This is a genomic window from Nitrospirota bacterium (assembly GCA_016214845.1).
GTDB lineage: Bacteria > Nitrospirota > Thermodesulfovibrionia > UBA6902 > UBA6902 > SURF-23.
This window is the reverse complement of sequence record JACRMS010000005.1, coordinates 1-57,671: the sequence shown is the minus strand read 5'-3', so window position 1 is coordinate 57,671 and position 57,671 is coordinate 1. Positions and strand designations below refer to the sequence as shown.

Genomic DNA, 57,671 nt, shown 5'->3' with positions numbered 1-57,671 from the left:
TATAGACCAGGCGCTTTTAAGCAAGACACACGAATATAACATTGAGCATACAAAATTCGATTTTGTCCATTCAGTTTTCAACAATATTACTTTTCTGTTTTTCATATTTGTCTTGCTTGATTTTTATAATTCATGGATCGTCTCGCTCAACCTCCCGTTCATCCTGACTGGATTAATTTTCTTTCTGTTTCTGACTTATGCTGAAACGCTCATCTCGATGCCCTTTGACCTCTACGGCACATTCAAGATCGAGAACAGGTACGGCTTCAACACCATGACGTTTAAATTGTGGATGACCGATACAATAAAATCCCTCCTGATCTCCACGGTCCTGATGGGGCTGGTCATATCAGCGGGGCTTTTAATTATTCAAAAGAGCCCGGATCTCTGGTGGTTTTGGGTCTGGTGTTTCTTTCTTGCCTTCGGCATCTTCATGATGTACATTTCACCCTATGTGATCGAGCCGCTGTTTCACAAGTTCACGCCGATTGAGAACGAAGAGCTTGAAAGCGGTATCCGCATCCTGATGCAGAAGGTTGGAATAAAGGTCAGCAGGGTCTTTAAGATGGACGCATCAAAGAGGACGAAACACACAAACGCGTACTTCACAGGCATCGGAAAGGTAAAGAGGATCGTGCTCTACGATACGCTAATTGAAAAAATGGACAGGGATGAGATCCTCTCGGTCCTCGCGCACGAGGCAGGACACTGGAAGAAGAAGCACCTCCTGAAAGGCATAATAGCTTCCGAGACCATCGCTTTTGTCACAATTTACATATCCTATAAAATCCTTCAGAGCGATTTTCTCCTGAGGCTTTTCCATATTCAGCATGATTCATTTTTTGCGAAAGTCGTTATCCTGGGATTCATCGGCTCGATAGTGTCTTTCCCGTTCAGCCCGGTGTTCAATTACTTCTCAAGGCGGCATGAGAATGAGGCGGATGCTTTTTCTTACGAAATGACCGGGAATAACCAGAGCATGATCACTGCGCTTGTTAAGCTTTCAAAAGACAACCTGTCCAATCTTCACCCGCATCCGTTGTATGCCCTGTTCCACTATTCCCACCCTCCGGTACTGGAGAGGATAAGACGGATAAAGGAACTGGGCAAATCATAATTCATTTACAAAAGCGCAGACATTGTTCCTGAAAATGTTTGACTCGATGGATTTATTAAAATCATGCATATGGCTTTGAATTAAAATGTATACAGTTGCTTTGTTAAAATTACACTAAGGTATCGAAAAACATTTTCACTCACAACATCTGCGCTTTTGTAAATTCGTTAAAGGAAGCGGATATAAAAACCGTCTAATAATTTAAAATAATTTCATGATGGCAAAATGGTTTTAAAAGTGGAAAAGATTATTCTTGCGGCAATGCTTTCATTGTTTTTTATCCTGCCTGCCAATGCCGGAGATACAGTCCGTCAAGGCAAATCCCGTGTTTACACAAACGAAGACCTTGAGAAGTATAATGATGCCCCTTCAGCTTCAACTCCTGCTGAAAAGCCTGAAACTTATGACTACAGGCAGGGGCCGGATGGTCCCAAAGATGCTGAAAGTGCTCAAAAGAAATTTGTGGTCCCATACTCAGGCGGCGCAAGGAGGATAATTATTCCCGTGACATTCAACCGCCGCGTGACTGCAAATATGCTTCTTGATACCGGCGCTCCGGGAATGCATATATCTTACAGGCTGGCTGAAAGGATTGGACTTGTGGATGACAGGGAGAGCATCCTGTGGGTCATGATCGGCGGCATAGGCGGCACGGTCCCGGCGATATTTACGATCGTTGACAGCATACGGGTCGGAGAGGCGGAAGATAATTTTATTCCAACTTATGTCTCCCCGCAGATATCCAGCGAATTTGACGGCCTCATAGGGATGGATTTCATGGCCAACTATTCCATGAAAGTCGATACCAATAAGAGGGTCGTGATATTTGAAGAAATTCCTGAGAATTTAAATAATCCTGCCGGCCACGACGAGACGTGGTGGAGGACCACATTCAGCAACTTCAAATCAATAAGGCAGTCATGGCAGAGGCACAGGGAGAAACTTTTAAAACAGGGAAGCAATACCGATCGTGAAAAGCGGCTGAGGGAGTCTGTGGAGCGTCAATGCATGAAGGCGGATGAGCTCTATGACAGGCTTTCGGTCTATGCCAGCACGCACGCAGTCCCACGTGAATGGCGTTAGCACCTGAGATGGAAACTACAAACTGTAAACTGTTACAATGCTTCGTCGCTTGTAGCGGCAAACTACCCCCGGAGGATGATGAATGATAGATACAGAAGTTATTAAGGCTGCGGTACTTGGTGTAGTTGAAGGCGTTACCGAGTTTCTACCCATCTCCTCAACAGGCCATCTCATTCTTGCCGGGGACATGCTCGGTTTTACCGGGGAGACGGCGAAAACCTTCGAAGTGTTTATTCAGCTTGGCGCGATCCTGTCTGTTGTTTGGCTGTACCGCGCGAAGGTAGCATCTTCCATAAAAGGAATAGGCACGCAAAAGACAAACCGCTTTCTGCTGAACCTGCTGATAGCATTTCTTCCTGCCGCGTTTTTCGGGCTCCTCACGCACTCATTTATAAAGCGCTATTTGTTTAAACCCTTCACGGTTGCTGTAGCGCTGATCATCGGCGGCATTGTAATTCTTGTCATCGAACGGGTTGTGAAAAAAGCAGTTGTGACCGACGTGGATGAGGTCTCGTATAAACAGGCATTGGGTATCGGCATGGCGCAGACCCTGTCGCTTTTTCCGGGGGTTTCCAGGGCGGGCGCTACAATAATGGGCGCCATGTGCTTCGGCCTGGAGCGGAAGGTAGCCACTGAGTTCTCCTTCTTCCTCGCCATCCCCACAATGTTTGCCGCGACTTTATTTGACCTGTTGAAAAGCTTTCACAGTTTAGCGGCGGCAGACTTGCCCCTGTTTGCCGTCGGCTTCATCATATCTTTTTTCTCGGCGCTGATCGTTATAAAGGCGTTCCTTGGATTTGTTACAAAGCACACCTTTGACTCCTTCGCAGTATACCGCATTGTCTTCGGCGCTGTAGTGCTTTTTTATTATCTGTAAAGAGAATGTCGCGCTGGTATTTATCCCCGACGAAGGCGCATTAGAAAAATGCGCAGTCAATTAGGACGCACTTAAGTTTATTTTTACACTTTCAGTCAGAGTTGCGCATATTGTATAATTGAACAGGTATGGGCGAGGCAATATGAAATTTACCTATGATTTTGCTGAAATCAAAGGCAAGATTCCAATGATAGAGTTTTTGGAGAGCTTATCTGTCAGGGAGCGTGCTAAAATATTTGCATATATAGATAAGCTGGTCGAACTAAAAAACAGTGGGATGCAGCCGAAAGAAAAGCTGTCCAAGTATCTAACTGACGGAATATTCGAGCTGAGAGTAAGTTTCGAGAGCAGGATTTCAAGAAGTTTTTATTTTTATGAAGCTGAGAAGAAAATCATTTTTACACACGGCTTTGTGAAAAAAGAACAAAGAACCCCGAAAAAAGAATTTGAGAGGGCAATTACAATTAGAAAAGCCTTGAGAGGTGCTAAATGAATATTGCAAGAAAATATTTCAAGAAACAGATTGCTGATAAAGAATTCAGGCAGTCATATCTGGAAGAACGGGTTAAACTGGATATTGAGTATCAATTGGAGGAGCTGAAAAATGCAATTAGGACCAGCAAAAATATTAAGGAACTCATCAAAAAAGTTAACTCCATTGAACAATACGTCATGTCTGCCTGAAGACTTCTTCATAAGCTCAAATTTGTCTTTTATTTTTTATTGTCTCCAATAGCCGATAAAATGTTAAAATCACAATCAACATGGAAGAGAAAGGCAGCAGGATAAAAGATGAGATTATCGGCGTTCTCGCCATTGCCGCAGGTCTCGTTGTCGTCATCAGCCTCATAAGCCACAACCAGTGGGACCAATCGTTTTTTACCCATAACACAAGTGAATTAAAAAACCTCCTCGGCAGATTCGGCGCGAATCTCTCGGAGATGCTGCTTCAGGTGATCGGCCTTTCCTCCTATATCATCCCGGCAATTTTGATACTGTTTGGCGTACGGAAAGTCTTCGGCTGGGCAGTGAATCAGAGGTCTGTTCTGATAATCGTTACATTTATTGCTTTGATGATCTCCGCTTCTTCACTGCTCACTCTTTTCCTCGGCAGCCATTCAGGCGGCGCAGTGGGGATACTGGCTACGGAATTTACCAACAGAATAATTTCGTCACTCGGCTCTTTACTTCTCTTTGCAACGCTGACGCTTGTCTGCCTGATGTACATCATCCAGTTCTCAGTTGCGGACCTGGCAAGGAAAGCGAAAAGCAAGGTGATCTTCGGGGCGCAGACAATCTCAGCCATGAAGGCCAAAAGGGAAGAAGAAAAAGAACATCCTCAGATAAAAGAGGAGGCAGCCGTACCGGTGATGCCGACTCAGCCAGAAATAGCTGAAGAGCCCGCGGTAATGGAGATGCCTGAGATACCTGAAATTCAGGAAGAGCTTCCGCTTATCGCGCCTGATGAAGGAGCGAGACCGTCGAAGAAATCAATTTCAAAACAGGCTGAAAAGATCAGCGGCGATTACACGCTCCCCGGCGTTGATCTCTTAAAAGACCCTCCGCCTTCCAAATCCCGCCCGACAAAAGAGGAGCTCCTTCAGCAATCCGAACTGCTTGAGAAAAAACTCCAGGACTATTCGATTGAAGGGAAGGTCACTTATGTATCGCCCGGCCCTGTTGTGACGATGTTTGAATTTGAGCCTGCGCCGGGCATTAAGATCAACAAAATAATGTCTCTTGCGGACGACCTCGCGATGGCGATGAAGGCACACAGTATCCGCATTTCTCCAATCCACGGCAGGTCAACGCTTGGGATCGAAGTGCCGAACCAGGAGAGGGATGATGTTTTCCTGAAAGACCTTATCGTCTCTGACTCGTCTAAGAAAAGCCCCTCAAAATTGACTATCGCTCTGGGAAAAGATATCTTCGGGACTCCGGTCTCAGCAGATCTGAGCAAGATGCCGCATCTCCTGATCGCGGGGGCCACGGGTTCCGGCAAAAGCGTCGGGATGAACAGCATCGTGCTCAGCCTTTTGTTCAGGGCAAGTCCCAAAGAGCTTAAGATGCTCATGATTGACCCGAAGATGCTTGAGCTTTCCGCGTACTCTGAGATCCCGCACCTCCTCATGCCCGTCATCACTTTGCCGAAAGAGGCCACAAATGCGCTTAAGCTTCTGGTATTTGAAATGGAGCGGCGCTACCGGCTTCTTGCGGAGAGCGGCGCAAGGAACATTGAGGCATACAACAGCAAGGTTGCCTCACGTACTTATCATAAGGCTGCGGAAGATTCAATAAGCAGGGAGCCGCTTCCGTATATCGTAATATTCATAGACGAACTTGCCGACCTCATGTTCGCATCAGGGCACGAGGTCGAGGATTCCATTGCGCGGCTTGCCCAGATGGCGCGCGCCGCAGGCATACATCTCATCCTTGCAACACAGAGGCCGTCCGTTGATGTCATCACCGGAATAATCAAGGCGAACTTCCCGTCAAGGATCTCATTTCAGGTTTCATCAAAATTAGACTCGCGCATCATCCTCGACACGTACGGGGCAGACCAACTGTTAGGCAAGGGCGACATGCTCTTTGTCAGCCCCGGAAAGAAGATAAAGAGGATCCACGGCGCTTATGTGAGTGAAGATGAGATAAGGGACGTCGTGGATTTTATCAGGGCGCAGGGCGGGCCCGATTACACATTGTTTGAGGACATCTCCATTGGCTCGCAGGAAGAGTCGGCAAGGCTTGATGATGATAAAGATGATCTCTATCTTCAGGCAAGAGACATAGTGCTCTCCACCGGACAGGCATCGATATCATACATCCAGCGCAGGATGAAGATAGGGTACAACAGGGCCGCCCGGATCATGGAAATGTTAGAAGAGGAAGGCGTAGTAGGGCCTCCCGGCGAGGCAGGAAAACCAAGAGAGATTTTATGGAGGAAGAAGTGAAGAATCAGAAGACAGAAGTCAGAAGTCAGAAGTCAGACAAAAACCTCGTCACCCGTCACTTGTTATTCGTCACAGTCTTTTTGCTTGTCACTTGTTACTCGTCACTCGTCACTGTGGTTCACGCGGCGACTGCCGATGAGATTGTCCAGGGAATGCAGAAGAGGTTTGCGGAGATCCGTGATGTCAAAGGGAGCTTTTCCCAGACAAGTTATCTCAAAGATCTTGAGAGGACCGAGACATACAGCGGCACTTTTTTTATAAAAAAACCATCTCAACTGATGTGGGAATATAAAACGCCCCGCGATGAAAAGGTCATCATAAGCGGGACGGAGACGTGGATTTACAAAAAAGCCCAGAAGCAGGCGATCAAAACAAAATTCAGCAAAGAGGCTTACAGCCAGGTACCGATAGCTTTATTGAACAGCATTGAAAACCTCAGCGCCGACTTTGACGCCAGGCCCATGGAAAAAGACATGCTTGACCTGGTCCCGAAACACCGGATCGGATTCATAAAGGAGATACATCTTAAACCCGACTCAAAAAATTTTCCGATAAAAACGCTGAAGGTGTTTGATACGTACGGGAATATCATTACCATCGAGCTTAAAGAAGTCCGAACCAATACGAAGCTTGACGACGCGCTTTTTATGTTTACCCCGCCTCAGGGAGTTGAGGTGTATGATATGAGCCAGTGAAGAATAGCGCGGAAGCGCTGAAGAGTGGAAGTTCATAAGCAAAAGAGGAAATGAAAAAAAGTAAAACAAAACACCATATCATATTCATACTGTGCCTTATAATTGCAGGCATATTTTTCCTCTATGAAGAATTCGCGAAAGAAAAAATTCCCAGGGGCCTCCCTCACATAAAACCCGGGAAGAAATCCGAACTGGTCTTGCCGAAACCATCAAAGCCGAGGGTGGCAATCGTGATAGACGACCTTGGGCCGAATAAAAACGCGGCCGCTGCGGTCCTTAATATAAAGGCCCCCCTGACATTATCCATCTTGCCGCAGCAGCCTTATTCCGCGTGGACTGCTGAAGAAGGGCACAGACTCAAACACGATATCATAGTCCACATTCCCATGGAGGCGGCGCCGCCGCATGATCTCGGCAAAGGCGGTCTATACACATGGATGACTGATGCTGAAATTGCCGAAACCCTTGATAATGATATCCGCTCAGTTCCGTATGCGCTGGGGGCCAGTAATCACATGGGCTCCGCATTTACGCAGGATGAACGCGCCATGAAGGCGCTGCTTTCGGAATTAAAAAAGAAGAGGCTTTTTTTTCTTGACAGCCTGACCTCTTCAAAATCTGCGGGATTTCATCTCGCGCAAATGCAGGGGGTGAAGGCATTGATCCGGGACGCGTTTCTTGATGACAAGGACGACCCGGCCGAGATCGAGACGCAGTGGAAGAGACTGGTAAAGATCGCCGGCAAAAAAGGCCACGCGGTCCTTCTTGCCCATCCGAGAAAAAATACAATAGATTTTTTGCAGAGGATGCTGAAGAAGAATGATGAAGTCACGATAGTGCCGATATCGGAATTGGTTGCCGAATCGAAGTGATTTGATTATAATTAAATCCGCAGAGAGACACGGAGAAAAAATAATACTAAATTATCCACAGATTACTCAGATGTACGCAGATTTTCAAAGTAAATTTCTTTAATCTGTGCAATCTGCGAAATCTGTGGATAAAAAACTATGTTTTTTTAAAGGGAGGAATTATGGACATCAATTATATGTTAAAAGTTCAGGATGCAAAGGCAGTGGACATACAAAAAGCGCTTCAGGCAGCCGGGATAAAAGTCACGAGCATCACGGAGATTTTTAAAGAGAAAGGCGAAGAAGCAGCGCAAACACCACAGGCAAATGCCTGATATGGAATCACCGGAGCCGTTAAATCAAAAATGGTATGCCGTTCATACAAGATCACGGCATGAATTTCAGGTGTATGACAGACTGAAACTTAAGGGAGTGGAGGCCTTTCTTCCAACCGTGGAAAAGGTAAGGAAGTGGAAAGACCGGAAGAAATTGATCGCGTTTCCGTTGTTCCCCGGGTATCTCTTTGTTCACATATCCAAAAGCTCGCAGGGTTTATTGAGTGTCCTGAGGGTTAAAGGTGTTTCCAGGATGCTCTGCACAATACCGGGAGAACCGGACCCCATCCCGGATGACCAGATTTCAGCCCTGCAAAAACTGATCGAAAACAAGGAGGCCCTCGACCCATATCCGTATCTTATTGAAGGACAAAAAGTCAGAATCATGAAGGGACCCCTAAGCGGGGTGGAAGGTATCCTCGTTGAAAAGATCGACAAGCACATCCTCGTCCTCTCAGTAGATGTGTTACGCCAGGGCGTGGCCCTGACGATTAACGCATCTGATGTAGAGAAAATATAAATGGAATATAAAACACAGAGACACAGAGGCACGGAGGTTTTGTACAATGAAGAACTGACTGACGGGATTATTGCATCTGCTATTGAAGTCCATCGCAATTTAGGACCGGGATTATTGGAATCGGCATATGAAGAATGTTTTTGCCACGAATTGCATTTAAAGGGCATTTCCTTTGAGAGACAAAAGCCGTTGCCGGTTGAATATAAAGGGATAAAACTTGACTGCGGTTATCGCATGGATATGATTGTGGAAAACAAGGTAGTTGTAGAGTTGAAGTGCGTGGACAAGATTTCAACTGTACACGAGGCGCAACTACTGACATACTTGAGACTCTCAAAAATTAAAGTTGGTTTAATTATAAATTTTTACACCGATGTATTGAAAAATGGTATCAAAAGACTCGTCTTATAAACTCCGTGTCTCCGTGCCTCTGTGTTTATTCCAGATTTAGCGTGTTCTTTTTGCATCAACACATATCACTAACACCACAATCATCAATAATGAATTACGAATTAAGAATTACGAATTCAATGTTGCAACCTCTTGTTTTTTAATTCCTAATTCCTAATTCCTAATTCTTAATTCATGAATTTGAAAGGCTGGCTTGGGATTTGCTATTTAATAACGTTGAAGTAAGTATTGTTCTTTGTCATTTAAGAAAGCAGTAAAACTACTTGACAATTTTTTACCAGTGATATAAATTTTCTCAATTTGAAAGACAAGGTGATTTTAATTAAAAGACAGCAAAAAGTTTTATTACCTAAAAGGGGGTGGTAGGAAGAGACAACAAGCATCTGTCATCCCGGAAGGCCGGGATGGGATTTCAACATAGAAATTAAACCGGGTTGGCAACAACTCAAAAAACCTTAAAAGGAGGAATGAATGAAAAAGTATTTAGTATTAGCATTAAGTGTGATGGTCGTGCTTGCATTCGCAGCCACATCATTCGCACTGCATCAGGTAACAGCAACAGAATATACCCCTTCAGTAGTAAAGGCAGCTAAGGCACAGCTTACCCTCGGCGGAGAACTGAGGATCAGGGGTGAAGTAAAAAAGAACACTTCAGATTTTGACAATGACAGACCAGACACCTCTCAGAATTATGACCAGAGGGTCAGACTGAACCTTAAGGCGCAGGTATCCCCTGACACCTTTGGATATGTAGAGCTTGAATCAGGCGATAATTCACACGACACATACACATGGGCAGATTCCAGCAACGCAACTAATAACAAGAGAGGCTCCATGTCAATCCGTCAGGCATATGTTGCAACACAGGGCAAAGGCCTTGGAATGCCTGCAGGTGTAAAAGTAGGTCACATGCTCCTCGCACTCGGCAACGCTATCTTTTTTGACCACACAAAATTCGGTGATGATGCGCTTCTTCTCTGGACCAGCGTAGGCGCAGGCGAAATATCATTGATCGACATCAAGGTTGCTGAAAACACTAACGGAGTCAAAACACAGGCAGATGACACAGACGCGTATGTAGTAGCGCTTGAAATGCCGATCAATGCAATCAACGTAAGCGGCGATATCACCTATCTTCGCGGCCGTGACCAGTCAACATTTGATAAAGGCACAAAATTATTCAACATCGGTGTAAGGGCTGATGCAGACCTGAAGGTCGTAAAGGTAAAAGGCGACATCGAAGTCCAGACCGGCAAGGATACTGAGAGCGCCGATGATGGATTCGGTAACACATCAATGAAACACCAAGGCTTTGCAGCGCTGGTAGGCGTTGAAGCCCCGCTTGGCCCAGTATCTGTAAGAGGCAATTTTGCATACGGAAGCGGTAACAAGGTAAAAGACAATGGTGACGATGAGGGCAAAGACGAAGGTTTCAATACCTTGCTTAGCGACCAGCAGTACTTCACTTATATCTATGACTACAAAGTAGCTGGCGCAGGAAGTGAAAACGGGACTTGCGCAAATGGCACCAAATCATGTGGTTTAAACAATACCATGTATATCAATGCAGGCGTTACCGCAAAGCCGATGGAAGCTTTGAAACTTTCCGGTGACTTCTACTTCCTCAGGGCAGTGCAGGAAGTGGCTTTAAACGGAAATACCGACAAATCAAAGCAGCTCGGATATGAAATTGACGCAAAGGCAGAGTATCAGCTTGATACAAACCTCGTTTATTTCGTAGAAGCAGGATATCTGATGGCCGGTAAGGCATATGATTCCGCAACCGAAAAATCTGACAACCCGTACTCAGTCAGACACGGCGTAACCCTTAAGTTCTAACTTGTTTTAACAAGCATTTTAAAAAGGCGTCCCGGTGTTCGGGACGCCTTTTTTGTTTTGAAGTTTTTAATTGTTTCTGCTAACATTTAATCATGAAATCTTTTGGGGGGACATATGAAAAAATACGAAAACCTGGCAAAGGCATTTTATGATATCGGGAAGTACGCATTTACGGCATTGGTAGTAGGACAGTTTGTCTCTGAAAGGATTAACTTGTTTTTCATGTCGGGAGGCTGTCTATTTACGATAGTGGTATTTTGGATTGCTCAAAAACTTGAGCAAATAAAGGAGGATGACAATGGATAACATGACCTTAAGTGCTATCATCCTATTTGGCGGAGGTATTGTAGCTGTTTTGATCGCCTACTACATAATTAAACGAAATGAAAAAAAACATAAACATTCTCATTAAATAAAAATACTCCTATTGCCTTTCAATAAATCCATCACTTATAATTTTTATGTCCTTTTGTCGCCCTGAACTGGTTTCAGGGTCTAAACAGAAGATGCTGAAATAAATTCAGCATGACAGTTAAAAAAATATTTTCAGAATTTCATATACAAGGAGAGAAACACAACTTATGTCCGGACACTCGAAATGGTCGCAGATCAAACATAAAAAGGCAGCTACCGACTCAAAGAAGGGGAAGGCCTTCTCAAAGCTTTCAAAGGAATTAAGCGTTGCCGCAAGGCTTGGCGGTGGGAATCCTGATATGAACGCGCGCCTCAGGCTTGTGATTGAAAAAGCGAGGGAAGTAAATATGCCTGCCGACAATATCAAGCGGGCCATACAGAAGGGCACCGGTGAACTCCCCGGCGTACACTACGAGGAAATATTGTATGAGGGCTATGGCCCGGCAGGCGTCGCGTTAATGATGGAGGTCATGACAGACAACAGGACAAGGACTGTCGCCGAGATCAGGCACATCCTCTCCAAGCACGGCGGAAACATGGGTGAGACAGGCAGTGTCGGGTGGATTTTCGACAAGAAGGGCTACATTCTTGTGAGCAAGAAAATAGGTGATGAAGACACATTGATGTCCAACGCGCTGGACGCAGGAGCAGAAGATTTCAAGAATGACACTGAAGAGGAGAACTATGAAATCATAACCGCCCCTGAAGATTTAAATAAGGTCAAAGAATATCTTGAAGCAAAAAAGATCACACTAAGTTTGTCGGAGATCACGCTCGTTCCCAAAAATTACATAAAACTCGAGGTCCGTGACGCCGAAAAGATGCTGAAATTAATGGAAGCTCTTGAAGAACACGATGATATCCAGAATGTCTACGCGAACTTTGATATCCCCGACGAGATAATGGCCAAGATCCAATAAAGGCACAAAGTTGCTAAGGCACAGAGGCACAAAGTGACAGGTTTCTAATGGGCAACGGCTCAGAGAATATATACGAACAGAGCAGAGAAATAGAACGCATGCCTGGCAGTTTAATCAGGAGGTTGACCGCAAACAAATGAGCGTGATGACTTTAAATCTTTGTGCCTTTGTGCCTATGTCCCTCTGTGCCTGGTTGTTATAATGCGCATCATCGGCGTTGACCCCGGAACAGTCTGCTGCGGGTATGGAATTGTAGAAAGCGGTCAGAAGTCAGGAAGACTCATTCATGTCGTCTCGGGCGAGATCCGGATGAAGCAAAAAGACCCCCTGTCTGAACGCCTTAAAATTCTATATGATTCTCTAAAGGGGATCATTGTCGAATACAAACCTTCTCAACTATGCATTGAAAAGATCTTTTATCATAAAAGCATCCGCTCCTCTCTGGCGCTCGGGTCCACGCGCGGGGTCGTCCTGCTTCTTGCCGCTGAGAATGGCATCCCTGTCTTTGAATACAACTCGACCGCATTGAAAATGGCGCTGACCGGCTACGGGAGGGCTGAAAAAATGCAGGTGCAGCAAATGGTGAAGATAATCCTCAACCTCAACTCCGCTGCCCGCAGCGAAGACAGCACAGACGCGCTTGCGCTGTGCATATGCCATATACATTCGGGGAATAAATTACTATAATATTAAAAAATTACCACAGAGACACAGAGGCACTGAGAAAAAATCTCCTCTCCGTGCCTCAGTGTCTCCGTGGTTTATGATCACGTATTCAATAATGATTAAATATGATTGCATCTCTTAAAGGCATAATCCTCAGCAAAAGGACCGACGGGATTGTTGTTGACGTCAACGGCGTCGGCTATCAAGTCTGCATCCCGTTGAGCAGTCTTGCTGATGTTCCGGGACAGGGGGAACCGGTCTTTCTTCACACATATATGCATGTCAGGGAAGACGTACTCCAACTGTTTGGCTTTCTTTCGGAAGAGGAAAAGAAGATATTTACAATCCTCCTTGGGATCAACGGTGTCGGTCCCAAACTCGGCCTTGCCATTCTTTCCGGGATGCCGGTGCAGAGATTAATTAACGCGATCAACAATGAAGATGTCTCTCTGCTCTCCACTATTCCTGGCCTCGGGAAAAAGACGTCCGCAAGGCTTATTCTCGAACTCAAAGGGAAGCTGCCGTCCTTTGATATCGGAGGAGGAGATGGTTCTTCCTACAGGGGAAGCGCCTCTGAAGATGCCATATCAGCCCTTGTGAACTTAGGTTATAAAAAACCATTAGCTGAACAGGCAGTGGACACATCCGTAAAGAACGGCTCTGCCGCCATTGAAGATATAATCAGGGAAGCATTAAAAAATTTGAATAAGTAGGGAGAGGAACTAAAAAGTATTATCCACAGATTAACGCAGATGTCTCAGATACTTGAAATCAGAAGTTATGAAGTTAAGAGGTTGAGAAGTTAAGCCTAACTTCTTATCTTCCCATTATCTTCCCATCTTCTTTTCCAATAATCTGTGTTAATCTGTGAAATCTGTGGATATAACGGTTTAAATATGAAAGACATACCGCAGAGAAGTATTTCATCTGAGGCCAATATCGAGGACGTAAACTTCGAGCTGAGCATCCGGCCGAGGGCATTTGATGAGTTTGTCGGGCAGGACAAGCTTAAGGAAAATCTGAAGATATTTATACAGGCTGCAAGGCAGAGGGGCGAGGCGCTTGATCACGTCCTTTTCTGCGGGCCTCCGGGGCTTGGCAAGACAACGCTAGCCCACATAATCGCCTCGGAGCTTGGAGCTGATATAAAGGTGACTTCCGGCCCCGTGCTTGAGAGGCCGGGCGACCTTGCCGCCATTCTCACTAATCTCGGAGAAAAAGACATCCTTTTCATTGACGAAATTCACAGGCTGCCGAGAATGGCAGAGGAGATCCTCTATCCCGCGATGGAGGATTATCAGCTTGATATTATTATCGGACAGGGCCCAAGCGCGAGGTCGCTGAAATTGAATCTGCCCCGCTTCACGCTCATCGGCGCTACGACAAGGACGGGACTGCTGACGTCTCCGTTAAGGGACAGATTCGGGATAATCAACCGGCTGGATTTTTACACACCCAAAAATCTTGAGAATATCCTGCTTCGCTCGGCGAGAATCCTAAACACCGAGATAAGAGAAGCCGCGGCAGCAGAGATTGCGGGCAGGTCAAGGGGCACGCCGAGGATCGCAAACAGGCTGCTCAGGCGCACAAGGGACTTTGCCCAGGTCAAAGGCACTGGTATAATTGAATTAGACATTACAAAAGACGCGCTCCTTGCGATGGAAGTCGACAACCTGGGGTTTGACGAAATGGACAGAAAACTGCTCCTCGCCATAATCGAAAAATATAGCGGCGGCCCCGTCGGGATAGAGACACTCGCCGCATCGATCAGGGAAGAGAAAGATACCATCGAAGACGTGTATGAGCCGTTCCTTCTTCAGCAGGGTTTTATCGAGAGGACGCCCAGAGGCAGGGTCGCGACAAAAAGGGCCTATGAACATTTCGGCATGAAAAAAGGCGATGATTTGTTTTGAAGTTAGGCACTAAGGCACAAAGTAGCAAAGGCACAAAGACAGAAAAAACTTTGTGCCTCTGTGCCTCTGTCACTTTGTGACTTTTTCATATATGAAAATCCTTTTTCACATTTGCTGCAGTAATTGCGCTGTTTATCCGGTCAAGTTGACGCGGGCGGAAGGACATGACTTCACTGGGTTCTGGTACAATCCCAATATTCATCCGTCTGAAGAATATCAGTTGCGCCTTGATTCTTTAAAAAAGCTGTCAGATGATTGGCGCATAACTATGCTTTATCTTGATGAATACAGGCCCGAAGATTTTTTTGACATGTTTAATATCGAAAGTTCGCCATCCATCTATACGGACGGACTGTTCGACCTAAGCGATTTAAATTATGTTCCTCTCTTCCCTGAACGATGTAAGTCATGTTATTCACTCAGGCTTGAGAGGACCGCCGCTACCGCCAGTAAAGAAGGCTTTGACGCTTTTTCAACAACCCTGCTTATCAGCCCGTACCAGGATTTTGATCAGATCTCAATTACGGGCAAACTGCTTGCCGAAAAATATAATATTTCATTTTATCTGAAAGATTTCAGGCCGTATTTCAGGGAGTCAAAGTGCCTTGCAAAAGAACTCTCCCTTTACAGGCAGAGATATTGCGGATGTATTTTCAGCAAGCTGGAGAGGGAGCAGGCCATTAAGGAAAGGGAGCTGAAAAAGCTTCATGGCTGACATAGGAAAATTTCTATTAACAACTGGTATCATAATAGCGGTTATTGGCGGACTGCTGATCTTATTTAAAGACGGTCTCTCTTTTTTGGGTAAGCTTCCGGGAGACTTTGTTATACAGAGGAAGAATTTCACTTTCTATTTCCCTCTCGCTACAAGTATATTACTGAGCGTCATCCTGAGTTTAATATTTTATTTTTTAGGCAGAAAGTAAATTAAATGAAAATGTACTTAACATTCCTATTTGTTTTCTTTGTTCTCTACTCCGCTGCATTTGCCGACAGTACCATAAAGGTCCTGATACTTGAATCTTCAAGAAAACCATTGCCTTCCGAACAGGCCGAGAAGGTTGAAGATCTGACAGGCAAGGTGTTTTTCAACGGACAATCTTATACAGGCTCCATTGAGATAATAAAGGATGAGCACGGGCTTTATGTTATCAATAACCTCCCCTTTGAAAAATACGTTGAAGGGGTTGTTGTCTCGGAGGTCGGAAAGGACTGGGAGGTTGAAGCGCTGAAGGCCCAGGCCGTTATCTCAAGGACATATGCAACATTCATTAAAAACCAGAACGCGGAAAAAAGCTTTCACCTGACCTCAAGCGAACTCCATCAGGCGTACAGGGGCAATAATATTGATCAGTCGGTCACCCGCGCTGTGACGGCAACAAAGGGCGAGATACTGATTTTTGAAGAGCGCCCGATAAATGCGCTTTACCACGCATCCTGCGAGGGCAATACGGAACTGCCCGAAGAAGTCTGGAGGGCAAGCTATCCATATCTTAAATCAGTAGAGTGTAATGACAAAAATACACCGTATGAAAGCTGGCAGCGGAGATTTACCTTTGATGATATCAGCAAGGCGCTTGGCATAAAAGGAGTGAAGGACATAGCTATTACTTCTTACACTGCTACGGAAAGGGTCAAGACGCTTAAAATAATCACTGATGAAGACGCGGTGGAGATCAAGGCCACGGAATTCCGCAGGCTGCTCGGATACAAAGAGCTGCCCAGCACGGATTTTAAGATCATTAAAGGTGAAACAGAAATTGTCTTTGACGGCAAAGGATACGGCCACGGGGTCGGGCTGAGCCAGTGGGGGGCGTTTGAAATGGCGAGGCAGGGCAAGAACTACAGGGAGATACTGTCGCATTATTACCCCGGGACAACGATAAAGAATAATGAGGAATTGCGATCCGAGTTGAAGAATAAATAGTTGCAAAGGTCCAAAGGCACAGAGCACAAGGTTTTTTCTGCTTTGTGCCTCTGCTCCTCTGTGCCTTAGCTCCTTTCTACACCATGAAGCTTACAGATTTTGACTACCAGATATCACACGATCAGATAGCGCAGCACCCCCTGCCTGAACGCGATTCTTCAAGGCTGATGGTGGTCCACAAGAACTCCGGGAATATCGAGCACAGGATATTCAGGGACATCGCTGATTGCCTGCTTCCGGGAGACCTCCTGGTCCTTAATAACGCAAGAGTAATCCCTGCGCGCATTTTCGGAACAAAACCTTCAGGCGGGGAGGTTGAGATCATGCTTCTGAAAGAGCTTGATAAAAATATCTGGGAAGCTCTGGTGAAAGGACAGCGTGAAGGGAAGGTGATACTTGAAAACGGGGCCATTGCAACGGTGTCTCGTGGTAACGGGGCAAGTGCAAAGGTAACTTTTGCAGGGGCTGGTTTAAAACCCGTCCCTACGGACATTAAAAATGTTTTATCCCAGATCGGCGTCATGCCTTTGCCTCCATATATCAAGAGGGAAGCGGTCCGGGCGGATGCGGAAAAATATCAGACCGTTTATGCGGAGAAGGAAGGCGCTGTCGCGGCCCCCACGGCTGGTTTGCACTTTACAGACAGGCTCCTGAATATCATCAGGGAGAAGGGAGTTGACATAAAAACAGTCACCCTTTATGTTGGCTACGGAACTTTTAAACCTATTACCGCTAACGATATTAGCGAGCATAAGATGGATGAAGAATTCTATGAGATCCCGGAGGCAACCGCGGAGGCCATCAACCGCGCAAAGGCCGAAGGCAGGAGGGTCATCGCGGTAGGCACTACTGTTACAAGGGCATTGGAGTCGGGGGTAGGGAAGCAAAGGGCAAAGGGCGAAGGGCAAAAGAAAGATAACACACCCCTAACCCCTCTTATTAGAGGGGAATTTCTAATGGGAAGGACATCCATCTTTATTTACCCGGGGTACAACTTCAAGATAATTGACGCGCTTGTTACAAACTTTCACCAGCCCCGGTCAACTCCCATGATGCTCACATCCGCATTCGCGGGACTTGAGCTTTTGAAACAGGCTTATGCTGCGGCACAAACGGAAGGATACAGGTTTTTCTCATACGGTGACGCGATGATGATAATGTGATTCCCCTCTCTACCGCGGGTGAGGGGGAGGGGAATAGCATTTCTATTGCTATTCATTTTAATGGTATACTTGCTTATAATATAGAAGCCTTACAGAGGGTAAGGCCCGGTTAGAGATTTTAAGGAGAAAGCTTACGGTTAAAGTCGAATTAGATCTGGGGGAGGAAAAAGACCTTTCATCCATATACGGAAGGCTTGACAGTACCCTGAAATTGATGGAAGAGGCCCTCGGCATCAAGGCCTCAATAAGAGGCAGCAAGGTTTTCCTCCACGGCAGTGAAAAGTCTGTAAACAAGGCGGAAAGGTTTATCAAGGAATTTTATTTGATGAACTCCAAAGGCTTTACAATAAGCCCTGAGGATGTTAAGTTTGCTCTGAAGGCCCTTGAGGACACCCCCCCGAAGGACTTTTCTGACCAGGCAGGGTCCGTACCGCTACAAGAAGCCGAACCCTCGTCATTGAAAGAGTTTTTTCTGAGCAATATCCCCGTATCCTCCAAGAAAAAATTCATCGTGCCGCGCTCGGACGCCCAGAAAAAATATATTGACGCGATAAAACAGTATGACATGGTCATCGGCATAGGCCCTGCCGGCACAGGCAAGACATATCTGGCAATGGCAATGGCTATAAACGCGCTTCTCAATAAACAGGTAAGCAGGATCATCCTGGCGAGGCCCGCTGTAGAGGCAGGCGAGAAGCTCGGCTTTCTGCCCGGTGATCTGTACGAAAAGGTCAATCCCTACCTCAGGCCGCTTTATGACGCCCTCTTTGACATGATGGAGACGGAGAAGGCATACCAGCTGATAGAAAAGGGGATCATCGAGATAGCGCCTCTTGCGTTCATGAGAGGCAGGACCCTGAACGATTCTTTCATAATACTTGATGAGGCGCAGAATACGACCTCCGAGCAGATGAAGATGTACCTGACAAGGCTGGGCTTTAATTCAAAGACCGTTATTACCGGTGACATCACTCAGATCGACCTGCCGCCGGGAAAGACGTCCGGGCTTGTGGAGGTCGGAAGGATACTTAAAGACATAAACGGCGTATGCTTTATTCATTTCTCCGACAAAGACGTTGTCAGGCACAGGCTTGTCCAGGAAATTGTAAAAGCTTATGAAAGGTTTGAAAAAAGCCGTAGTGATAAACAATGAAAAACGGTAAGCTCCCGGACCAGAAGAAACAGTTTTTCAGTTTCGATAAGAACTTCCTGTTAAAGATGTCCCTGCTTATCGTGTTTGCCGCTGTTTTAAATATTTCGTTAGTCTGGGGGCAGACCATCCCGATAGCTGCAATAGCAGGCTCTTTCCTTATCACTGCGCTGCTGCTGCTGATCCTTTACAAAGACTTCATCAGGTACAAGCCACAGATAAAGCATGATTACAAACTCCTTATACTTATCGGGACGCTTTTATCAGGCAACCTCATAATTGCGCGCGCCATCTTCTACATACTTGAGGGTTTTACAAAGGTCGTAAGCGTCGTTGATCCCGCGCTTACGATTTACGCGGTCCCCCTTGCAACAGGCGCGATGCTCACAGCCCTGTTAATTGATATCCATACCGCTATTGTCTTTACGGTCATAACAAGCCTCCTTGCGGGGTTATGGCTTAATAACCCGCTGTTTTCCATATTCATATTCGCATCAGGGCTTACCGGCGCCTTCGGAGTGATCAGGTGTAAAAAGCGCTCAGCGATCTGGCGGGCCGGCTTTTATGTCAGCGTAGTCAGCTTTTCCACCGCCCTGGTTATAGCACTTTTTAGGGAGCAGTTCTTTACCCTTGAGACCTTCGTGATCACAAGTTCCGCCTTTTTCAACGGCATCATAGTTGCCACGCTGGTGTCTGCCCTTCTGCCTGTCTTTGAATATTTATTTAAACTGTCAACGGACATCAGCCTTCTTGAGCTGCTTGACCTGAACCAGCCGCTTATGCATGAACTCCTGGTGGAAGCCCCCGGCACATATCATCACAGCATAATAGTCGGGAACCTGGCTGAGACCGCGGCTGAAGCGGTAGGGGTCAACCCCCTGCTTGCGAGGGTAAGCGCGTATTACCACGACATCGGGAAGGTCAAGATGCCGGACTATTTTGTGGAAAACCAGGTAAGCTCCGTCAGCAAGCACGAAAAGCTTACGCCCCGCATGAGCAGTATCATCCTGCTGTCTCATGTGAAAGAGGGCGCTGAGCTTGCAAAAAAGCATAAACTCCCCCAGGCGGTAATCGACATCATACAGCAGCACCACGGCACTTCCATCCAGACGTTCTTTTATCAAAAGGCAAAGGAGCAGCACGACATCGATACCCCTGTCACAGAAGAGGACTTCAGGTACCCCGGCCCCAAACCGCAGACGCGCGTCGCGGCGCTCGTGCTCATGGCTGACGCGGTCGAAGCCGCATCGAGGGTGCTGACTGATACCACGCCCTCAAGGGTCGCGATGCTTGTTGACAGGATCATCAACCACTGTTTCATAGACGGGCAATTGGACAACTGCGAATTGACTTTTAAAGACATCCGCGAGATCAAGACCCACTTTGTCTATCTTCTGAGCAGCATGTATCATAAACGCATTAATTACCCCGGCTTTGAATTTGAATCAGAGAATGAAAATACTTTTACAAAACCGGCAAAGGCGCCGTCCCCTAAATAAAGCAAGGATTATAAAAACAGCCCGCGCGATACTCTCATTGTCAGGACAACCGGCGGCTGAATTAAGCATCCTTTTTGTGGGAGACAAAAAGATGGCGCAGTTAAGCGCCCAATACAGGGGCAAACACAAGAGCACGGACGTGCTCTCATTTCCACAGACAAGTCAAAAGTCAGAAGTTAGAAGTAAGAAGTTCCCACTTCCTACTTCCCACTTCCCACTTGGAGATATTGTCATAAGCATTCCCCGCGCGGAACTGCAGGCGAAGCAATACGGGTGGAGCTTTTATGATGAGATGTACCGCCTTCTGATCCACGGCATACTTCATTTATCCGGATATGACCACGAACAGTCAAAGTACAGGGCAGCGATGATGAGAAAAAAAGAACAGGAGATATTTGATGCCGTTAAGAAAATGGGCTGACAGCGCCAATCACGCCATTGAAGGCATCCTTCACGCAGCAAAGACCCAGCGGCACATGCGTTATCATTTGTACGCTGCCATACTAATTCTTATTATCAGTTTTACCATCGGCATCAGCTGGTCAGAGTTTGTTATTTTAATTACCTTATCCATTATTGTGCTTGCCATAGAGATGCTCAATACTGCTGTTGAATCAATCACCGACGTATTATTCAAGGAATACAATGAACAGGCAAAATGGATAAAAGACGTGGCCGCCGGAGCGGTGCTGATAACCGCGCTTGGAGCTGCGGTCATAGGGTACATTATTCTTTTTGAGCCGGTGAAAAATTTCTTTTACAGCGGGCTCAATATTGCAAAGCACGCTGAATCCGATATTGCTGTTGTTTCGCTGATCGTGGTGCTCATACTGGTAGTGCTGGCAAAATCATTTTTTGGCAGGGGGCAGCCTTTAAGAGGGGGAATGCCCAGCGGTCATGCCGCGGTCGCCTTTTCAATGTGGGTAGCCGTAATCTTTATCACCGAGAGTTTCATGCCTTCCGTACTTGCGCTGCTTATGGCTGTCCTTATCGCGCAAAGCAGGGTCAGCACCGGCATTCATAAGCCCCTGGAGGTTGTTCTCGGCGCGCTCCTGGGAATGGCGGTGACATTCCTGCTTTTTAAAATATTTTCATAAAATCCTGTCTCTTGAATCATGAATCCATATCCTATAATATAGACTTGCTGTATGTAAGGGCGAATGGCCATTCGCCCTTACATAGGAAAAACATATGCGATCCAATTTTGATAGATTCAACCCGACAGTTGATAAAAGAGTTCTAATTGTCCTTGCAGGGATTATCTGGAGCATTGTCGGGATAATGCTCTGCAGGCTCGCCGTTCGCTGGTTGTCAGAGACAACAATGCAAAACGCCGTCTGGCTCGGTTCGGCGGGATTTATTCTCTCTCTCATTATCCATCACTTTATGTTCCTGAAACTGCTTTACAAGAATATCGACCGCATCCTCTCAAAAGAAGACAAGGTGTGTGTCTTTGCATTTCAATCATGGAAAAGCTATCTGATCATCCTGTTTATGATCTTTATGGGACTGATACTCAGGCATTCGCCCATTCCAAAACCATATCTCTCTATCATCTATATCGGTTTTGGCGGCGCAATGGTCCTTTCGAGCCTGGTATATTACTGGAACTTTTTTAGGTACTTGAAACAGGCGTCCAGGAACCGTCATACCTAACCCCGGGACTACCTGCGTACACACGTCACAAAAAAATTAGTGACATCTCAGGCCCAAAAATTCTAAAATAAAACACCTCAAGTTTTTCTAAGGGGGAAAAGGGAATGGATATTGAGCCGGTAAAAAGATCACGGATTGCTGAAGATATCCTGTCTGCCGAAGACACGGACGAATTAAGGCCCGCGGTTGAAACTCAAGCGCTTGTAAGAAGAGATACCGCAAGTTTTTTAGGATGGCACATGATTCAGGACAGGATCACCATCTCCCCTGAGGCCCGCAGGAGATATAAAAGACTGCTTGCCGGTGACGACGGGAGAAGAAACGAAAGCGGGAAGTAAAACACCCTTATTCTTTCTCAAAAAAAGCGCCGTCTACAAATTGCATCATATTGTCATATTCCTTCTTTGTCTTCTCATACATGGTGGCGTTTTCAATCGCAATGCCGCACTGCTCAGCAAGTGAAGCCGCAAAGTCTATCTCCTGCTGAGAGAACTCTCTCGGTTCGCCTGTGAGAAGCCTCAATATTCCAAGCACCTTTCCCCTTGCGACAACCGGCAGGGTCAGCATGCTCTTTATACCTTCTTCTTCAGCCTCTTTTTTGTACCGTATGCGGTGGTCTGTGGCAACATCGAAGATCGCCACGGGATTTTCTTTCAGGGCCTCAGTGACGTTTTTTTCAGCGTCCACAGGCCCCTTGTTTAAATATTTTTCACTGAGGCCGAACGATGCGACAAGTTTAAGGCTCTTACCCGTAGAGTCGAGAAGCCTGACCGTAGCGGCCTTCAAATTCATCACTTCGGGGATCTTCCTGACTATCATGTTCAGCACTTCATTTGCCTTGAGGGACGAGCTTACGGCCTTTGTCACCTCCTGAAACACCTTCAGATATTCTTTTTCTTTCGATAACTCACTTTCAAAATGCTTGGCGTTGACGATGGCTATCGCTGTCTGTTCGGCGATTGTCTCCATGAATTTCAGGTCCGTCTCGTTATATTGGACCGGCCTGCTGGTATAAAGCCTGAGCACCCCTATCACTTCATTCTGAAAACGCATCGGGATGGACAAAATGGTCTTGATGCCTTCTTCAATGGCCTCCCTGTAATATTTTGAATCCTTATGCTCTGCTATTTCGAATACAGAAACGGCCTTGCCTGCCAGCGCATCGGCAATGCTCGCATCATAGGCCACCGGGCCTTTGTTGGCGTACTTTGCGCTCAGACCATAATATGCCGCGAGCTCCAGTTGCTCGTTCTCCTTGTTTATGAGACGCAGCGAACTTCCTTTCTGCCCCATTACCTGCGGGATCTTTTTCACGATCAGATTCATCACTTCATCCACGTTCAGGGTTGAGCTTACGGCCTTTGTAATTTCTTCATAGACCCTGAGATATTCCTTCTCTCTTGAGACGGCCTTTTCAAAACGGCTCGCGTTCACTATGGCCGTGGCCCCCTGCTCAGCAATGGCGGTTATGAATTTCAGGTCATCTTCGGTATACTTTACCGGCTCGGCCGTGTACATCCTGAGCACCCCTATGACCTCCTTCTCAAAACGCAGCGGTATGGAAAGGATGCTCCTTATGCCTTCTGCCAGGGCCTCTTCATAATATTTTGAGTCCTTGTGCTCTGCCATGTCGTACACCGACACGGACTGGCCGGCAAGCGCGTCGTCAATGCTCGCGTCATAAGCAACCGGTCCTTTGTTGACGTATTTATCGCTTAATCCGTAGTGCGCGGCTATCTCTAACTGCTTGGTCTCCTTGTTGAGCAGGCGGAGCAGGCTTGCCTTCACGTTCATGACCTTAACGGCATTGGTCACGATGAGCTGCAATACCTCATCGAGTGAAATGCTGGAGCTTATCGCCTTGCATATCTTCTGATAGCTTTCGAGATACACCTTCTTCTCAAAGATCTTCTCCGCGCATGAAGGGCACATCCCGTGCGTAAAAACGCCGAAGCCTTCCTTTGTAAGATATGTCTCCAACTGCTCCCAGTAATTCTCGTCGCTCCTGATCTTTTTGCACCAGCCGCATATCGGTATGAGCCTTTCCTTCTTCTCGGTCCTCAGGCGAAGCTCCACAGCTTCGATGCAATGGGTGATGTCCTTGATTACGGATATCACGCTTGTTATCTTTCCCCTGTGATAAAGCGGCGATGCGCTTTCTTCAAGCGGGATCCTTCCGTTGTCTTTAGTTTGAATGAAGAAATTCTTGCTCACGACCCTCTTCTCCTGAAAACAGAGGGCCACCGGGTATTCAAAATTCTGTAGCAGCTTGCCCTTTTCATCTTCATACCTGATGCCGGCTTCGTTAACAGTCTTTCCTATTACTTCATCGGCGGAAAGCCCCGTCAGTATTTCGGCGGTCCTGTTCCAGTACTGTATCTTCTGATCGAGGTCCACAAGATACACGCCGTCCGTCATGTTATCAAGAATTTTGCGATAGGTTTTCCACATCCAGTTGAACATAGTGGTGTTTACTCCGGTTATAAAAATGATGATTATAAATTTTACTATATTGCGAGGGGAAAAATCAGATAAGGGTAAGTGTATATTAAGACATTACTTCTTCTTTTCGTCAAAAAGTGCAGAGAGATTCATAGGCGGAAGAAGAAGCGGAGGAATTCCCGCCTTCATTGTAGTGGTGCCAACAATCTCCCGAATGAACGGCATTAAATGTGCCGGGGCATGAACTTTGGAAAATTTTTTAAGGTCGTCAATATTATTTCCTATAAAGATACCTTCTACTGAAGCTTTCATCACAAAAGGCGGAATCTTAGTTTTAATAAATAAAACTACACTTAACGTTGTAATGAGCTTCTTCTTATTGAGATCAAATGAATTTTTTGATTTAACCCCTATATCCACAGGGACACCGTCTTTAGGAAGCTTAAATTTCTTGTTCAGTTTGAAATCAAGCTCCGTCAGGGAGACACTGATAAAATTTATGCCCGTATCAGTCCCCAATTAATTCCCCCTTTTTAACTTTAAATATTTTTGCAAGCTTTTCAAGAGTTGAAATGGGCACGTTATATCCAGGTCTTTCAATCCTGCATATATTAGGCTGAGCAGTCTTTAGTTTCCTGGCAAGTGCAGCCTGGTCCATTCCATTTATAAGCCTGTAATATTTTATCCTGCTGATTTTTCCTGCCGCTGCAGACTTTTTCCATTCTTCTGCCCGTTCGTCCCATGCCGCTTGCCATGCTGCCTTGCCTTCAGGAGTCGAGGTAAATTCTTTGATTATTTTTTTTATAGGAATAGCTTTTTCGCTTAAAGCTGTTTTTAATTCTAATGAGTGTATCTCTGCCTTTAAAAACTCTACAAGTTTCTTAAGTTTCCTGTTTTCATTTTTCAACTCTTCAATTTCTTTATCCTTTATTGAATCGCATATTTCACATATGTCATCCTTAGAAAGAGTTGAGCGGACTTGTGAAGGCATGCGCCACTGAAATTGGGGTCCAGGGGTATATTTGATTTTTTCAAAAGCAGATTTCACTGGCAATCCCTCCATTGAGTGTAAAGCAATTTTATCCGCATATAGTGCGGAGCATCCTTCCTGTAAGTATCTTTATTTCTCGGAACAATGCAATATATACAAATCATTCCGGATATTTTGAGAGCATAAAAAATCCTGTATTCCAAAATATCCAAACACTTAAGCCTTTTGACATAAACCTTCTTTTTTGTGAGATTCAAAACAGTTTCTGAGTTGCAGTCACCGGTTATCGGCGCTGAATCAACCCCTAATTCACTTATCCTCTGAATAATCTTGCCTGCTTTCTTATCGTCCAGAGTTGCAATTTCCTTAATATCCCTCTCAGCGCTTGGGTGCACTTTTATGTTATTTGGAAGTTTCGGTACTTTCATGATATATCACTTATGATATATAGTCAAGACGCTAAATGTTGTTGTTTGATGGTTTTAATGAGCCCAAGATAATGATACACTATTTATAATTGCAAAATAAATTGCAATGATATCATTTTATGCTAAGAACGAGGCAGCTTTAAATTTCTCTTCAGTTCACTAATAACCGCATCAAACTTTCCAGCAAACAACTGGCTTACCTTTTCTTTCTTGCCGATAATCTTTTCATAAATCGGATTCGCAAAGATCTTTTTCAGGTCAATTTCCTGTTTGCTGCTGAGATTCGTTGCGAAAATATCTTTCATCTTAGCGAGAACCTTAAGCTGATCATCGTTAAAATCAGTGGTAGATTTTATAAATGCTTCGTAACCCTGTTCTATTCTTTCTTTAGGTGTGGGGATTTTTTTAAAGCCTAACGCATGCAGCAGGAACTCCCAGGTTGTGCCGTTGGGATAATCATATATCTTTTGCAACTGACCCTCTTCCAGATATATTTCCGGCGCCTTAAGCCATTCGTCTATTATTTTCAAATCCTCATCAGTAGGTTCGTAGTCGGTATTCTGCCTGACTTTTTCCTGAATGTCCCGAACTTCATTATTTATTGGATTGGCAGCTTCCCTCTCAAATATTTCTCTTGCTTTGTCAATTGGAACATTATCCACTACTCTGACGTCGTCGCCATGAATGTACACCCGCTGTATCATAGTTGCAGGGTCGGGGTTGTCAATGATGTAATACGGTCCTTTAGGGCTTGTTTCACCGCCACCGCCTGTGCCGTCTATTGTATCAACTACTTTGACATTAGGCTTTGTCGTTCCCTTACGGTTATCCTCCATTCTCTGGCATAAACCGACAAAGTCCAATATCTTAAAGCTGTTCTTTCCTGTTTTAGGATCTAACCGTGTCCCTCTGCCGACCATTTGAATGTATTTACCTACTGATTTTGTCAGTGCTGCAAATGCAAGATAGCGCACACACTTTATATCAACGCCGGTTGTCATTATGTCTACTGACACAGCGATATAAGGGGCCAGATAAGGTTTCTTGAATCTGTTTTTCAGGTAGCCATTGAGTTCGTTATTATCTGAAATAATCGGCTCTGCATACCGGGGATTACTGCTTCCATCGTCTTTAAATACTTTGTTAAGCGCATTGGTGAGCATATGACAATGCGCCTGGCTTACTCCAAATACAAGGACTTTTTCACCGTATTCGGTGTTCTTGCGGATCTCTTCCGCAATTCTATCGCAGCGTTCATCAGATATATATTTACGCTCCAATTGTTCGAGCATCAATCGCATCTCTTTAGGCAAATCGATACGGGCTCTTGTATCCGGGTCTAATACATATTCAATAGGGATGCCTTCTTCTTCAGCCTCCTGAGTCAGGTATGTCAGGATTTCAAGCACATTATATTCCGCCAGAAAACCTTCTTCTATTCCTCTTTCCAACCCAAATGAATAAGTCGCTTCACCTGATTCACATCCGAACAGTCTATACGTGTCCCTGATTTCCAGATCTTCCTGCGGAATTTCTTTACCTTCTTTAGCTACAGCGATTCGCGGTGTAGCCGTCAAGCCGATTCTCGGACAGAGGAAGTGATTAAAGATGAGCTTTCTGTTTATTGAAATGGAGCGATGGCATTCATCAACAATTATCAGGTCGTAGTAATTGCTCGGTATACCCTGAAATATGATTTCCAGTGTATCAATAACGACAACGTGGATTGAGGCGTGTTTCTGCTGTTTGAAATTGGTTGTTTTGATCCTCGCTGCTGAATGCTCTTTACTGATAAGGGCAAAGCCGTCATCCATTGCCTGATCAGCCAGTAAGACCCTATCAACCACAAACAATACTTTTTTAGCCAGCCCGTGAGACAACAATGCCTTTACAAACGCAACGACAGTACGGGTTTTCCCAAGACCGGTTGCCATGTGGACCAGCATTTTTGTTTCGCCAGCCCTGTATTTGTCTATTAATGTATTGATGCAGTCCAACTGATAATAACGCTCCTTGCCCACATCAGGGTCATAGCCTCCGGCGATAGTCGTGTCAATGCTTACTTTTTTAACAGCGCTTATGTTCTTCAGTTGTTCATTCTTCACCTTCATCTGTTCGAGGGTGAGGAATTCATTTGTCCGCCTGAACTCCCCTGCATCCAGTCCGCGCCATGAGGTGTCATAGAAAAGCTTTCTCTCTTTGGAGCAGGCGTATAAAAAACGTGGTTTCAATATCTGTCCGTAAAGCAGACGAAGTTTATCTAATGCCTTTTTCTCGTCTTTTTGCTCAAGCTTGTTTTCAAAGATAGCAAGGATTTGACCATTTAAATCCTGAAGTACTAAATCGGGCTTGATAGACTTTCGCATCTTGCCGTCCGGATATGAGTATTCTTTCTGCTGCTCGGCAGTGAGCTGATATTCAGGCTGGTACAGAAGCGTATCCCCAAGCTTCCAGCCGATACCTTCAAGCTCTTTTATGGCCGGGATATCTACACTCTGTGCTTCGCTGTCGTTAATTGATTGCAAATTTAATTCTCCCAAGCAGCATTGATAATTTGGCTAATTTTATTTTCAGCATCAGTTTTCATCTGTGCGATTTTATCTAAAGCATGAAGTTGTTCATGTATAGCTGAAATAATTGCTTTCTGAGTATTAATATCAGGTAGCGGTATATCTAAGTTTTTAAAATGATCAAAAGACAAGTTTGTTCTTCTTTCGATGGTCCCCTGTGTGTCCTTATTATAATATTTAATTGCAGTATCTGACCTTAAAATCATCTCGAGATAAGCAGGAAGAATTTTCTTTTCATCTATGGAAAAAACTTTATATATGCCACTTACTAAAGCCTCGTCATAGTCTTTTAAATAACCAATAGCTCCCTCGTTAGCATGTATTCCAGAATAAGCAAATTGGTTTTTTCTAATAACCTTATAACTTCTCAAATCATTACTATAAACTTTGTTTAATTTCCTGTTAGAAAAATAGTCGTCAGACAGCATCATGCCATAGTTCTTGGACACTAACATTACGGGCAACTTTCTGTCTTTATTATTTCTTTCGGATATTTCTTTTATGTAACTCACAAGTTTTACACGCGGATACCTGGCCCCGCTTTTTAAGATTTCATCTATCTTTGCCAAAGCCGGATGCTTCTGCAATTCACCGGCTTCAATATTGGACAAGTATTCTCTGACAATATCAGCTTCAATGGCATTTAGAGGGTCAAAGTTTGCTACGCAGTTAATCGCGTCCTTCAAAGCGCATCCCAGAAGCATCTCAAATCTCTTATCCAATGAGTGTCCGTTTGACGGCGGCTTGTGATGCTCGACAACTTTATCCCATTCATTCAATTGGCTTTCACTCAATGAACTTCGGTAATGTGTGGGATTAAAAGAATATGTATGCGCCTTGTCAATCCGCTGGGCTATCTCGTTCAGAATTTTATTTTCCCATGTAGTGTCAAACTTCCATATTTCTGAATCATAAGCTTTCTTGTTGAACTTGTCAGTTTTCGCTTTTTTTGCATTCTCCAGTTTAGTGTTCAATTTATCAATCAGCTTTTCCCTTGCCTCCTCTCTTTTTATGTCGAAGGCTTCTCTTGTCTCCTTCCTTATTCTTTCCTTGATGCGCGGATCAACAACCATGAGCCATTCAACCGATAGAGAAAAAGACCGTCTTGTCTCCGGTGGTGTCTTACCAAGCTTTACATATTGATGATATAAGTCCAATGCCTCTGTGAGCTGGCATCCCTCAACAGGTGTGCGGTTGGCTCCTTTGGTGAATCCGTCATTTTCCACATTGTAAAACCAGACTTTCTCAGTCGGCTTGCCCTTTTCAAAAATCAGAATAGAAGTCTTCGGCCCCTGTCCTGTCTTGCTGATAAAAACACCTTGAGGCAAACCAATGACAGCCTGCAAATTTGCATCTTCTAAAAGCATCTTGCGCAAAGACTTTGCGCTTCCCTGCTCCCATGTCAGAAATCCTTCTGAAACTACTACCGCACATTTGCCGCCTTCCCTGAGACTGTCAAACATCATTTTGACAAACAGGATAGTCGTCTCGCTCTCTTTCGAATAATCTTCCCACACATTCGGATAAGCCTTCTGGTCACGTTCTGCGCCGAATGGAGGATTGGCCAAGACCAGAGATTTAGAACCGGCTAATTCAGCATTAAACTTTGCCAATGAATCGCCCTGCTCAAGGTTTGCAGGATTTAACCCGCGCACATAGAAATTGACCGCCGCCATTTTTCTTATCATCCCAAGATATTCAATCCCCGAAATACCCGAACGATAAAACTGCGCAGTCTCTTCTATCGAAGGCATATCAATACTGTTTTCTGAAAAATATTTTCTGAACCAACCCTGCAACTCAGGATGCGACTTGGCTCCGGGGAAACGCGCAGGTTCGTCTTTACTCCTGTACGGCGCTTCTATCCTTTCCATAACGTACTCAAATGAATCGAACAGAAAACCTCCAGTGCCGCAGGCAGGGTCAAAGATCGTGTCCTTGATAGCAGGCTCAAGCATGCCCACCATAAATTGCCTCACATGATCGGGGGTGCGGAACAGACCGATATCCTTTGTACCGCCTGTTTCAGAGAGCGCCGATTCAATGGCGTCGCCTAATAAATCAGTATTGAGCAAACGGTCTTCATCAATGTCTGAAATAAGGGCGATAATATCTTCAAGATTTCCGCTCTGCACGTTGTTAGTAAAATTGGAATTGGCAAATACCTCATGTATCAAGGTCAACTGATCCTGAACTTTGATGCTTAAATTCTCTTTAAGGACCTTCCGGGCTTCCTGCAGGATATTTGAATAAAAGGGGAAAAACTCTTTATTCAGCGCTGATAAAATATTTTCACTGCCTATAGTTTGCAGATGATAAAAGAGTTTATTCTCATTCCCATGATCTGAATTGAAAAGCTTCCGCAGCTCTTTAAACTCATCATCTCTTTTGAGTTTCACCTCAAATATGCGAAGCAGAAGCAATTCAATGATGTATTCAACACGCTGCACTGGCGTGCCCGCAGGTCTAAGCTTGTTGTGCAGAGCTTTCAAGATATTGTTGGTCTTATTGTCTGCGTAATGAACTGTTGATCTACCCATGATTTAAGACACATTTTATACTAAAGTATTCCATTTTTTCAGGACAAAATTAGAATGCTTGATTTAGGATAGTGTGGTTTAAGGTATCTTCTTACTTCGCCGCGAATACGACGTTCTTTGTCGAAAACTTGCCGCGGTACATGGCCTTGTCCGCGATCCTGAGGAGCTCTTCTTTGCTCTTTGCGTCATCGGGGAAAGACGCGACCCCGAAGCTTGCCGTTATCCTGACCGGGACGCCTTCTCCCTTCAGATAAGCGTTCTTCTCTATTACCTTTCTAAGTCTCTCCGCCACGAGAAAACCCGCGTCGCGCGGGGTCTGGGGCAGGATTATCACAAACTCGTCTCCGCCGTACCTGATGACCACATCAACTTTCCTCAAGTTGATCTGTATTATTCCGGCTGTCTCAATAAGCACCTTGCTTCCTGTAAGATGCCCGAACCTGTCGTTTACCTTTTTCAGGCTGTCAATGTCCATAAATATAATTGAAAATAGAGAGCCGTAGCGTCTGGACCTTTCTATCTCAACTTCAATGGACTTGTAAAGGTAGCGGATGTTATACAGGCCGGTGAGATCGTCGGTTATGGATATCTCCTCTATCTTTTGATACAGATATTCCCTCTCTAACACTGAGGCCGCATGATACGAAATATTCATGAGCATCTTCACGTCATCCGGGGTAAAGGGGGCGCCGCGTCTTTTGTTTATCAGCCTCAAAACACCGACCGGCTTGTCCTTGATTTTCAAAGGGACGCATATGAGGGACCTGATTTTTACATCGCGGAATTTGTCCGCCTGCTTGTCAAAACGTTTGTCTTTTGATACATCCTGAACGATTACCGGTTTGCCTTTCACAAGAACAGCCCCGGTAAGGCCCGCTCCTGTTTCAAATTTTATTTTCTGGATATTCCTGGAGGAGCGTAAGGGAATTTTCTTGAAAGCTGCATCGACCATAAGCGACCATGTTTCAGCCCCTGTTGCGGCCTTTGCCTTCACCATAACCGAGGTCAGGCTCTTGTTCAGATCAGGCGCAGATGTGAGGATATTTGTTATTTCGTCGCAGAGGTCTATAGAGGGGTTTTTACGCATTGACACCGCAGCATTTTTTATATTTCTTGCCGCTTCCGCAGATGCACGGGTCGTTCCTGCCTATCTTTCTGTCCTTGATAACAGTTTGAGGCTTGGCGTCTTCCCCGCCCCTGCCATACATCACCTTTGCGGGCTTTGCGTTAAATTTATTTTCCACGGATTCTTCTCTCTGTATCTGTATCTTCGTCAGCCTCGCAATTACTTCAGAACTTACCCTGCTGCTTAGGTCGGAAAAGATCTCAAAGGCCTCTTTCTTGTATTCCACCAGCGGGTCTCTCTGGCCGTATCCGCGAAGCCCCACGCCTTCTTTCAAATGGTCCATGCTCAGGAGGTGGTCCTTCCACTGGGTATCGAGGACCTGCAGCAGTATCATCTTTTCGAGGTACCTGAAGGTCCCGGAGCCGATCTCCTGTTCCTTCTTCTCATACGCCTGCTTTATCAATTCAAGCAGTTCTTCGCGAAGCGCTTCAATGGGCTTTGCCTCTATTTCGGGATAGACGGAGAACTGACCGTAAAGAGCGTCGCGGAGCCCTTTTATATTCCATTCCTCTGAATGTTTGTTCTCGGGACAATAAACGGGGAGGACATCGTCAAGCACGTTTTCAAGCATCTCCATTATCTTGTCTTTGTGATCGTCGCTTGAGAGTATCTCGCGCCTGAATGAATAGATCTCCGTCCTCTGCTTGTTGTTGACATCATCATATTCAAGCAGGTGTTTTCTGATATCGAAATTGTGCGCTTCAACCCTCTTCTGCGAGGTCTCTATCGCCTTTGTGATCCATTTGTGTTCTATGGGCTGGTCTTCCTCCATGCCCAATTTGCCCATAAGGCCGGATATCCTGTCCGAGCCGAATATCCTCATCAGATCGTCTTCAAGGGAGAGATAGAAACGCGACGAACCAGGGTCTCCCTGCCGCCCTGAACGCCCTCTCAACTGGTTGTCTATTCTTCTTGATTCGTGCCTCTCGGTCCCGAGTATGTGCAGGCCCCCGGCGGAGATGACCTTTTCCCTGTCCTGTTTGCAGAGTTCTTTGGCCTTCTCAAGTGTTTTCACGTAATCTTCGTCAGTGTAGTCTTTTTTGTCCGCCAGCATGTCTTTGGCAAGGCCTTCAGGATTGCCGCCTAAGACTATGTCCGTGCCGCGGCCCGCCATGTTGGTTGCTATGGTTACGGCGCCGCTTCTTCCCGCCTGCGCGATTATCTCTGCCTCTCTTTCGTGGTACTTCGCGTTGAGGACTGAATGCGGTACTTTTTTCTTCTTCAGCATTGAGCTGAGGAGCTCTGATTTTTCTATTGATATAGTGCCTACAAGGGCAGGCTGACCGCGTTTATAACAGTCTTCTATTTCATTGATAACGGCATTGAATTTGCCCTTCACGTTTTTAAAAACAATGTCGGCGTTGTCCTTCCTTATCATCGGCTGGTTGGTCGGGACTACCAACACCTCAAGGTTGTAGATCTTTGCAAACTCCGGCGCCTCGGTATCGGCAGTGCCCGTCATACCCGCGAGTTTGTTGTACATCCTGAAATAATTCTGGAAGGTAATAGTGGCGAGCGTCTGGTTTTCACTTGCTATCTTGACGCCCTCTTTGGCCTCGATTGCCTGATGCAGTCCGTCCGACCAGCGCCTGCCCGGCATGAGGCGTCCCGTGAACTCGTCAACGATTATCACTTCATTGTCTTTGACGATGTAATCAACATCAAGCTGAAAAAGCACGTGCGCCCTCAGCCCCTGGTTGACGTGATGCACCAGCTCGATATTCGCGGGGTCGTAAAGATTCCCCGCATCAAGCAGTCTTTCGATCTTTACGTTTCCTTCCTCGGTGAGCGTGACGCTTTTCGCCTTTTCATCGACCGTATAATCGGATTCCTTTTTGAGTTTCGGGATGATCTTATCTATGACGTAATATTTATCAGTTGATTCTTCCGAAGGGCCGGATATAATGAGAGGCGTCCTCGCCTCATCAATTAAGATACTGTCCACTTCGTCAACTATTGCGTAATTCAATTCCCTCTGCACGTAGTCGTCTATGTGATACCTCATGTTGTCCCTGAGGTAATCAAAGCCGAACTCATTATTTGTGCCGTATGTGATATCAGCCAGGTAGGCTTCTTTACGGTTGACGGGCCTTAAATGCTGAAGCCTGCTGTCTTCAGAATGGAATGATGTGTCGAACATAAAAGAACTGTCATGCTGGATGATGCCTAATGAGAGTCCGAGGAAATTATAAATAGGCCCCATCCACTGTGCGTCTCTTTTTGCGAGGTAGTCATTGACGGTGATAACGTGGACGCCGTGCCCGTCGATTGCGTTGAGATAAACCGCGAGTGTTGCCACGAGGGTCTTGCCTTCACCTGTCTTCATCTCGGATATCTTTCCCTCGTGAAGCGCGATGCCCCCGATAAGCTGGACATCAAAATGACGCATCTTTAAGATCCTGCGGGACGATTCCCTGACAACGGCAAACGCCTCAGAGAGGATGTCATCCAGGCCTTCCCCGCCTTCAAGCCTCTTGCGGAATTCGCCGGTCTTTGCCCTAAGTTGATCGTCACTGAGAGGTTGTATTTTAGACTCAAAGGCGTTGACCTTCTCAACAACCGTCCACAGCCTCTTGATCTCACGGTCGTTCTTTGTGCCGATTATTTTGGTTAACAGTCCGAACATACGTTACTATTATATAACAAACTCTGCGATTTACCACACAGTACCCAAATGAAATTTAAAATGCACGCTTTTACTGCAAACAGCCTTTACTCTGGGCTCCAAGTGGTTTAGAATTAATCAATTAATTTCAGAAGGAGGACGCCATGAACGAGGTATTAAAGGCCATAAAGGGAAGAAGGTGCGTCAGGGCATATGAAGCTAAAAAGGTGCCGAAGGAAATCCTTAACTCGATAATTGACGCAGGCAATAATGCGCCGTCGGGAATGAACAGCCAGCCGTGGCGCTTTGTGGTGGTGGTGGACGATGCGCTACACAAAAAATTGATGAATGCCGCTATCCCCAACGCAAAAACTTTGCTCGGACCGCTTAAAACCGCAAACCCTGAACGCTATCAGTCGATAATGAAACGGTATGAAGAGCTTGAAGACCCGATTTATTATTCAGCTCCGGCAATTATTTTCGTCATCGGAAAAGGCCCGTATGCTGATTATTCATGCCCCCTCGCATGTGAGAACATGATGCTCGCCGCATATTCACTGGGGCTCGGAAGCTGCTGGGTACAGTTCGGCTCCCTGCTCACCGGCAATGCGGAGATAAAAGATGCCCTCGAATTAAAAGAAGATGAGAAGATATTCGGGCCTATCATTGTCGGTTATCCAAAGGGCGTCACAGACCCGCCGCAGAAAAAAGGACCCGTAATAAAATGGCTGTGAGGTAAAACGCGTTATAGCGTATAGTGTTATAGCGTTGCGCGTTAAACAAACAGAACCCTTCTTTACTCATAACGCGTAACGCATTGCGCTCAACGCTTATCTCTGCTTGCTTTTCTTGTACTCGTACATCTTTGATTCCGCGTCTGAGAGCACTTCATTGATAAACACGGAGTTTTCCGGGTCATTGAACGCCGTGCCGAAACTGAGCGACAGCCTGGGCGGCCCGTTTTTTCCAGCGTTATACTTTTTAAGATTTTCTTTTAACCGCTTCATGATCATTCCTTCCGTATCTCTTGATGATACGAGGGTTGATACCACAAACTCATCTCCCCCGGTCCGTGAAAGGACGTCGGCCTCCCGGAAGGTTTTGCTGAGGATATCGGCTGTATCAATTAATATCTGGTCGCCTGTGTCAAACCCGTATTCATCATTAATTGACTGCATATCATCAACGCCGATATATATGACCAGCATTTCCTTCCTCTCCCTGTTAGCTGCCTTCATCTGCTGCTCTGTCATGCTCAAAAACGTATGAAGGTTATACAGCCCTGTTAGTTCATCCTTCGCGCTTATGTATTGCAGTAATTCATCGGCGTGATTGCGTTCGGTTATGTCGTAGGCAACCCCCTGAGTTCCGATCACGGAGCCTTTGTCGTCATGGAGCGGGACCAGGTTGATAACTAAATTTATCTCACTCCCCTTCTTTGAGTAAAAAGAGATCTCATGCCCTATCACCGACTCGCCGATCAGGCAGTTTCTGAACTCGTTGATGTAATACCCCGCGGCCTCAGGGACCTGGAAATCCGAAAAATTCCTGCCAAGCATTTCCTCTGCCTTGTAGCCGTAACTCTTTTCCCAGGCCGGGTTGAGAAACGTAAACCTTCCACCGGCGTCAGTACGCCATATTAGTATATTGGCCGCATTAATGATATCGCGGTAAAGGGCGATGGTTTCTATTGAGTCTTCCCGTGGATTTTCATGGGTGTGCTTGCCGTTGTTTGTTTTTTTCATGGTTCATTCTCCTGACTGCCGGGTTTTCTCCGGCAATTCGTTTAAACTGTGCAATAAGCCGTTGAATATAATTCTATACCTTATGTAATACGGATTTAAATATTTATTCTTTAGCCAGTTTAAAAAGCAAAGTGCAAAGAGCATAGTGCATAGAGTTAAAGGCATGTTACGGGTAATCCATTGTTCTTTTCGCCCATTACGCTTTACGCATCACGCATTACGATTCAATAATATACACTTGTGCGGGAGTTTATGATTTTGTAATCCGAATCACAGCTTATAAAGCAATTTGATCCATAATATAATTAGTAAAAGATAGCGTGAGAAGGTTCAGGTGAAGGTATGATAACAAACAGGATGGTAATAAGATTTAAAGACAAATCATTACTGAAAGGCAGCAGCTTTGATTTTTCCCCGGATAAAACATTTTTTCATTTAAGCCTGTTGAGCGGCGAGAAGGTGAGGGTTGATATAGAAAAACTTAAGGCGGCCTTCTTTGTCAAAACATTTGATGGCAACAAAAACTACACCTATAAATATAAGGACATGATCCCATGGGGCGGCAATAAGCTTAAGGTAGAATTTGCCGACGGAGAGGTCATGGTCGGTTATGCAAAGTTCTATCCATTCGGCCGTCCGGCTTTTCTCCTAACACCGGCTGATCTGAAAGGTAATAATCAACGGGTCCTGGTTGTCATCTCAGCGACCAAAAATATAGTTTTCCTGTAGCTTACCGGTCAGGGCAAAAGATTGCGGTCTTTTTCCAGCTCTTTCATTATCGACACCCCTGAACTCGTGCCTATCCTTGTTGCGCCGGCTTTAACAAATGCGATCACGTCCTTTAGGGTCTTGATCCCGCCTGCGGCTTTGATGCCGACCTTCCCTTTTGTCACGGCCTTTATCAACTCAACGTCTTTGATCGCCGCGCCGGATGTGCCGAATCCCGTGGAGGTTTTAACAAACCCGGCCCCTGCATTCATCACAATCAGGGCTGCCCGCTTTTTTTCGTCTTCATTGAGGTAACAGGTTTCGATTATAATTTTATGAACACTGTCAGGAGTAGCTGTAATTAAATCTTCTATCTCGCTTTCAACACCTTCCCACCTGCCGGACTTTGCAAATCCCGGATTCATGACAGCGTCAAGTTCATCCGCTCCCTGGAACACCGCCTCCATTGCTTCATATATCTTCACTTTTGTAAGCGTCATGCCGAGAGGGAACCCGATGACGGACGATAATTTGATCTTTGTCCCGGCAAGCTGGTCCTTCGCGGTTTTTATAAATGCGGGATGCACGCAGACTGAAAAGAACCCGTGCCTCTTTGCCTCATCGCACAGCCTGACAATATCACGCTCTGTAGCATCAGGACGGAGAAGAGTGTGGTCGATGAGTTTGGCGATGTTGGTTTTAATGGTAGATTTCATAATAACTTAACCACAGAGTGCACGGAGATTAAAAGAAGGTGAGAAGATGAGAAGTTAAGAAGTTGGGAAGATGTCCTTCACCTTTTCTCATCTTCTCATTTTCTTATCTTCTTAATTTCTCCCTTTTCAGGTACGCCGCAACTTTTTTCTTATATGCCAGTTGAAGCGCCTTTGTAATCCTGCCGGGTTTTACGCCGATCTTTATATTATCGACCTCTGCGGCAGGCATGACCTCCATAGTGGTGTTAGATATAATGACTTCATCGGCCCGGTGGATTTCTTCCTTCCTGAATAGTCCCTCGTTGACTTTAATATTCAGCTCTTTCGCGCAGTCGATGATTGTCCTTCTGGTTATGCCGTCTAAAATCCCGGCGCCAATCGCGGGTGTGCAGAGGACATTATCTTTAACGAAAAAGATATTTGTTATCGTCCCTTCCGCGAGGTGTCCCCTGTAGTTCAGCATTACCGCCTCGTATGCGCCCCTGTCTTTGGCCTCTATCTTTGCGAGAATATTGTTCAGGAAATTGAGGGATTTTATCTGAGGGTCAAGCGCCCCCCTGAAATTCCGCCTCGTATTGACTATCGCGATCTTTACCCCCTTCTGATAGCACAGTTTGGGGTATTCTTTAAATTCATTTGTAAATATCACAAAGGTCGGATGCGGACACAGGTCGGGGTCTAAGCCGACAGGCCCCGCGCCCCTTGAGACAGTAATTCTTATTACAGCGTCTTTGAGGTTGTTCGCCTTCATTGTCCCGTAAACTGCCTTCCTGATCGCTTCAGGAGTTTTGGGAATTGCAAGCCTGATAAGGGCGGCGGAGCGGAAGAGCCGGTCAACATGTTCTTCGAACTTGAAGACAACGCCCTTATACGCCCTTAGAGTTTCATAAATGCCGTCACCGTAGAGAAACCCGTGATCAAAAACGGAGATGACGGCCTTATTCCTTGGGACAATTTTATTATTAAGATAAAGCATGGGACAAGTTTATCACGGCAGTAATGTGTTTTTCATTTTATAAAATTCAATTTTGCCACGAATTCCACGAATTGTCACGAATAAAAAAAGGACGCAGATTATACGCGAATAAATCTATTTTTTTCTTCATTCGTGTGATTCGTGTTCATTCGTGGCTAAAAAAACTCTTCTTTTCACTCAATACCGAAAAGCGGTTCCTCAATGGACTCGCCCCGGCACATGGGACACCTGCCGGGCTTTTTAAGTTTCTCTCTCTTTGAGAATATAAAACCGCACTTCCTGCATTCAGCGGGGATGACGGTAAGTTTATGATCGCCTTTGGCGAGCGACTTTTGTATGTGTTCAAGGTGTTCATATACTTCCTTTTCACCAACCCTGACCGCCCCCGACAGCTCCTTTGCGGAATGCGTTCTTTCCGAAAGGAGAGATATGATCTTCTGCCGCACGGTCTCCTGTCTGTCGAGGGGGACCGAAGGCTCTTTAGGTTTGTTCTTCATTCAACAAACTCCAGATATACTCTTCTCCAATGGCCGCTGAAATGGAAGGCTGTGGAAGAATTTCTATACGACACCTTGAAAGGATAGTCAGTAGATAGCAGTAAGTAGTTGGGGACCCCTATCTACTGGCTACTAACTACCAGCTACTGTTTTGCTGTCGATTATAGAAATTCTGTAGCAGGCTTTCATTTCAGCCAAAAGGCCTTAAATAGATTTTTAGATATTTACTTGCCTAATGGTAATAAGCAAGTATTAAATCTGCCAGTATAGCAATGATCGAAAGCAGGAAGATAAGCAGGTAGTTGATGTCTTCAGGTGACTTTTTTATCGACGACAGGAGATACATAACCACCTCTCTTTCCTCTTCCGCAAGGCACGCGTTAGCTTTTATCTTTTCAATTAACTGATAATCCCTGACTGCTTTCTTTCTTTTCCTTGTGATGGCGTACCGGTACATGAAGAAGCCTATATATCCGATAACTCCAACATACCAGACCGGCCTTACCCAGGCAGGCTCAAGACGCTGAAATACTATGATTACCCTGAATGCGACGGCGGAGATAATGCCTAAAAAAAAGAAGCCGTAGCTAACAAACGGAGAGACTGTATGCGGTAGTTTCCTGGCTGTCAATTTTTATCCTCTATCCCGTATTTCTTCATCTTGTACCCGATCTGTCTCGGTGTTATGCCAAGAAGCTTTGCGGCCTTTGCCTGGACCCAGTGCGCTTTTTCAAGGGCGTCAAGGATATTTGTCTTTTCAATTTCAATTATATTCGTTGTCAGTGAAAGTGATTTGCCCAAATTCTTCGGCCTGCTTATGCTGAGCGAATCAGGCAGGTCAGGCGGTGTGATGGTATTTGAAGTCGACATTATCACCAGTCTCTCAATGGTGTTTTCCAGTTCCCTCACATTACCCGGCCAATCATAATTCATAAGCACCTGAAGCGCGTTTTTGTCCAGGCCGACGGAACGGCCATGCTCTTTATTGAACTTCCTGAGGAAATACTCTATCAGCGCGGTAATGTCCTCTCCTCTTTCCCTGAGCGGGGGAAGGAAGACCGGGATGACGTTCAGGCGGTAGTAAAGGTCTTCCCTGAATTTGCCCTGCGACACGAGACTTTCAAGGTTCCTGCTTGTAGCGGTGATTATCCTGACGTCCACCTTGACCGTCTTTTCGCTTCCCACGGGTTCAAATTCCCTCTCCTGCAAGACCCGCAGTATCTTCGGCTGAAGCGTAAGCGGCAGGTCGCCGACTTCGTCAAGGAAGATCGTCCCTTTGTGTGCCAGCTCGAACTTGCCCTTTCGTGAGGCGATCGCGCCGGTAAACGCGCCTTTTTCGTGGCCGAAAAGCTCCGACTCCAGGAGCCCCTCCGGGATCGAAGCGCAGTTGAATTTAATAAAAGGCCCCTTGCTTCTATGGCTCATGTAATGAAGGGCCTTGGCTATCAACTCTTTTCCCGTGCCGCTCTCTCCACGTAAAATGACCGTCGCCTTTGTCGGGGCCACACGGTGGACAGCGGCAAAGACCTCCTGCATCCTGTCTGATTTGCCGATGACATTCTCTATGCTGTATCGTTCCTTTAACTCGCTTTTTAAATGCTCTTTTTCCTTCTCCACCTTTTCAAAGCTTTCCCACAGTTTTATAAACTGGGCGATCAAAGAGGCGACTATTGCCAGCACCCTCAGGTCGTCATCCACGCTGCCGTGTTTTTTTGAGTAGATCCTGTCCACGCTCAACACGCCCAGGGCTTCTTTTTTGAATTCTATCGGGACGCTTAGAAACGAGATCCCGTCTTTTTCAGGGCGCGACCCTGTCTTGTTCAGAAAGAGCGGCTCCTTGCCGATATTGGGGATCACCATGGGCGTCCTTTTTTCAAGCACCCTTCCTACTATTCCCTCTCCGATGTGGTATTTGCCTCTCTCAATATTTTCCTTTGTAAGCCCGTGCGCCGCTACGATATGCAGTTCCCCTGAGGTGCGGTCAAGGAGAAATACGCAGCCCCTCTGCATCTCAAGCAGGCTGCCGAGGGTCGCCATCGTAGATGAAAGGTTCTTCTCCAGGTCAAAAGACGCGGTCAACACCTTGCTGACTTCGAGGATGGCGGCAAGCTCCCTGTTTTTACGGACTATGGATTCTGTTTTCTGCTCTCTGTCTGTTCCAGGTATCATCAGTCAAATATTACATAAGGCCCGGCTTAATATCAACAACATTTGTATAATCCCGGCTCGCTACTCCGCACATTTCTTTGTCCGGTTTTTGAAAATTTGACAGGGCGGAGAGCTATAGCGGATAATACCCTGACCGGATAATTAAAAAATGAAAATACTCATCGTTGACGACAGCGACGAAGCAAGGGTAGTCCTCAGGAATATTCTCTGCTCTGCGGAGTGCGCTGTGGAAGAGGCCTCAAACGGCATTGAGGCCCTGAAGTCAGCGAGGCAGTCACCGCCTGACATGTTTATATCCGCTATCAACATGTCTGAAATGGACGGGTTCAGCCTCTGCCAGGAGGTCAGGAAAGACGAACATCTCAGCAAGGTCCCTTTTGTCTTTTATGCTGGTCCAAACACATCCCCTGAAGATGAGAAACTGGCAATGGCCCTCGGCGCATCCCGTTTTATAATCAAACCGCTTGGATCTGATGAATTACTGAAAAGCATAAAAGATGTTATACAGGAATTCAAAGTGCCGGATACGCGTTTCAAAGAAGTCAGTGATGAAAACCTCGCGATAAAGCTTGACCAGGAATTAAAAGAACTTGTGATAAGACACAGGGCACTGCTCGAAGAGAAGGCCGGACTACAGGAGTCCGTGGAAAAGTTAAGACAGGGTGAAGAACTGTATCGCCTGCTGTTTCATAACACCCCCATAGGGGTGTTCCATTACGACAGAGAACTGTTCATCACCGATTGCAATGACCGCTTTATCGATATCCTCCAGTCAAGCCGCGAAAAACTCATAGGGTTTGATATGAAGAAGCTGAAGGACCAGAGCGTGCTTCCGGCAATCTGGAAGGCGATAGATGGAATTGAAGGACACTATGAAGGCTTTTACCGCGCCACAAACGGCCCTGCCGAAATCTGGGTGTCCATGCGGACTGCCCCTCTCTTTGATTCCCTGGGAAATGTCAAAGGCGGCGTTGGGATAGTCGAGGACATCACCGGGCGCAAAGAGATGGAGGAATCCCTTCAAAAGAGCGAAGGGAGGTACCGCATGCTCTTTGAACATGCCAATGACGCCATATATTTGATCGATCCTGAGACGGCGCAGATCATAGACTGCAACAATAAAGCCGCGGAGATGGACGGGTATACGGATGAAGAGCTGAAAAAAATGAAGATCACCGCGCTTCACCCTGAGGATGAACTTGACTTAGTCATGGAGAGATTGAAAGAAATCTCGCAGTCAGGCCCTGTTTCAAACATTTCAGGACTGCACCATATCAGAAAAGACGGCGTCCCTGTGCTTATTGAAGTCAATGCGACGATGCTTGAGCTCGGCGGGAAGCTGTTTAACCTCAGCATTGTCAGAGACATCTCCGAGCGGAAGATGCTCGAAGACCAGCTTATTCATGCCCAGAAGATGGAGGCGGTAGGCCAGCTTGCCGGGGGGATCGCGCATGACTTCAACAACATGCTCACCGCGATCATAGGCTACGGTAATCTTTTAAAAATGAAATTGCAGGACAATAATCAGCATTCGCACATTATTGACCAGATACTCGGCATAACGGAACGGGGGGCCAGCCTTGTCAGCAACCTCCTTGCCTTCAGCAGAAAGCAGGCCGTCTCTCTCAGGCCTGTCAATCTCAATAAAATCATAGAAGACGCGGTAAGATTTCTGCCGAAGCTGACAGGCGAAGGCATTGATATAAAGATGGACCTTGCAGGCAGGGATTTGATAATCATGGCCGACAGCGTTCAGATAGAACAGGCCCTTATGAATCTCGCCTCAAATGCGCGCGACGCAATGCCCGGAGGCGGGGTCTTGTCTATAAGGACTGTATGCGTTGAACACGACAGCGAGTTTATCAGGACCCGCAAGAATGCAAGGCCTGGCGCATACGCGCTTCTTTCAGTAAGCGACAGCGGCACAGGTATGGATGAGACGACAAAAGGAAAGATGTTCGAGCCTTTCTTTACAACCAAGGAAGTTGGAAAGGGCACGGGGCTCGGTCTTTCCATGGTTTACGGCATTGTAAAACAGCACGGCGGTTACATTGACGTTCACAGCGAATTGAGGAACGGCTCAACATTTAAAATATATCTGCCGATAATAAAAGACAGGCCCGGCGAAAAGGAGCGCGCTGAGGGGTCTTTCCCGTCCGGCGGCAAAGAGACGATACTGCTTGCCGAAGACGAACATGAAGTCAGAAAGACCCTGAAGATCATCCTTGGGGAATTCGGATATAAGGTCATTGAGGCGGCGGACGGGGCCGATGCCGTTAAAAAATTCATGGACAATCGTGATAAGGTCCAATTGCTCCTGTTCGACGTGATGATGCCGAAAAAGAACGGCATAGAGGCCTTTGAAGAAATAAAAAATATGGCGCCTGATATGAAGGTCATTTTTACAAGCGGCTATTCCGCAAAAGTAGCGGTCGAGGGAAGGGGATTGTTGCATTTTGTCCCGAAACCGGTCCAGCCGAATGATCTTATGAGAAAGATAAGAGAGGTGCTTGACGCATGAATTCCGACGAAAAAAAATACATCCTCGTTGTTGATGATGACAAGTATGTGCTCGGGTCTATTTCCAAACTGCTCCTGGCGCATGGCTACAACATCAAGCCCTGCATGAGCGGCGAAGATGCCATGAGGTGCTTCATTGAAAACAATGTCCGCCTAATACTGACTGATATTAAGATGCCGGGCATGTCGGGGATAGATCTTCTCGGCAGGGTGCATGACATTAATCCAAAGATGCCTGTAATCCTGATGACCGGCTATGCCGAGCTGGAGACGGCCATCGGCGCTATAAAGAGAGGGGCGTTTGATTTTATAACGAAGCCTTACTCCCCGGAGTATATTATCCACACAATAGAGAAGGCCATGAGGTATACCGGGCTTCTTGAGCTGGAAGAGGATTATAAACAAAGGCTTGAGGACACCGTAAGGAAGCAGACACAGCAGATTTACAATTTAAGCCGGGAGGTAATAAAGCGTCTGACAACAGTTGCGGAATTCAGGGACACAGGCACAGGCGCTCATGTATCAAGAATAGGGCTTTATGCAAACAAAATAGCCGAGTCGCTGAACATGCCCCTGGAGTTCATCGACGCTATAACCTATGCAAGCTCGCTCCATGACCTGGGAAAAATAGGCATCCCGGACAATATACTTTTAAAGCCCGGCCCTTTTACCCCTGAGGAGTTTGAAATTATGAAGGCGCATACAACTATGGGACACAATATCCTTAACGGTTCTTCACATCCTGCAATACAGATGGGGGCCTCCATCGCGCTCAATCACCATGAAAGATGGGACGGCACGGGCTATCCCAGGAAACTGAAAGGGGAAACGATACCGCTTGAAGGCCGGATAGTCATGATCTGCGACCAGTACGACGCGTTGATGAGCAAAAGGCCGTACAAGCCTCCCTTCCTTCATGAAGAAACAATGGAGATAATAATCAGCGGGGACGGAAGGACAAGGCCCGAACACTTCGACCCCGATGTCTTAAATGCCTTTAAAGAACTGTCCCCGACATTCAAAGAGATATTTGAAACACATCCTGATTGATAAAAATTAAATCGAACACTTTAGTTGTCATTCCCGCAGTCAGTAAGCGGGGAATCCAGACACTTCGGGCATGACGACTAATTTGACCCTAATTCCTCAACTGCAAATCTTCTGTTATTCATCCCCATCTCTTGAACAAATTATGGCCGACGCCTGCGGTGTCGAGGACCTTTCCCACTACAAAATCCACCATGTCGTCAATGTCCTTCGGCTTGTGATAAAAGGCCGGGATGGGCGGGGCGATTGTTACTCCGAGGCGGGCGAGCTTAAGCATGTTCTCAAGATGAATTGCGCTGAAAGGCATCTCCCTCGGCGCAAGTATCAGCCTTCTTCCTTCCTTCAACATGACGTCCGCGGTCCTTTCGATCAAGTTGTTGGCGTAGCCGTTTGCGATCCCTGAAAGCGTCTTCATGGAACACGGCACGACAAACATCCCGTCCGTCGGAAAAGACCCGCTCGACACGGGGGCCGCAAGATTGTGTTCGCTGTGGTATCTGACATTTTTGGAGGCGAAGTGTTTCTGTATCTTCTTAACAGTTTCAGATTCCGTCCTGCCTGACAGGTCAATGCCTGTCTCCATCCTGATGATTGAAAAGGATTGCTGGGAGATGCAGAGATGGACAAGGATTTTGGATCTGAGCAGTTCCTCCACAAGCCTGACGCCGTAGACAGACCCGCTCGCCCCCGAAATTGCGACAACAAAGGATTTCATTTGTACATTTTAACACATGACAGGGAAACAGATTGGAAAATTACTACCTGTCCTTTCGGACAGGTGACAGCAGATTTAAAGAAGTGGTAAATTAACCTATCCAAAATTTCAAAAAACTTTTTTTGGGGGGACAACATGAAGGGAAAAATATTAGTTTTATTGTCGTGTCTTTTATTTGCTGTTTTTACATTTTATGCTCCGGCAGAGGCTGGCAGTTTTTCAGCTGAACTTGGCGAAGATGGCATAGTGACTCTTTCAGGGTCGGAAGGTTTTGAGTGCGTGCCGGAGGGCGTTAATGCTGGATCATGGGCAAATATATGGCTTAATTTCGAAGCGTTCGATTTTGCAAGCTCTGCATCAAACACGATTACAATTGATAAGCAATATAATTTCTCCTGTAGAAAACCGGGGCGATATACATTTTCGGTTTTATACAGCGGTTATAACTGGTCGGTAGATCTTTACGGTACGAGGGCATGCAAGTATATATTTGATTCTTCGAAGTTGGAAAGTACCATACATCTTCCTTTAGGCAGAGAAATTGAGATAAAAGTACAAGATGATATGGGGGATATATTAAATGACTATGTCAAGAGAGGTAGGAAAATAATCATTAGCTATAATTTTACTTATTCCAATGATCTGGAAAATTATAACAGGACCCTTTCAGTTGCCGTAGACAATCAAACAATCTATAGTGAGGGCAATCATCCCCTGAGCGGCTCAATTGAAATTCCATATGATTTTTCCAATAAAAAAGGATTCGTATTATTAAAGGTCTATACATGGTGTGTGAGTGCAGGCAGCATCCATGAAAAACTTGTCTATATCGAACCCGAGGATTCTTGCCCGGTGAATGTCGGCAAGCCTGTCAGCGTGGCAAGCGGCAATGTCTACGCGAGCGAGACTGATTTCACTCTCAAGGGCAAAATGCCTATATCATTCACAAGGTATTATGACAGCGCTGAAACAACAATGAGGGGATTTGGACAGGGATGGGGGCATACATTTGACACGAGGGCAATCAAGTTCCCGAACAGCGCCGGAAACACCTATAAGGTCATCAACCCTGACGGCTCCGATGTTTATTATATAGACAACGATGGAGACGGTGTTTACGATGTTGAGTTTCCAAAGGGAGAAAAAAGCCGGCTTTTAAAAAATACTGACAACACTTTTGTGAGAGAATTTTTTGACGGCAGCAAGGAAGAATTCAACGCATCCGGTTATCTCACTTCCGTAATAGACAGGAACGGGAACAGGATAACCTTAACACGTGGAACAAACAATAAACTTACACAGATAACAGACCCTTACGGCAGGACAATTACTGTTTCCTATAACCCTTCATCAAGTACGAAAATAACATCGATTACACTTCCTGACGGAAATACGATAAATTATGCTTATGGCACATATCTTAACAAGGTTACCTATCCTGACAACAGTTATAGAGATTACGAATATGTGTTTAAAACAGGCGCGGGCTGGAGATTGTCAGGAATAAAAAATGAAAATGGTCTCTACATAGAGAAGCATGATTACGATGCACAAGGCAGGGCTACTACTTCATCTTCGGATGGGACAAATGAAAAGCTGACGATCAATTATCTCAGCGATACGCAGTCGATTGTAACTGACTCCTTAGGAAGTGTGACGACATACACGATTGATAAGACCCTCGGCGTAAGCCATCCGACTAACATCTCAGGGCCGGGATGCAAGGAGTGCGGGCAGGGCGATACATCCAGGACATATGACAATAACCGCAATGTCACATCGACAACAGACGCAAACGCCAATGTCACGACCATGACTTATGACGCAAACGGCAATATGCTTACAAAGACAGAGGCATACGGGACGGTTGATGATAGAACTACTACTTACACTTATAACAGCCTCGGTCAAGTGTTGACTGAGATGGACGATGACGGAATAATTACAGGCTATTCATATGATACTTCCGGCAACATGCTTACAAAGACAGAGGCTCATGGGACTACTGATGAAAGAACGACTGCTTATACTTATAATGCATACGGGCAAGTACTGACAACAACAGACCCGAATGGAAGGACAACGACAAATACCTACGACCAGTACGGTAATCTTGCCTCTGTCACCAATGCGTTGAACCAGACAATCACCTATACATATGACATCATAGGCAATCTCCTTTCAGTAACAGACGCCAATGGAAATACAACGGTCTATGAATACGATTTACGAGACAGGTTAATAAGAGAGACAAAACCCGATGGAGGAGTGATCAATTATGAATACGACGCAGCCGGTAACAGGACGGCTGTAACGGATGCTGACGGACACAGGACGATATTTACCTATGACACTATCAATAGGTTAACCAGGACAACAGACGCTGCGGGAAGCTCGACCAATTACACATACGACGCCGAAGGCAACATGACGTCAATGATTATCAGGGACGATTTAAACAATATAATCACATTAGAGAGTTATACATACGACGGCCATAACAGGCTGACGAGGACTACACATGCAGATGGCACAAACACAGAGCAAGGTCATGATGCGCTGGGAAATGTCCTCACGAAGAGAGACGAGAATGGAAATGTTACGACCAACGCGTATGACGCTTTGAACAGGCTGGTTTCAGTCACAGACACGAACAGCGGGGTTACTTCATACACTTATGACAAGAGAAATAACCTGACATCAATAACCGACGCCAATGGAAATGTAACGACTTATACCTATGACAACCTCAACCGTCTTATCTCAAACACAAGCCCGGATACGGGTACGACAACTTACACATTTGATGCCAGCGGCAACATGATTACAAAGACAGACGCAAACGGGACAGCAACGACTTATGCTTACGATGCTCTCAACCGCCAGACGGCAACACAGTTCCCGGATTCAATACAGAACATTGCTTATACTTATGACAATTGTCTTAACGGCAAAGGCAGGCTCTGTATGATGACCGATCCATCGGGAACCACATGGTATGACTATGATAAAATGGGCAGGGTGACAAAAGAGACCAGGAAAGTTAACAACATAATCTATCGAACAGAATACACATATGATCTGAATGGTAATGTTTTGACAATCACATATCCCGGTGGACGAATGATAACTTATACTTACAACCAGCTAAACAAAGTTGTCTCAATTGCCGAAACATATCTTGGAGTGACAAGGACATTGGTAAGCAATATCAGTTATCAGCCGTTCGGAGACATTGTTTCTATGATGTATGGTAATGGCATAGTGACAACAAAGGCGTACGACAACCGCAACCTGTTGAACAGCTTGAGCATTGGAATGCTGAAGCAGTTTTCGTACAGTAGAGATAGCAACGGAAACATCACAGCTATTACAGATGTTCTGAATCCCTCACAGAGTAAGGCCTACACGTATGATCCTCTCAACAGGCTGGCTAATGCAGCCGGTTCATGGGGAAGTCTGAATTATTCATATGACGGAGTTGGCAATCGTCAAACTGAGACGACGAGTACGGGCTCGAGTTCTTATAGTTATACCGCAAATAAACTCACATCTGTTCTTGGAGAAAAAACGTTTAACTTCAGTTATGACAATAACGGCAGCACAGTTTCCGAGAATAGCAGACAGTTCATTTACAACCAGAACCAGAGACTGACACGGGTCACTGACACCGGGGCTGTTTTGGCAGAGTATATTTATAACAGCAAGGGCCAGAGGATAAAAAAATGCGCTGGTAACGTAACACCATGCACTGTTTATCATTATGACCGGGACGGTTTGCTGATAGCCGAAACAACAGACACCGGCATAATCACAAGCGAATACGTATATCTCAACGGACAGCCTTTGGCAAAAATAGAGGGAACAATCTCAGGCGCTGCTTACAACTCCCCTGATCCCATGTATCCACTATTCAGGGCGTCCTTGTCAGTGAATATAAAAACATCATCACTATTAACGGGTGTCCTCAAGTATTATTACACTCTCAAAAGACTTTCTCTTGCCAGCACATCAATAACAGGATTATCATTTGCGGGAAACATTGTGACAGTCACAGGAGTGGGAACAACATCAAAGATAACAGGCAGAGTGAGCGAAGCAATTTCAGGATGCACTTTTACTGCAAGAATAACCGACGGCAGTCCTGATGCAATGGCGATAGAGATACGCAAGCCTGACGGAACACTTTACTACAGCGCAGTCCCAAAAACCGTAGCCAGCGGGAATTATAACGTTGACGGCAACAACATCTATTACTACCACAACGACCACCTTGGCACGCCGGTGGTGATGACTGATAGCTCTGGAAGTACTGTTTGGCAGGGAGAATTCAAGCCGTTCGGAGAGCCATTATCTATCAGTGGTTCAGTCACAAACAATCTCAGATTCCCTGGGCAGTATTATGATTCAGAGACGGGATTGCACCAGAATTGGCACAGAGATTATATGCCGGAAGTAGGGCGATATGTAGAAAGCGATCCGATCTTGCAGCCGATGATTTCAAAACCGATAAAATCAAGTTGTTCTAAATCAACTGTAACATGGCGCGTGCCTATGCTTTTACGTAATCCTCAAGATTTACTTCCGTATCTTTACACGAAAGGGAATCCCGTCATCTTTACAGACCTGACTGGACTTGTTTGTGGTTCAGGCTGGTCCGAGATATTTCCTGATAAATGGCCCACATATAATTTTACGGGATGTTGTCAGACCCATGACGACTGTTACGGATGTAAAGGGAAAGCACAAGGTCTATCTAAGGCTGCGTGTGATCAAGATTTTTGTTCTTGCTCACTGGAGGAATGTGAACGCCTGGATGGTGATTCAAGAAGGAGCTGTGAGGGAAACGCCAAAGCATATTGTTGGGCTGTAAGAAGATTTGGTAATACGGCGTTCGATAAGGCCAGGAAATGTTGCAAATAGGCATAAATGGAAGGAACCGATCGCGAGTTCGGATAATTATATATATCTTAATTTCTGCTGGGGGTATACTCCACACAAAAACAGCTTTTATTGAATCCTCAGAAGTAGACTTAACGTCGATCTACTTATTAATTTGGAGTGTAGTTCCTTATGTACTAATATTCATTTTTCGTAAGCCATTATATGGCTCCCTTTGTGCTGCAATAATAGTATTCGCTTTCGACTTATGGGTGCATTTAGAAGTATTTGTATTCCCGAAATCATCTACCGCTGCTATAGACCTGTTAATCGTGCCACTCTGGAATCTAATCTTAATAATACCTTTGTCGTACTTTATTGGTTCACTGATTGGAAAAAGAATTGAGAAGAAGCCTAAAGGGGATATAGGCTAAGCGGATTAACCTTTGCTCGATACAGATTAAGGGAATAGGGACACATCCCATATTATTTGAATAGTTGAATAGGAAATCAGGGATGTGTCCCTATTTCTTCCGAGGCAAAGATTGGAAAAAGTGTGCTTGTAGCCGAGGTGCCAGCGGAAGCTGGTAAAACCGAGTGACAGATCAAAGGGATCATCATGAATAATTTAATGTTCTGGCAAGGGAAGAAGGTATACGGCACAATTAGTATTATATTTGCCAGTGCTGGTTTAGTGTGGTTTGTAATCTGCTTTAATGCAAAAGAAGCAAGGTGGTGGAACTCTCTGAGTTTTTTCTTGCTTATTTTCGTATCGTCAGTTTCACTAGGCATAATTGGGCGTAGGAGTATCGGAGGCATTTTGGGCATTATTGTTGGAGCTTTAGGCTTTTTACTGGTGAGCTTATTATTGTATGTTAGGTAAAGATAGAAGACATTGGGTCAGCCCTTGAAATTATAATATAAAAACTGTGATAGAAGCATTGATGTCTTGACTCAGACTGGCAGCGTTATTTAATCTATTCCATCATTAAACATCGAGGGGACACGATGGCAAGACCGTTACTGAGAGCATATGAAGGAGCACTGTATCGGGGGGATGTCCACTATTCCTTTTTATGCTTACACTCAAGCACAACCAAATTCCTCTGAGCCTTTGCAACAGGCAGGGTAACTTTGATAATGTCTTTCACGGCATCTTCTGTGTCTAATTCTTTCAACTCCTCTGTCATCTTCGGCCCCTTGCTCAGCACGAGTATTCCCCCTTCTTTTACATAGGGGCAGGCTGTGTTGAGAAACGCTTTAATGCTGAATGCGGCCCTTGAGACGATGACATCAAAGGCGCTCTTGTTCTCATCGCCGATATTTTCAAGCCTCTGTTCAAGGACATTTATTTGAGTTAAATTTAATGATCTGATCATGTGCCGCAGAAAGGAGCATTTCTTTCTTGAAGACTCAATGAGTGTGATGTCTATTTCCGGCCTCACAATTTTTATCGGTATCCCCGGAAAGCCAGCCCCGCTTCCCGCGTCCGCCAGTTTTAAATCGCCCTCAGGTATGGCCTTCAGATAGAGAAGGGAATCAAGAAAATGCTTGACGATTATGTCTTCATCGGTCCTTAACGCGGTGAGGTTGTAGGCGCTGTTCCATTTCCTGAGCTCCGAGAGGAAAGTCATGAAGGCGGTGATCTGAAGATCAGAGCAGGGAATGCCAAGCTCTTTCAAACCTTTTTTAAGCAGTTCATGTGAGGAAAAGCGGCTCATTGCACTTCTGTTCTTCCGCGCTTCCTCACTACTTTGTCCCCACATGCACGGCAACGGCACCGAGGGTCAATTTGTAATACCTGACATCCTGAAGCCCTGTCTCCCCGATTGCCTTTTTAAATTCATCCGGGCCGGGAAATTCGAGCATTGAAGACGGGAGATATTTGTAAGCTCCTTTTTTGCCGGAGATTATCTCGCCGATAAACGGCAGCACCTTTGTAATATAGAAACGGTACGGCCGCCTGAAAAATCTGTTTTGAATGCTGGTGAATTCAAGAATGACAACCTTGCCGCCGGGTTTCACGACCCTGCCCATCTCCGAAATCCCCTTTTTAAAATCCTGAACATTTCTGATGCCGAATGCGATCGTCACCCCGTCAAAGGTGTTGTCCTCAAACGGCAGCGCCGTGACATCTGCAAAGCGGACCTCGATCTTGTTCTCCAGCCCTGCCCGTTTGACCTTCTCTCTGCCAAACTCCAGCATCCCTTCGCTGAAATCTACGCCAGTGACTTTCGCGTCGGGATATTGTTTCACTATCTCAAGGGCGACATCACAGGTGCCGGTAGCCACATCAAGGAACCTTGCGTTTATAACCTTCGGCAATTGACCGACCGCGAATTTTCTCCAGTGACTGTCTATCCCCAGGCTCAGCAGCCTGTTGAGAAGGTCATAGCGCGGGGCTATTTTCGAGAACATCGTCTGTATCTTTGCAGGGTCTTTTGCGGACTTGTCTAATTGCATAGGGAATTATAAACCACGGAGGTCGCAGAGTAAAGATTGCCGGCCACAGATCAACGCAGATAGTCGCTGATAAAACAAATAATTATGGTTATTTTAACTCACGAAATAATCCGCGTTAATCTGCGCAAATCTGCGGCTGACTGCCGTTTTAGATTAATGCACAGAGCATGAGATACAGGGGTCGTAGGCACGGACTAGCATTGAGGCGAGGAGTTCGATCTCTTTGTCTTCTTTTCCCTTTACGGCAAATTCCCCGGCAAGGGCCTCAAGGTCGTGCTGGATGTTGGCGTGGTTCTGCCCGGTGGGGATCACGCAGTCGCTCCTGACGATCTTTCCCTTGTCGTCAAACTCGTAGCAGTGATATAAAATCCCGCGCGGCACTTCCACTGCCCCGACACCTATGCCGCTTCGCGGTTTTACTTCCTGCCTCGGCTCATTGAACGGCGAGCCCAGCAGTTCATCGATCAGTCTTATAGAATCCATAACAACGTGGACGCTTTCAACGAGCTGCGCGATGTTGTTCATGAACGGATTATGGTTTACGGGAACAAGATCAAATCTCCTGGCAACATCTTTTGCAACAGGATGAAGGAATTCAAAATTATTGTTCAGCCTGGCAAGCGCGCCTACCGCAAACGACTTTCTTGAAAGACGGCACCACTTGGCTGTTGACTGCGGCACCATGTATTCATTAGTCATTTTTTTATAGTCCTGCTCCCTCATCTGCACGCCGTCGCTTGATACAACGTCACCGCCTATGAAGGGATAACTGTCTTTGCCTTTCAGAGAAACGAATTCCGTCTCTCTTGCAAAAGCAGGCAGCTTCAAACCGCTGAACAGGTCCGCAAGCAACAGGAGATCGTTAACGATTGACTTGAGGCGTTCGCTGAAAACAGAGAGTTCTTCCTTTGTTGGCAGTTTAGTAAATCCGCCCACCACTGTCCTTGTCGGATGCATCCTGCGACCGCCTACGCAGTCACAAATATCATTGGCAAGTCCTTTGATCCTCGCGGCGCGAAGTACAACGTCCTCGTGGGATTTGATCAAAGGGAATACGCTACCCGCGTTCACAAAATCGGGCAGGGCAAGAAAACACAAATGCAGTGAATGGCTCTGGAGCGTCTCCATGTGTTTCAGGAGCAGGCGAAGTTTTGTTGTCTGCTCATCAGGGACGATCCTGAACGCATTCTCAACCGCGCGGATGCTTGCGAGCGTGTGGCCGATTGAACAGATACCGCAGATCCTGCCGGTTATCCAGGGCGCATTGTCCCAGTTCTTTCCGACGAGCATGGCTTCAAAAAAGCGCGGGGTCTCGATGACCTCCCACTGCGCCTCAAGCAGTTTGCCGTTTCGGATCTTTATATTTATATTGCCGTGTCCCTCAACTCTTGAGAGGTGTTTGACGTTTACGTTCAATGTCTTTTTCATTTGACCTTTTTAAATCCTCCGAAACAATCCAGCCTCTCCATGATCGTCTGCTCGGAGAATCCCTTTTCCTTCATAATTTTTTTCATATACTCAACATTTGCGTCTTCCGCAGGTCCCCGGCAGCCCCAGCAGCCGGCCCTGTTATTGGGGCACCACGAATCGCAGCCCGCCCTTGTGATCGGGCCGAGACACGGCTCTCCGAGGTCAAAGAGACAGATGTTCTCATTCGCCTTGCACTCCATGCAAACAGGATGCTTTGGAATTTCAATCGATTTTCCAAGCGCGACGTGAAGCACTATCTTTTCCACTTCCTCTTTTTTAATTGGACATCCGTATATCCTGAGGTCTACAGGAACGACATCCTCTACAGCCCTGACCAAACCGCTGTCTATCGGATGTTTCCCGTAAACCTGCTTTTTTACCCAGTCAAGATTTTTGAACCTGTTCTTCAGCTGGTTGACCCCGCCGAAACAGGCGCATGAACCCATGGCGACAAGTATCTTCGCGTTCTTCCTGATCTTCTTCAGGCGTTCCACCTCATCGCCTCTTGTAATGCTTCCTTCAACAAAGGCAATCTCATAATCATCGGATTTCTCCGTCATTGCCTCGCGGAAGTTCACGACCTCCACAAGCGAGAGGAAATCAAGCAATGTGGATTCGTTGTTTACCAACTGAAGCTGGCAGCCTTCGCATGAAGAGAATTCAAAAAAGCCGACCTTCGGCCGGTAAAGAGGGATCCCGAGATATGTTTTTGCTTCCGGTTCTTTTGTTTTCATTTCAAATCCCCAAAGACCATGCAGATGTTATGAAAAAATTTGTTTTTCGATACCTTGGAATTACCACACACACTTCCACCATCCAGTGAAGAAGTGGGATTGAGCAGGCATTATTAAACGGCCGAAAGAACAATTTAAAAAAATCCATCGAGTTAAACAAATTTTTGAATAATGTCTGCATGGTCTTACCTAAATAGCCTCCTTGAGGTTCATGACTGTCCAGTAATCAAAGACCGGCCCCTTGAGACAGGTGTATGTGGAGCCTACGTTGCAGCGGCAGCACTTCCCCATTCCGCAGTGCATGCGCCTTTCAAGTGAGACGAACATCTTCTGCATGGGGACGTGAAATTTGTTCAGCATATTGCAGACGAACTTGAACATTACGGGAGGACCGCAGACAATGGCGTATGTGTTGTGATAAAACTCGCTGTCCCTGCCTGTCAGTATTTTCAGCAAACTCTCGGTTATGAGTCCTACCGAGCCTTTCCATGCCGGGTCCGTTTTTTCAACGATAATATTTAAGTTAATATCGTCCTTGCTCCACACTTCGTACTGGTATTGAAACAGAAGATGCGCGGGGGATTTTGTTCCGTATATAATATTTACTTCCTTAAAATGACTCCGGTTCTCCTGGACATATGCAATTGGTGAACGCAGCGGAACAAGCCCGAGCCCGCCTGCTATCAAAAGTATATTCTGGCCGCGCATTTCCTCCATGGGAAACCCGGTGCCGAACGGGCCGCGGATCCCTACGTGTGCGCCCCTGCCGACCTTTGACAGGAAGTTTGTGAGATTGCCTGCCTTGCGGATGCACAACTCCACTTCCCCGTGGATGCTCGGCGAGGATGATATTGAAAACGGCGCCTCCCCGATCCCCGGCATTTCGAGCATCACAAATTGACCGGGGACAAATTTAAAACGCCTCCGCTCCTCAGGATCAATTATCTGAATGCGGTATATCGTCTCCATATCGGTAAGCGGGTATACGCTTGTGATCTCGGCGCGATGAGTGTATTCAAAACTTGAGAGGTCATTCTTACGCCTTTGTGTATCCGGCGGCTGAGTAGTTACGTCAGTAAATTTTAATTTCGGCTTCATTTAATCTTTCCTCCGCGGACGCTCGCAATTACCTCAGGGACATTTATACCTGCAAGGCATGCTTGTCCGCAGCGCCCGCAGCCCACGCACAGGGATTCCTCAAACGCTTCAACAAAGCCCCTGTGTTTGTGGTAGTAGCGATATTTAAGGCGGGTATGCCTTTCAGGCCTGAAATTGTGTCCGCCCGCAACCTCGGCAAAATCTATCAAATTGCATGAATAGAGAGACTTGGTCTTTCTTGCGCCCTTGAGATCGATGTTCACCGTCTCTTCAACCCCGTAGCAGTAACATGTCGGGCAGACGTTTGAACAGGTGCCGCACGCAAGACATTTATCGCCCCACTGCTTCCACACATCGGCCTGAAATTCCATATCAAGTATTTTGGCAAGGTCGGTGGTCTCTACCTGCGCGGTGAATTTTTTATTCCTCTCCGCGGTAGTCTTCATATAGAGGACGTGGTCTTTCTCTTTCGGCTCTTCTGTCTTTATGTTCTTTAAAAAATTGTACGCGGTGTCAGTGAGTATCTCAACGAAATATTTTGCGCCGAGATCGGTGATGAACATATCAAATCCATGAAGGGCGGTGTCGGACCCCATGGAGCGGCAGAAGCAGAAGGGCTGAGGCACGCAGTCAATGCCTATTATGAACATGTTCTTCCTCTTTGCCGCGTAGTAGGGCGTCGGATAAACGCTGTGCAGCAGGACCTTGTCGAGTTTATTCAACGCATTTATATCGCAGGCGTGGAGGCCGAAAAATATAAGCGGCTCCTTTGCATTGTAATCAATGGTCTTCTGCCAGTTGCCATCCTTGATCCTGAATGTGGAGAGGTCTTCCTGAAAGGGGAGGAAGTAGCGTTTAGCAGGCAGTTTTGTGGTTGTGTAGTTTAACTTGATGCTGTTAAAATCCGACACCTCTGCAAATGCGTAAACAGGATTTTTGTCCTTGTCCCTTCCGGTCTCAACCGGCCCAACAATCTTATTGTGCGCCGCGAGGATCTCAAACAGGCTTCTCAGTTCTTTTTTCTCAAATATCCTGAATATCATTTTGCACCTGATAAGAGTTTAATCCATACCGGACCGGTTTGCAATAGCTTCTTATCGTCATGTGATAGCAAAGGGATAATGGCCCTATTAACTGCAAAGGTAAAATGTCCCCTTCAAGGAGGAGAAGCCTATGAAGGGAGAAATAGTTTTGAGTCAGAAGGAAATACAAAGAGTTAAAGTCATGGAACAAGTGATGAGTG

Annotated in this window: 54 protein-coding genes (1 of these 54 running past the window's edge); 33 read left to right on the top strand and 21 right to left on the bottom strand. The window is 45.9% G+C overall.

Annotated elements, in window-relative coordinates:
- The 27 genes from HZB61_01430 to HZB61_01300 all read left to right on the top strand — a co-directional run.
- Positions 1-1,117, top strand: partial view of a M48 family metallopeptidase gene (locus HZB61_01430; GenBank protein ID MBI5055266.1) — the 3' portion only. It extends 131 nt beyond the left edge of the window; only the last 1,117 of its 1,248 coding nucleotides appear in the window; its start codon lies beyond the left edge, outside the window; the stop codon is at positions 1,115-1,117.
- 225 nt (positions 1,118-1,342) lie between these two features.
- Positions 1,343-2,200, top strand: a complete 858-nt coding sequence (locus HZB61_01425; protein MBI5055265.1) for a clan AA aspartic protease — start codon at positions 1,343-1,345, stop codon at positions 2,198-2,200.
- Between the two features lie 82 nt (positions 2,201-2,282).
- Complete coding sequence (locus HZB61_01420; protein MBI5055264.1) at positions 2,283-3,077, top strand: undecaprenyl-diphosphate phosphatase; 795 nt, start codon at positions 2,283-2,285, stop codon at positions 3,075-3,077.
- Positions 3,078-3,219: 142 nt separating this feature from the next.
- On the top strand, positions 3,220-3,570 hold the full coding sequence (locus HZB61_01415; protein MBI5055263.1) for a type II toxin-antitoxin system RelE/ParE family toxin: 351 nt from the start codon (positions 3,220-3,222) through the stop codon (positions 3,568-3,570).
- Positions 3,567-3,761 (top strand): hypothetical protein, encoded by a 195-nt coding sequence (locus tag HZB61_01410; GenBank protein MBI5055262.1) that lies wholly within the window; start codon positions 3,567-3,569, stop codon positions 3,759-3,761. Before HZB61_01415 ends, HZB61_01410 begins: the two co-directional genes overlap by 4 nt.
- A gap of 80 nt (positions 3,762-3,841) precedes the next feature.
- Positions 3,842-6,028 carry a DNA translocase FtsK 4TM domain-containing protein gene (locus HZB61_01405; GenBank protein MBI5055261.1) on the top strand — a complete coding sequence of 729 codons (2,187 nt, stop codon included), beginning with the start codon at positions 3,842-3,844 and terminating at the stop codon, positions 6,026-6,028.
- The gene (gene lolA / locus HZB61_01400) at positions 6,025-6,723 is read left to right on the top strand and encodes an outer membrane lipoprotein chaperone LolA (protein ID MBI5055260.1); all 699 of its coding nucleotides are present in this window, start codon (positions 6,025-6,027) and stop codon (positions 6,721-6,723) included. Before HZB61_01405 ends, lolA begins: the two co-directional genes overlap by 4 nt.
- A gap of 50 nt (positions 6,724-6,773) precedes the next feature.
- Complete coding sequence (locus HZB61_01395; protein ID MBI5055259.1) at positions 6,774-7,595, top strand: divergent polysaccharide deacetylase family protein; 822 nt, start codon at positions 6,774-6,776, stop codon at positions 7,593-7,595.
- Positions 7,596-7,756: 161 nt separating this feature from the next.
- Positions 7,757-7,909: a hypothetical protein gene (locus tag HZB61_01390; protein MBI5055258.1), complete on the top strand. Its 153-nt coding sequence runs from the start codon at positions 7,757-7,759 to the stop codon at positions 7,907-7,909.
- A gap of 1 nt (position 7,910) precedes the next feature.
- Complete coding sequence (locus tag HZB61_01385; GenBank protein ID MBI5055257.1) at positions 7,911-8,429, top strand: UpxY family transcription antiterminator; 519 nt, start codon at positions 7,911-7,913, stop codon at positions 8,427-8,429.
- Entirely contained in the window at positions 8,430-8,840 is a 411-nt protein-coding gene (locus HZB61_01380) for a GxxExxY protein (protein ID MBI5055256.1), read from the top strand.
- A gap of 471 nt (positions 8,841-9,311) precedes the next feature.
- Positions 9,312-10,679 carry an alginate export family protein gene (locus HZB61_01375; protein ID MBI5055255.1) on the top strand — a complete coding sequence of 456 codons (1,368 nt, stop codon included), beginning with the start codon at positions 9,312-9,314 and terminating at the stop codon, positions 10,677-10,679.
- 114 nt (positions 10,680-10,793) lie between these two features.
- A complete protein-coding gene (locus HZB61_01370) occupies positions 10,794-10,985 on the top strand; it encodes a hypothetical protein (protein MBI5055254.1) in 192 nt (63 codons plus the stop codon).
- 275 nt (positions 10,986-11,260) lie between these two features.
- A complete protein-coding gene (locus HZB61_01365; protein MBI5055253.1) occupies positions 11,261-12,013 on the top strand; it encodes a YebC/PmpR family DNA-binding transcriptional regulator in 753 nt (250 codons plus the stop codon).
- 201 nt (positions 12,014-12,214) lie between these two features.
- On the top strand, positions 12,215-12,700 hold the full coding sequence (gene ruvC / locus HZB61_01360) for a crossover junction endodeoxyribonuclease RuvC (GenBank protein MBI5055252.1): 486 nt from the start codon (positions 12,215-12,217) through the stop codon (positions 12,698-12,700).
- A 104-nt stretch (positions 12,701-12,804) separates the two neighbouring features.
- Positions 12,805-13,392, top strand: a complete 588-nt coding sequence (ruvA, locus tag HZB61_01355; protein MBI5055251.1) for a Holliday junction branch migration protein RuvA — start codon at positions 12,805-12,807, stop codon at positions 13,390-13,392.
- Between the two features lie 183 nt (positions 13,393-13,575).
- A complete protein-coding gene (gene ruvB, locus HZB61_01350; protein MBI5055250.1) occupies positions 13,576-14,592 on the top strand; it encodes a Holliday junction branch migration DNA helicase RuvB in 1,017 nt (338 codons plus the stop codon).
- 91 nt (positions 14,593-14,683) lie between these two features.
- Positions 14,684-15,307, top strand: a complete 624-nt coding sequence (locus HZB61_01345; GenBank protein MBI5055249.1) for an epoxyqueuosine reductase QueH — start codon at positions 14,684-14,686, stop codon at positions 15,305-15,307.
- Positions 15,300-15,518: a DUF2905 domain-containing protein gene (locus tag HZB61_01340; GenBank protein MBI5055248.1), complete on the top strand. Its 219-nt coding sequence runs from the start codon at positions 15,300-15,302 to the stop codon at positions 15,516-15,518. The genes HZB61_01345 and HZB61_01340 overlap by 8 nt, the downstream gene beginning before the upstream one ends.
- A gap of 5 nt (positions 15,519-15,523) precedes the next feature.
- Positions 15,524-16,519: a SpoIID/LytB domain-containing protein gene (locus HZB61_01335; protein MBI5055247.1), complete on the top strand. Its 996-nt coding sequence runs from the start codon at positions 15,524-15,526 to the stop codon at positions 16,517-16,519.
- 83 nt (positions 16,520-16,602) lie between these two features.
- The gene (gene queA, locus HZB61_01330) at positions 16,603-17,682 is read left to right on the top strand and encodes a tRNA preQ1(34) S-adenosylmethionine ribosyltransferase-isomerase QueA (GenBank protein MBI5055246.1); all 1,080 of its coding nucleotides are present in this window, start codon (positions 16,603-16,605) and stop codon (positions 17,680-17,682) included.
- Between the two features lie 214 nt (positions 17,683-17,896).
- Entirely contained in the window at positions 17,897-18,835 is a 939-nt protein-coding gene (locus HZB61_01325; GenBank protein MBI5055245.1) for a PhoH family protein, read from the top strand.
- A complete protein-coding gene (locus HZB61_01320; GenBank protein MBI5055244.1) occupies positions 18,832-20,331 on the top strand; it encodes an HDIG domain-containing protein in 1,500 nt (499 codons plus the stop codon). Before HZB61_01325 ends, HZB61_01320 begins: the two co-directional genes overlap by 4 nt.
- Before the next feature lie 37 nt (positions 20,332-20,368).
- Positions 20,369-20,752: an rRNA maturation RNase YbeY gene (gene ybeY, locus HZB61_01315; protein MBI5055243.1), complete on the top strand. Its 384-nt coding sequence runs from the start codon at positions 20,369-20,371 to the stop codon at positions 20,750-20,752.
- Positions 20,730-21,428 (top strand): diacylglycerol kinase, encoded by a 699-nt coding sequence (locus tag HZB61_01310; GenBank protein ID MBI5055242.1) that lies wholly within the window; start codon positions 20,730-20,732, stop codon positions 21,426-21,428. The genes ybeY and HZB61_01310 overlap by 23 nt, the downstream gene beginning before the upstream one ends.
- A gap of 94 nt (positions 21,429-21,522) precedes the next feature.
- Positions 21,523-21,987: a hypothetical protein gene (locus HZB61_01305; GenBank protein ID MBI5055241.1), complete on the top strand. Its 465-nt coding sequence runs from the start codon at positions 21,523-21,525 to the stop codon at positions 21,985-21,987.
- 104 nt (positions 21,988-22,091) lie between these two features.
- Positions 22,092-22,325: a hypothetical protein gene (locus tag HZB61_01300; protein ID MBI5055240.1), complete on the top strand. Its 234-nt coding sequence runs from the start codon at positions 22,092-22,094 to the stop codon at positions 22,323-22,325.
- Positions 22,326-22,332: 7 nt separating this feature from the next.
- Here HZB61_01300 and HZB61_01295 read toward each other — a convergent pair whose 3' ends face one another.
- The 8 genes from HZB61_01295 to secA all read right to left on the bottom strand — a co-directional run bounded on the left by HZB61_01295 (position 22,333) and on the right by secA (position 34,710).
- Positions 22,333-24,450: a GAF domain-containing protein gene (locus tag HZB61_01295; GenBank protein MBI5055239.1), complete on the bottom strand. Its 2,118-nt coding sequence runs from the start codon at positions 24,448-24,450 to the stop codon at positions 22,333-22,335.
- A gap of 93 nt (positions 24,451-24,543) precedes the next feature.
- On the bottom strand, positions 24,544-24,849 hold the full coding sequence (locus HZB61_01290) for a protein-export chaperone SecB (protein MBI5055238.1): 306 nt from the start codon (positions 24,847-24,849) through the stop codon (positions 24,544-24,546).
- Positions 24,850-24,937: 88 nt separating this feature from the next.
- Positions 24,938-25,477: a helix-turn-helix transcriptional regulator gene (locus tag HZB61_01285; protein MBI5055237.1), complete on the bottom strand. Its 540-nt coding sequence runs from the start codon at positions 25,475-25,477 to the stop codon at positions 24,938-24,940.
- Positions 25,474-25,848 (bottom strand): hypothetical protein, encoded by a 375-nt coding sequence (locus HZB61_01280; protein ID MBI5055236.1) that lies wholly within the window; start codon positions 25,846-25,848, stop codon positions 25,474-25,476. The genes HZB61_01285 and HZB61_01280 overlap by 4 nt, the downstream gene beginning before the upstream one ends.
- Positions 25,849-25,970: 122 nt before the next feature.
- Positions 25,971-28,373, bottom strand: a complete 2,403-nt coding sequence (locus HZB61_01275) for a DEAD/DEAH box helicase family protein (GenBank protein ID MBI5055235.1) — start codon at positions 28,371-28,373, stop codon at positions 25,971-25,973.
- A gap of 2 nt (positions 28,374-28,375) precedes the next feature.
- Positions 28,376-30,958, bottom strand: coding sequence for an N-6 DNA methylase (locus HZB61_01270; GenBank protein MBI5055234.1), 2,583 nt, complete (start codon positions 30,956-30,958; stop codon positions 28,376-28,378).
- 91 nt (positions 30,959-31,049) lie between these two features.
- Positions 31,050-32,045, bottom strand: coding sequence for a sensor domain-containing diguanylate cyclase (locus tag HZB61_01265; GenBank protein MBI5055233.1), 996 nt, complete (start codon positions 32,043-32,045; stop codon positions 31,050-31,052).
- The gene (gene secA, locus HZB61_01260; GenBank protein MBI5055232.1) at positions 32,038-34,710 is read right to left on the bottom strand and encodes a preprotein translocase subunit SecA; all 2,673 of its coding nucleotides are present in this window, start codon (positions 34,708-34,710) and stop codon (positions 32,038-32,040) included. The genes HZB61_01265 and secA overlap by 8 nt, the downstream gene beginning before the upstream one ends.
- A gap of 143 nt (positions 34,711-34,853) precedes the next feature.
- Between secA and HZB61_01255 the strand changes: the two genes are divergently transcribed.
- Positions 34,854-35,423, top strand: coding sequence for a nitroreductase (locus tag HZB61_01255; GenBank protein MBI5055231.1), 570 nt, complete (start codon positions 34,854-34,856; stop codon positions 35,421-35,423).
- 96 nt (positions 35,424-35,519) lie between these two features.
- Here HZB61_01255 and HZB61_01250 read toward each other — a convergent pair whose 3' ends face one another.
- Positions 35,520-36,434 (bottom strand): diguanylate cyclase, encoded by a 915-nt coding sequence (locus tag HZB61_01250; GenBank protein MBI5055230.1) that lies wholly within the window; start codon positions 36,432-36,434, stop codon positions 35,520-35,522.
- 342 nt (positions 36,435-36,776) lie between these two features.
- Here HZB61_01250 and HZB61_01245 point away from each other — a divergent pair, with 342 nt between their 5' ends.
- On the top strand, positions 36,777-37,163 hold the full coding sequence (locus HZB61_01245; GenBank protein MBI5055229.1) for a hypothetical protein: 387 nt from the start codon (positions 36,777-36,779) through the stop codon (positions 37,161-37,163).
- A gap of 8 nt (positions 37,164-37,171) precedes the next feature.
- Here HZB61_01245 and deoC read toward each other — a convergent pair whose 3' ends face one another.
- The 5 genes from deoC to HZB61_01220 form a co-directional block, all read right to left on the bottom strand.
- On the bottom strand, positions 37,172-37,858 hold the full coding sequence (gene deoC, locus HZB61_01240; GenBank protein ID MBI5055228.1) for a deoxyribose-phosphate aldolase: 687 nt from the start codon (positions 37,856-37,858) through the stop codon (positions 37,172-37,174).
- 103 nt (positions 37,859-37,961) lie between these two features.
- On the bottom strand, positions 37,962-38,834 hold the full coding sequence (ilvE, locus tag HZB61_01235; GenBank protein MBI5055227.1) for a branched-chain-amino-acid transaminase: 873 nt from the start codon (positions 38,832-38,834) through the stop codon (positions 37,962-37,964).
- A 173-nt stretch (positions 38,835-39,007) separates the two neighbouring features.
- On the bottom strand, positions 39,008-39,331 hold the full coding sequence (locus HZB61_01230; protein MBI5055226.1) for a transcriptional regulator: 324 nt from the start codon (positions 39,329-39,331) through the stop codon (positions 39,008-39,010).
- A gap of 232 nt (positions 39,332-39,563) precedes the next feature.
- Positions 39,564-39,962, bottom strand: a complete 399-nt coding sequence (locus HZB61_01225; GenBank protein ID MBI5055225.1) for a hypothetical protein — start codon at positions 39,960-39,962, stop codon at positions 39,564-39,566.
- Positions 39,959-41,500 (bottom strand): sigma 54-interacting transcriptional regulator, encoded by a 1,542-nt coding sequence (locus HZB61_01220; GenBank protein MBI5055224.1) that lies wholly within the window; start codon positions 41,498-41,500, stop codon positions 39,959-39,961. The genes HZB61_01225 and HZB61_01220 overlap by 4 nt, the downstream gene beginning before the upstream one ends.
- A gap of 148 nt (positions 41,501-41,648) precedes the next feature.
- On the opposite strand from HZB61_01220, the gene HZB61_01215 reads away from it, so the two are divergent.
- Positions 41,649-44,021, top strand: coding sequence for a response regulator (locus HZB61_01215; GenBank protein ID MBI5055223.1), 2,373 nt, complete (start codon positions 41,649-41,651; stop codon positions 44,019-44,021).
- Positions 44,018-45,070, top strand: coding sequence for a response regulator (locus HZB61_01210; GenBank protein ID MBI5055222.1), 1,053 nt, complete (start codon positions 44,018-44,020; stop codon positions 45,068-45,070). Before HZB61_01215 ends, HZB61_01210 begins: the two co-directional genes overlap by 4 nt.
- A gap of 118 nt (positions 45,071-45,188) precedes the next feature.
- Here the strand turns inward: HZB61_01210 and HZB61_01205 are convergent, their stop codons facing one another.
- Entirely contained in the window at positions 45,189-45,782 is a 594-nt protein-coding gene (locus HZB61_01205; GenBank protein MBI5055221.1) for a UbiX family flavin prenyltransferase, read from the bottom strand.
- Between the two features lie 135 nt (positions 45,783-45,917).
- Here HZB61_01205 and HZB61_01200 point away from each other — a divergent pair, with 135 nt between their 5' ends.
- Positions 45,918-50,705, top strand: coding sequence for an RHS domain-containing protein (locus HZB61_01200; protein MBI5055220.1), 4,788 nt, complete (start codon positions 45,918-45,920; stop codon positions 50,703-50,705).
- A gap of 577 nt (positions 50,706-51,282) precedes the next feature.
- The gene (locus HZB61_01195; GenBank protein MBI5055219.1) at positions 51,283-51,546 is read left to right on the top strand and encodes a hypothetical protein; all 264 of its coding nucleotides are present in this window, start codon (positions 51,283-51,285) and stop codon (positions 51,544-51,546) included.
- 181 nt (positions 51,547-51,727) lie between these two features.
- Here HZB61_01195 and rsmG read toward each other — a convergent pair whose 3' ends face one another.
- From rsmG to HZB61_01165, 6 genes are all read right to left on the bottom strand, one after another.
- A complete protein-coding gene (gene rsmG, locus HZB61_01190; protein MBI5055218.1) occupies positions 51,728-52,384 on the bottom strand; it encodes a 16S rRNA (guanine(527)-N(7))-methyltransferase RsmG in 657 nt (218 codons plus the stop codon).
- A 28-nt stretch (positions 52,385-52,412) separates the two neighbouring features.
- Positions 52,413-53,126: a bifunctional demethylmenaquinone methyltransferase/2-methoxy-6-polyprenyl-1,4-benzoquinol methylase UbiE gene (ubiE, locus tag HZB61_01185; GenBank protein ID MBI5055217.1), complete on the bottom strand. Its 714-nt coding sequence runs from the start codon at positions 53,124-53,126 to the stop codon at positions 52,413-52,415.
- A gap of 153 nt (positions 53,127-53,279) precedes the next feature.
- The gene (locus HZB61_01180) at positions 53,280-54,554 is read right to left on the bottom strand and encodes a Ni/Fe hydrogenase subunit alpha (protein MBI5055216.1); all 1,275 of its coding nucleotides are present in this window, start codon (positions 54,552-54,554) and stop codon (positions 53,280-53,282) included.
- Positions 54,551-55,330 carry an NADH:ubiquinone oxidoreductase gene (locus tag HZB61_01175; protein MBI5055215.1) on the bottom strand — a complete coding sequence of 260 codons (780 nt, stop codon included), beginning with the start codon at positions 55,328-55,330 and terminating at the stop codon, positions 54,551-54,553. The genes HZB61_01180 and HZB61_01175 overlap by 4 nt, the downstream gene beginning before the upstream one ends.
- Positions 55,331-55,519: 189 nt before the next feature.
- Positions 55,520-56,428, bottom strand: coding sequence for an FAD/NAD(P)-binding protein (locus HZB61_01170; GenBank protein MBI5055214.1), 909 nt, complete (start codon positions 56,426-56,428; stop codon positions 55,520-55,522).
- Complete coding sequence (locus HZB61_01165) at positions 56,425-57,471, bottom strand: 4Fe-4S dicluster domain-containing protein (GenBank protein MBI5055213.1); 1,047 nt, start codon at positions 57,469-57,471, stop codon at positions 56,425-56,427. Before HZB61_01165 ends, HZB61_01170 begins: the two co-directional genes overlap by 4 nt.
- Positions 57,472-57,671: the final 200 nt, after the last annotated feature.

Excerpts from the sequence above, each read along its gene's own strand:
- HZB61_01425 (MBI5055265.1), top strand. The coding sequence starts at position 1,343 with ATGGTTTTAAAAGTGGAAAAGATTATTCTTGCGGCAATGCTTTCATTG.
- HZB61_01420 (MBI5055264.1), top strand. The coding sequence starts at position 2,283 with ATGATAGATACAGAAGTTATTAAGGCTGCGGTACTTGGTGTAGTTGAA.
- HZB61_01415 (MBI5055263.1), top strand. The coding sequence starts at position 3,220 with ATGAAATTTACCTATGATTTTGCTGAAATCAAAGGCAAGATTCCAATG.
- HZB61_01410 (MBI5055262.1), top strand. The coding sequence starts at position 3,567 with ATGAATATTGCAAGAAAATATTTCAAGAAACAGATTGCTGATAAAGAA.
- HZB61_01405 (MBI5055261.1), top strand. The coding sequence starts at position 3,842 with ATGGAAGAGAAAGGCAGCAGGATAAAAGATGAGATTATCGGCGTTCTC.
- HZB61_01395 (MBI5055259.1), top strand. The coding sequence starts at position 6,774 with ATGAAAAAAAGTAAAACAAAACACCATATCATATTCATACTGTGCCTT.
- HZB61_01390 (MBI5055258.1), top strand. The coding sequence starts at position 7,757 with ATGGACATCAATTATATGTTAAAAGTTCAGGATGCAAAGGCAGTGGAC.
- HZB61_01385 (MBI5055257.1), top strand. The coding sequence starts at position 7,911 with ATGGAATCACCGGAGCCGTTAAATCAAAAATGGTATGCCGTTCATACA.
- HZB61_01380 (MBI5055256.1), top strand. The coding sequence starts at position 8,430 with ATGGAATATAAAACACAGAGACACAGAGGCACGGAGGTTTTGTACAAT.
- HZB61_01375 (MBI5055255.1), top strand. The coding sequence starts at position 9,312 with ATGAAAAAGTATTTAGTATTAGCATTAAGTGTGATGGTCGTGCTTGCA.
- HZB61_01370 (MBI5055254.1), top strand. The coding sequence starts at position 10,794 with ATGAAAAAATACGAAAACCTGGCAAAGGCATTTTATGATATCGGGAAG.
- HZB61_01365 (MBI5055253.1), top strand. The coding sequence starts at position 11,261 with ATGTCCGGACACTCGAAATGGTCGCAGATCAAACATAAAAAGGCAGCT.
- ruvC (MBI5055252.1), top strand. The coding sequence starts at position 12,215 with ATGCGCATCATCGGCGTTGACCCCGGAACAGTCTGCTGCGGGTATGGA.
- ruvA (MBI5055251.1), top strand. The coding sequence starts at position 12,805 with ATGATTGCATCTCTTAAAGGCATAATCCTCAGCAAAAGGACCGACGGG.
- ruvB (MBI5055250.1), top strand. The coding sequence starts at position 13,576 with ATGAAAGACATACCGCAGAGAAGTATTTCATCTGAGGCCAATATCGAG.
- HZB61_01345 (MBI5055249.1), top strand. The coding sequence starts at position 14,684 with ATGAAAATCCTTTTTCACATTTGCTGCAGTAATTGCGCTGTTTATCCG.
- HZB61_01340 (MBI5055248.1), top strand. The coding sequence starts at position 15,300 with ATGGCTGACATAGGAAAATTTCTATTAACAACTGGTATCATAATAGCG.
- HZB61_01335 (MBI5055247.1), top strand. The coding sequence starts at position 15,524 with ATGAAAATGTACTTAACATTCCTATTTGTTTTCTTTGTTCTCTACTCC.
- queA (MBI5055246.1), top strand. The coding sequence starts at position 16,603 with ATGAAGCTTACAGATTTTGACTACCAGATATCACACGATCAGATAGCG.
- HZB61_01325 (MBI5055245.1), top strand. The coding sequence starts at position 17,897 with ATGGAAGAGGCCCTCGGCATCAAGGCCTCAATAAGAGGCAGCAAGGTT.
- HZB61_01320 (MBI5055244.1), top strand. The coding sequence starts at position 18,832 with ATGAAAAACGGTAAGCTCCCGGACCAGAAGAAACAGTTTTTCAGTTTC.
- HZB61_01310 (MBI5055242.1), top strand. The coding sequence starts at position 20,730 with ATGCCGTTAAGAAAATGGGCTGACAGCGCCAATCACGCCATTGAAGGC.
- HZB61_01305 (MBI5055241.1), top strand. The coding sequence starts at position 21,523 with ATGCGATCCAATTTTGATAGATTCAACCCGACAGTTGATAAAAGAGTT.
- HZB61_01300 (MBI5055240.1), top strand. The coding sequence starts at position 22,092 with ATGGATATTGAGCCGGTAAAAAGATCACGGATTGCTGAAGATATCCTG.
- HZB61_01295 (MBI5055239.1), bottom strand. The coding sequence starts at position 24,450 with ATGTTCAACTGGATGTGGAAAACCTATCGCAAAATTCTTGATAACATG.
- HZB61_01280 (MBI5055236.1), bottom strand. The coding sequence starts at position 25,848 with ATGAAAGTACCGAAACTTCCAAATAACATAAAAGTGCACCCAAGCGCT.
- HZB61_01270 (MBI5055234.1), bottom strand. The coding sequence starts at position 30,958 with ATGGGTAGATCAACAGTTCATTACGCAGACAATAAGACCAACAATATC.
- HZB61_01265 (MBI5055233.1), bottom strand. The coding sequence starts at position 32,045 with ATGCGTAAAAACCCCTCTATAGACCTCTGCGACGAAATAACAAATATC.
- secA (MBI5055232.1), bottom strand. The coding sequence starts at position 34,710 with ATGTTCGGACTGTTAACCAAAATAATCGGCACAAAGAACGACCGTGAG.
- HZB61_01255 (MBI5055231.1), top strand. The coding sequence starts at position 34,854 with ATGAACGAGGTATTAAAGGCCATAAAGGGAAGAAGGTGCGTCAGGGCA.
- HZB61_01250 (MBI5055230.1), bottom strand. The coding sequence starts at position 36,434 with ATGAAAAAAACAAACAACGGCAAGCACACCCATGAAAATCCACGGGAA.
- HZB61_01245 (MBI5055229.1), top strand. The coding sequence starts at position 36,777 with ATGATAACAAACAGGATGGTAATAAGATTTAAAGACAAATCATTACTG.
- deoC (MBI5055228.1), bottom strand. The coding sequence starts at position 37,858 with ATGAAATCTACCATTAAAACCAACATCGCCAAACTCATCGACCACACT.
- ilvE (MBI5055227.1), bottom strand. The coding sequence starts at position 38,834 with ATGCTTTATCTTAATAATAAAATTGTCCCAAGGAATAAGGCCGTCATC.
- HZB61_01230 (MBI5055226.1), bottom strand. The coding sequence starts at position 39,331 with ATGAAGAACAAACCTAAAGAGCCTTCGGTCCCCCTCGACAGACAGGAG.
- HZB61_01220 (MBI5055224.1), bottom strand. The coding sequence starts at position 41,500 with ATGATACCTGGAACAGACAGAGAGCAGAAAACAGAATCCATAGTCCGT.
- HZB61_01215 (MBI5055223.1), top strand. The coding sequence starts at position 41,649 with ATGAAAATACTCATCGTTGACGACAGCGACGAAGCAAGGGTAGTCCTC.
- HZB61_01210 (MBI5055222.1), top strand. The coding sequence starts at position 44,018 with ATGAATTCCGACGAAAAAAAATACATCCTCGTTGTTGATGATGACAAG.
- HZB61_01205 (MBI5055221.1), bottom strand. The coding sequence starts at position 45,782 with ATGAAATCCTTTGTTGTCGCAATTTCGGGGGCGAGCGGGTCTGTCTAC.
- HZB61_01200 (MBI5055220.1), top strand. The coding sequence starts at position 45,918 with ATGAAGGGAAAAATATTAGTTTTATTGTCGTGTCTTTTATTTGCTGTT.
- HZB61_01195 (MBI5055219.1), top strand. The coding sequence starts at position 51,283 with ATGAATAATTTAATGTTCTGGCAAGGGAAGAAGGTATACGGCACAATT.
- rsmG (MBI5055218.1), bottom strand. The coding sequence starts at position 52,384 with ATGAGCCGCTTTTCCTCACATGAACTGCTTAAAAAAGGTTTGAAAGAG.
- ubiE (MBI5055217.1), bottom strand. The coding sequence starts at position 53,126 with ATGCAATTAGACAAGTCCGCAAAAGACCCTGCAAAGATACAGACGATG.
- HZB61_01180 (MBI5055216.1), bottom strand. The coding sequence starts at position 54,554 with ATGAAAAAGACATTGAACGTAAACGTCAAACACCTCTCAAGAGTTGAG.
- HZB61_01175 (MBI5055215.1), bottom strand. The coding sequence starts at position 55,330 with ATGAAAACAAAAGAACCGGAAGCAAAAACATATCTCGGGATCCCTCTT.
- HZB61_01170 (MBI5055214.1), bottom strand. The coding sequence starts at position 56,428 with ATGAAGCCGAAATTAAAATTTACTGACGTAACTACTCAGCCGCCGGAT.
- HZB61_01165 (MBI5055213.1), bottom strand. The coding sequence starts at position 57,471 with ATGATATTCAGGATATTTGAGAAAAAAGAACTGAGAAGCCTGTTTGAG.